This window comes from Acetobacter persici (assembly GCF_018256955.1).
Taxonomy (GTDB): domain Bacteria; phylum Pseudomonadota; class Alphaproteobacteria; order Acetobacterales; family Acetobacteraceae; genus Acetobacter; species Acetobacter persici.
Map to the genome: position 1 here is coordinate 1 of NZ_JAERKU010000012.1, position 57,671 is coordinate 57,671.

General features: G+C 58.8%; 44 protein-coding genes, 1 tRNA gene and 1 pseudogene. 17 read left to right on the top strand and 29 right to left on the bottom strand.

Features of this window, described 5'->3' with window-relative positions; translation table 11 throughout:
* The 6 genes and pseudogenes from JK199_RS16060 to JK199_RS12155 form a co-directional block, all read right to left on the bottom strand.
* Window positions 1-82, bottom strand: a pseudogene (locus tag JK199_RS16060) (ABC transporter ATP-binding protein); the annotation flags it as partial.
* A 425-nt stretch (window positions 83-507) separates the two neighbouring features.
* Entirely contained in the window at window positions 508-2,922 is a 2,415-nt protein-coding gene (locus JK199_RS12135; protein ID WP_212376333.1) for a TonB-dependent receptor, read from the bottom strand.
* A 262-nt stretch (window positions 2,923-3,184) separates the two neighbouring features.
* Window positions 3,185-4,420 carry an MFS transporter gene (locus JK199_RS12140; RefSeq protein WP_212376337.1) on the bottom strand — a complete coding sequence of 412 codons (1,236 nt, stop codon included), beginning with the start codon at window positions 4,418-4,420 and terminating at the stop codon, window positions 3,185-3,187.
* Window positions 4,421-4,444: 24 nt separating this feature from the next.
* Window positions 4,445-4,843, bottom strand: a complete 399-nt coding sequence (locus tag JK199_RS12145) for a GlcG/HbpS family heme-binding protein (protein WP_086654749.1) — start codon at window positions 4,841-4,843, stop codon at window positions 4,445-4,447.
* Window positions 4,844-4,930: 87 nt separating this feature from the next.
* Window positions 4,931-5,659, bottom strand: coding sequence for an IclR family transcriptional regulator (locus tag JK199_RS12150; RefSeq protein ID WP_212376340.1), 729 nt, complete (start codon window positions 5,657-5,659; stop codon window positions 4,931-4,933).
* A 164-nt stretch (window positions 5,660-5,823) separates the two neighbouring features.
* Entirely contained in the window at window positions 5,824-7,296 is a 1,473-nt protein-coding gene (locus tag JK199_RS12155; protein ID WP_212376343.1) for a peptide MFS transporter, read from the bottom strand.
* A gap of 274 nt (window positions 7,297-7,570) precedes the next feature.
* Between JK199_RS12155 and JK199_RS12160 the strand changes: the two genes are divergently transcribed.
* The 3 genes from JK199_RS12160 to JK199_RS12170 all read left to right on the top strand — a co-directional run bounded on the left by JK199_RS12160 (window position 7,571) and on the right by JK199_RS12170 (window position 13,705).
* The gene (locus JK199_RS12160; protein ID WP_212376346.1) at window positions 7,571-10,468 is read left to right on the top strand and encodes a DUF5695 domain-containing protein; all 2,898 of its coding nucleotides are present in this window, start codon (window positions 7,571-7,573) and stop codon (window positions 10,466-10,468) included.
* 71 nt (window positions 10,469-10,539) lie between these two features.
* Entirely contained in the window at window positions 10,540-12,933 is a 2,394-nt protein-coding gene (locus JK199_RS12165) for a glycoside hydrolase family 127 protein (RefSeq protein ID WP_212376349.1), read from the top strand.
* A gap of 139 nt (window positions 12,934-13,072) precedes the next feature.
* Window positions 13,073-13,705: a GntR family transcriptional regulator gene (locus JK199_RS12170; protein ID WP_342356323.1), complete on the top strand. Its 633-nt coding sequence runs from the start codon at window positions 13,073-13,075 to the stop codon at window positions 13,703-13,705.
* 120 nt (window positions 13,706-13,825) lie between these two features.
* Here the strand turns inward: JK199_RS12170 and JK199_RS12175 are convergent, their stop codons facing one another.
* The 5 genes from JK199_RS12175 to JK199_RS12195 are packed head-to-tail and all read right to left on the bottom strand — an operon-like array spanning window position 13,826 to window position 21,193.
* The gene (locus JK199_RS12175; RefSeq protein ID WP_212376355.1) at window positions 13,826-15,388 is read right to left on the bottom strand and encodes an APC family permease; all 1,563 of its coding nucleotides are present in this window, start codon (window positions 15,386-15,388) and stop codon (window positions 13,826-13,828) included.
* Window positions 15,389-15,431: 43 nt separating this feature from the next.
* A complete protein-coding gene (locus JK199_RS12180; protein WP_212376357.1) occupies window positions 15,432-16,991 on the bottom strand; it encodes an aldehyde dehydrogenase (NADP(+)) in 1,560 nt (519 codons plus the stop codon).
* 9 nt (window positions 16,992-17,000) lie between these two features.
* Window positions 17,001-18,254, bottom strand: a complete 1,254-nt coding sequence (locus tag JK199_RS12185; protein ID WP_212376360.1) for an NAD(P)/FAD-dependent oxidoreductase — start codon at window positions 18,252-18,254, stop codon at window positions 17,001-17,003.
* The gene (locus JK199_RS12190) at window positions 18,251-20,011 is read right to left on the bottom strand and encodes an aminopeptidase P family protein (protein ID WP_212376363.1); all 1,761 of its coding nucleotides are present in this window, start codon (window positions 20,009-20,011) and stop codon (window positions 18,251-18,253) included. The genes JK199_RS12185 and JK199_RS12190 overlap by 4 nt, the downstream gene beginning before the upstream one ends.
* Before the next feature lie 24 nt (window positions 20,012-20,035).
* Window positions 20,036-21,193 (bottom strand): M24 family metallopeptidase, encoded by a 1,158-nt coding sequence (locus JK199_RS12195; protein ID WP_342356324.1) that lies wholly within the window; start codon window positions 21,191-21,193, stop codon window positions 20,036-20,038.
* 246 nt (window positions 21,194-21,439) lie between these two features.
* On the opposite strand from JK199_RS12195, the gene JK199_RS12200 reads away from it, so the two are divergent.
* Together JK199_RS12200 and JK199_RS12205 are read left to right on the top strand one after the other, a co-directional pair.
* On the top strand, window positions 21,440-22,345 hold the full coding sequence (locus JK199_RS12200; protein ID WP_077929711.1) for a dihydrodipicolinate synthase family protein: 906 nt from the start codon (window positions 21,440-21,442) through the stop codon (window positions 22,343-22,345).
* A gap of 115 nt (window positions 22,346-22,460) precedes the next feature.
* A complete protein-coding gene (locus JK199_RS12205) occupies window positions 22,461-24,248 on the top strand; it encodes a DUF885 domain-containing protein (protein ID WP_212376369.1) in 1,788 nt (595 codons plus the stop codon).
* A gap of 15 nt (window positions 24,249-24,263) precedes the next feature.
* On the opposite strand, the gene JK199_RS12210 is transcribed toward JK199_RS12205, so the two are convergent.
* Window positions 24,264-26,465, bottom strand: coding sequence for a beta-galactosidase (locus tag JK199_RS12210; RefSeq protein WP_244985116.1), 2,202 nt, complete (start codon window positions 26,463-26,465; stop codon window positions 24,264-24,266).
* A gap of 95 nt (window positions 26,466-26,560) precedes the next feature.
* Here JK199_RS12210 and JK199_RS12215 point away from each other — a divergent pair, with 95 nt between their 5' ends.
* From JK199_RS12215 to JK199_RS12235, 5 genes are all read left to right on the top strand, one after another.
* A complete protein-coding gene (locus JK199_RS12215) occupies window positions 26,561-27,556 on the top strand; it encodes a 4-hydroxyproline epimerase (protein ID WP_025828204.1) in 996 nt (331 codons plus the stop codon).
* A 394-nt stretch (window positions 27,557-27,950) separates the two neighbouring features.
* Window positions 27,951-30,851 carry a TonB-dependent receptor domain-containing protein gene (locus JK199_RS12220; RefSeq protein WP_212355465.1) on the top strand — a complete coding sequence of 967 codons (2,901 nt, stop codon included), beginning with the start codon at window positions 27,951-27,953 and terminating at the stop codon, window positions 30,849-30,851.
* 104 nt (window positions 30,852-30,955) lie between these two features.
* On the top strand, window positions 30,956-32,773 hold the full coding sequence (locus JK199_RS12225) for a DUF885 domain-containing protein (RefSeq protein ID WP_342356325.1): 1,818 nt from the start codon (window positions 30,956-30,958) through the stop codon (window positions 32,771-32,773).
* A gap of 194 nt (window positions 32,774-32,967) precedes the next feature.
* Window positions 32,968-33,849, top strand: a complete 882-nt coding sequence (locus JK199_RS12230; RefSeq protein ID WP_212376375.1) for a 3'-5' exonuclease — start codon at window positions 32,968-32,970, stop codon at window positions 33,847-33,849.
* 7 nt (window positions 33,850-33,856) lie between these two features.
* The gene (locus JK199_RS12235; protein WP_342356326.1) at window positions 33,857-34,738 is read left to right on the top strand and encodes a DNA/RNA non-specific endonuclease; all 882 of its coding nucleotides are present in this window, start codon (window positions 33,857-33,859) and stop codon (window positions 34,736-34,738) included.
* 12 nt (window positions 34,739-34,750) lie between these two features.
* Here the strand turns inward: JK199_RS12235 and JK199_RS12240 are convergent, their stop codons facing one another.
* The 3 genes from JK199_RS12240 to JK199_RS12250 all read right to left on the bottom strand — a co-directional run bounded on the left by JK199_RS12240 (window position 34,751) and on the right by JK199_RS12250 (window position 36,774).
* Window positions 34,751-35,653, bottom strand: coding sequence for a delta(1)-pyrroline-2-carboxylate reductase family protein (locus JK199_RS12240; RefSeq protein WP_212376378.1), 903 nt, complete (start codon window positions 35,651-35,653; stop codon window positions 34,751-34,753).
* A gap of 35 nt (window positions 35,654-35,688) precedes the next feature.
* Entirely contained in the window at window positions 35,689-35,970 is a 282-nt protein-coding gene (locus JK199_RS12245; protein WP_086654688.1) for a SelT/SelW/SelH family protein, read from the bottom strand.
* 162 nt (window positions 35,971-36,132) lie between these two features.
* Complete coding sequence (locus JK199_RS12250; RefSeq protein WP_212376381.1) at window positions 36,133-36,774, bottom strand: PadR family transcriptional regulator; 642 nt, start codon at window positions 36,772-36,774, stop codon at window positions 36,133-36,135.
* A 125-nt stretch (window positions 36,775-36,899) separates the two neighbouring features.
* Here JK199_RS12250 and JK199_RS12255 point away from each other — a divergent pair, with 125 nt between their 5' ends.
* The 5 genes from JK199_RS12255 to JK199_RS12275 all read left to right on the top strand — a co-directional run bounded on the left by JK199_RS12255 (window position 36,900) and on the right by JK199_RS12275 (window position 42,161).
* Window positions 36,900-37,856 (top strand): DUF4232 domain-containing protein, encoded by a 957-nt coding sequence (locus JK199_RS12255; protein WP_212376384.1) that lies wholly within the window; start codon window positions 36,900-36,902, stop codon window positions 37,854-37,856.
* A gap of 33 nt (window positions 37,857-37,889) precedes the next feature.
* The gene (locus JK199_RS12260; RefSeq protein ID WP_086654686.1) at window positions 37,890-38,792 is read left to right on the top strand and encodes a LysR family transcriptional regulator; all 903 of its coding nucleotides are present in this window, start codon (window positions 37,890-37,892) and stop codon (window positions 38,790-38,792) included.
* A gap of 90 nt (window positions 38,793-38,882) precedes the next feature.
* A complete protein-coding gene (locus tag JK199_RS12265) occupies window positions 38,883-40,814 on the top strand; it encodes an FUSC family protein (protein WP_244985117.1) in 1,932 nt (643 codons plus the stop codon).
* Between the two features lie 129 nt (window positions 40,815-40,943).
* Entirely contained in the window at window positions 40,944-41,411 is a 468-nt protein-coding gene (locus tag JK199_RS12270; protein WP_342356327.1) for an MliC family protein, read from the top strand.
* A 3-nt stretch (window positions 41,412-41,414) separates the two neighbouring features.
* Window positions 41,415-42,161 carry a YoaK family protein gene (locus tag JK199_RS12275; protein WP_212376469.1) on the top strand — a complete coding sequence of 249 codons (747 nt, stop codon included), beginning with the start codon at window positions 41,415-41,417 and terminating at the stop codon, window positions 42,159-42,161.
* A 20-nt stretch (window positions 42,162-42,181) separates the two neighbouring features.
* Here the strand turns inward: JK199_RS12275 and trpS are convergent, their stop codons facing one another.
* From trpS to JK199_RS12330, 11 genes are all read right to left on the bottom strand, one after another.
* On the bottom strand, window positions 42,182-43,177 hold the full coding sequence (gene trpS, locus JK199_RS12280; protein ID WP_086654684.1) for a tryptophan--tRNA ligase: 996 nt from the start codon (window positions 43,175-43,177) through the stop codon (window positions 42,182-42,184).
* A 37-nt stretch (window positions 43,178-43,214) separates the two neighbouring features.
* Window positions 43,215-43,685 carry a c-type cytochrome gene (locus JK199_RS12285; RefSeq protein WP_212376390.1) on the bottom strand — a complete coding sequence of 157 codons (471 nt, stop codon included), beginning with the start codon at window positions 43,683-43,685 and terminating at the stop codon, window positions 43,215-43,217.
* Window positions 43,686-43,742: 57 nt separating this feature from the next.
* Window positions 43,743-44,234, bottom strand: a complete 492-nt coding sequence (locus JK199_RS12290) for an FKBP-type peptidyl-prolyl cis-trans isomerase (RefSeq protein ID WP_025828226.1) — start codon at window positions 44,232-44,234, stop codon at window positions 43,743-43,745.
* Between the two features lie 43 nt (window positions 44,235-44,277).
* Window positions 44,278-45,519, bottom strand: coding sequence for an argininosuccinate synthase (locus tag JK199_RS12295; RefSeq protein ID WP_025828228.1), 1,242 nt, complete (start codon window positions 45,517-45,519; stop codon window positions 44,278-44,280).
* Between the two features lie 114 nt (window positions 45,520-45,633).
* On the bottom strand, window positions 45,634-46,848 hold the full coding sequence (rlmN, locus tag JK199_RS12300) for a 23S rRNA (adenine(2503)-C(2))-methyltransferase RlmN (protein WP_077931570.1): 1,215 nt from the start codon (window positions 46,846-46,848) through the stop codon (window positions 45,634-45,636).
* Between the two features lie 101 nt (window positions 46,849-46,949).
* Window positions 46,950-47,570, bottom strand: coding sequence for a hypothetical protein (locus JK199_RS12305; RefSeq protein WP_212376393.1), 621 nt, complete (start codon window positions 47,568-47,570; stop codon window positions 46,950-46,952).
* 155 nt (window positions 47,571-47,725) lie between these two features.
* Complete coding sequence (locus JK199_RS12310) at window positions 47,726-48,475, bottom strand: TlyA family RNA methyltransferase (protein ID WP_212376396.1); 750 nt, start codon at window positions 48,473-48,475, stop codon at window positions 47,726-47,728.
* A gap of 4 nt (window positions 48,476-48,479) precedes the next feature.
* Window positions 48,480-50,459, bottom strand: coding sequence for a 1-deoxy-D-xylulose-5-phosphate synthase (dxs, locus tag JK199_RS12315; protein WP_202205716.1), 1,980 nt, complete (start codon window positions 50,457-50,459; stop codon window positions 48,480-48,482).
* Window positions 50,460-50,464: 5 nt separating this feature from the next.
* Entirely contained in the window at window positions 50,465-51,403 is a 939-nt protein-coding gene (locus tag JK199_RS12320; protein WP_212376399.1) for a polyprenyl synthetase family protein, read from the bottom strand.
* Window positions 51,404-51,410: 7 nt separating this feature from the next.
* Window positions 51,411-51,665: an exodeoxyribonuclease VII small subunit gene (locus tag JK199_RS12325; protein WP_025826593.1), complete on the bottom strand. Its 255-nt coding sequence runs from the start codon at window positions 51,663-51,665 to the stop codon at window positions 51,411-51,413.
* A 77-nt stretch (window positions 51,666-51,742) separates the two neighbouring features.
* A complete protein-coding gene (locus JK199_RS12330) occupies window positions 51,743-51,985 on the bottom strand; it encodes a sulfurtransferase TusA family protein (protein ID WP_025826595.1) in 243 nt (80 codons plus the stop codon).
* A 112-nt stretch (window positions 51,986-52,097) separates the two neighbouring features.
* On the opposite strand from JK199_RS12330, the gene JK199_RS12335 reads away from it, so the two are divergent.
* Window positions 52,098-52,994 carry an ROK family protein gene (locus JK199_RS12335; protein ID WP_212376402.1) on the top strand — a complete coding sequence of 299 codons (897 nt, stop codon included), beginning with the start codon at window positions 52,098-52,100 and terminating at the stop codon, window positions 52,992-52,994.
* Between the two features lie 41 nt (window positions 52,995-53,035).
* Here the strand turns inward: JK199_RS12335 and JK199_RS12340 are convergent, their stop codons facing one another.
* Together JK199_RS12340 and JK199_RS12345 are read right to left on the bottom strand one after the other, a co-directional pair.
* Window positions 53,036-53,836 carry an RlmE family RNA methyltransferase gene (locus tag JK199_RS12340; protein ID WP_077929727.1) on the bottom strand — a complete coding sequence of 267 codons (801 nt, stop codon included), beginning with the start codon at window positions 53,834-53,836 and terminating at the stop codon, window positions 53,036-53,038.
* The gene (locus JK199_RS12345) at window positions 53,833-54,963 is read right to left on the bottom strand and encodes a Ppx/GppA phosphatase family protein (protein WP_212376405.1); all 1,131 of its coding nucleotides are present in this window, start codon (window positions 54,961-54,963) and stop codon (window positions 53,833-53,835) included. The genes JK199_RS12340 and JK199_RS12345 overlap by 4 nt, the downstream gene beginning before the upstream one ends.
* A gap of 189 nt (window positions 54,964-55,152) precedes the next feature.
* Between JK199_RS12345 and JK199_RS12350 the strand changes: the two genes are divergently transcribed.
* Window positions 55,153-55,226 (top strand) — tRNA-Gln (locus JK199_RS12350).
* A 177-nt stretch (window positions 55,227-55,403) separates the two neighbouring features.
* Here the strand turns inward: JK199_RS12350 and JK199_RS12355 are convergent.
* Window positions 55,404-57,599 carry a TonB-dependent receptor plug domain-containing protein gene (locus JK199_RS12355; RefSeq protein ID WP_244985118.1) on the bottom strand — a complete coding sequence of 732 codons (2,196 nt, stop codon included), beginning with the start codon at window positions 57,597-57,599 and terminating at the stop codon, window positions 55,404-55,406.
* Between the last annotated feature and the right edge of the window lie 72 nt (window positions 57,600-57,671).

The following is a 57,671-nucleotide window of genomic DNA, read 5'->3' on the forward strand; positions in this document are numbered from 1 at the left end:
CAACCCCAACGCGCTGACGCTGGCCGCCGGACAGACGCCTCGGCCAGCGGTCCGCCGCATCTTCCAGCCCGACCAGCGCAATGCCCAGCAGCACAAAGGTGCCGACGGCCAGCGGGCCTTCCCCTGCGGAATGCATGTCCTGAAGGATGCTGAAGGCCGCAAAGCCCAGAGCGCCAATCAGCACGGCGAAGAAAATAATGACATGAAGAGGTTTGTTGCCGACGTCCATATTCGGGCGTGTGGCCTGCATACTCTCTTCAGAAGAATTCATGACTGTCTGGGACATTACGCATCCATCATTGAGTGATATTGCGCTTCTTTACGAAAAATGAACGCGAAATACGATGAATGAAAGATGATAGATTTATGACAGTTTTTTCTGGGGAATCTCTTTTTTTAAAAGGAGAAAAGTCTCTTTTTAAAACAGGATATTAGTGAATGCTTCAGCGTTACTTGCGCCGGATACGCTGCAAAGGTGGAGGGGAGGCAGGTCTCCCCTCCCGCCTGTTAGAACGAGGTGCTGACTGTACCAAAAAACTCGCGCACGGCGCCGCGTTCCATGGACTGATAATCCCCAACGGCAGGGTTATCGTTCTGGCCCATCATGGCGATATATTTGTTGTTGAACAGATTATAGACGTTAAAGCTGGCTGTGACGTTCTTCAGAACGCTCAGATCCCCAAAGCGATATTCCAGCCCGGCATTGGCAACCCAGTAGCCGGCAACGGAGGTATCGTTCATAAAGCTGTAATAACGGCGGCCAAAATAGTTGGCGTCAAAATGCGCTGTGGCTCCTTTCCATGTATAGGAGAGGGCTGTTTTGTACATCCATGCCGGATAGTTGACGATATTCTTGCCTGAGAGCGCGTAATAACCGCCGACGGTATCGACGTTCCGGTCATACGTGCCTTTGTTATAGCTCAGCGTATTGGTAAAGTTCAGGCCGGGGATGGGGGTCAGCGTAATGGCCCCGTTGGCACCCGTCATGGAGATATGGCCGAAGTCGATCACCTGAGAGACCGGGTTGGTCAGAGACCCGACGGCTGCCGCCAGAAGCGGATGGATCAGGCTGGCGTGATAAACGGTCGCGTTTGCCTGAAGGTAGCGGGACGTATAGCGATAGCCGCCCAGATAGACCCACGCCTTGGACGGTTCCAGCGCCTTTTTCTGGGCCTGAAAGGTTGCCTGATCCTGCACGGAGTAGATGGAGTTGGCCACACCGTACGCCGAGACTTCATAGGCGCGCATGTTTTCAGCCACGTCTACATAGAATTCGTGGTGGTCGTTGAGGTGCCAGTCCAGATTGATGTGCGGCAGGAAGGCCTGTGAGGCTGTCAGAGAGCCATTGGGCAGGGCATCCGCCCCCGTCCAGTCGGCATTGTTATAGTTTGCGCCACCGGCCGTTGTCGCCACCATGGATTTAAACCCGGCATGCAGCACCAGCCCCGGTGTCAGCTGAACGCTGTCCTGCAGATGGAACTGCATGACGTTGGTGGTCCACTGAAAGTTGTAGCCCTGCAGAAAGGCCTTGCCGTAAACATCATACGGGCCAACGGCCTTCAGCGGTGCGCCTTCCCCCAGAACAGGCTGCTGGTAATTGAAAAGTCCGGCCTGCTGGTTGTTGTTTTCATACCAGACACCGCCTTCAATGGTGTGGCGGCCCCATTTGTACCGCAGGCTGGTATCTATGCCGTAGCGTTCCTGACGGTTCTGCCAGACTTCTTCAGAGAATGGTGCGCCGTTGGGCGAGGGATCTTCTGAATCCGTGTAGCTGTAATAGCCGGTCTGGCTGTGGCCGTAGATGGTGGTGTTCCATGTCAGGCGGTCTGTCAAAGCGAGGTCAAAATGCAGACCGCCCATGAAGTTGATTTCAGACTGCCCGCCATCATACATGGCGATGTCGGCCCCGTTGATACCCGGCACGTTGTTATAGCCCGGGGGCACCGGCAGGGTGCCATTGGCAATGCCGTAGGCCTGCGCGTAATTGGGATAAAGATGCGGAGTGCGCCAGCCGAGATTTTTTAGGATGCCGATGGAGGTATCCGGGTAGTTCCACTGAGCCAGACTTGACCAGTTGAAGAAGGCGGACATGCGGCTGCGGTGGCCGATGGGCTGCACCAGTTTGGCATCAACCTGCTGCATGAACTGGTCGCCGCGGCCCATCCACATCCCTTCATCCGTGCGGGCATAGGAGGTATAAAAGCGTGTGCCGGTATCGTTCAGTTTGCCAGAATCCAGCCGCACATAGGTACGATAGGAATTGTAGCTGCCGAAAGACTGGCTGATCTTGCCGCCACGCTTTTCAGACGGGTCGGATGAACCAATCTGGATGGTGCCGCCCAGCGTGTTGGTGGAGGGCAGTTCGACCGATCCGGCCCCCTGTGACATCCGCATGGACTGGATATCATCCGGGATGATGGAGGAGGCGAGGCTCATGCCGCTGACAGACTGGTAGGTCTGGTCATTCAGAGGAACGCCATCCACCGTAACGCCCATCTGGTTCATGAAGAACCCGCGCACGTACAGATTGGCGCCAAAACTGTCGATGCCGAACGGGTCTGTGGAGGAAAAACTGACCCCCGGCATCCGGTCCAGCATTTTATACGGGCTGGTACCCGGCACATACTGCCGCATAATGGCCTTGGTGACAGCCTGTTCCGCATCACGCCCGGTCAGCTGGCGTGCGGTGACGGACACACTTTCTGTGCCGTGCGATTCCAGATCGGCCGGTTTGCTGTGATGACTGGTGGCGGGTCGGGCTTTGGTCTTCGGAGTGCTCTCCGCCTTTGCCGGGGCATGAGCGGAAACCGGCTGCGCATGGCGTGGCGCATGCTTGTGCTGTGCGGTGGCTTCAGCGGCCAGAGCCGGGCGTTCGACAGCGAACAGCGTGATAGAGGACAAAAGCAGGTGTTTGGTGCGCACTTCGGTCAGCACTCCGGGGGGTGATGCGGGTCAAAGAGAAGCGGTCTCTTAGCCGTTGAACCTCCAGATATGCAAAGCCTTCAAGGAAGGGTGTGATGTTTTTGTGACATTTTAAGACAGTTTTTCCCCCGGTCTGTTGCACAAACATCGCGATTTGTGGCGTGGGGGCTGCACAAGGCTTTGCCCGCATGAGGGAAAAGCGTGAGCCTCCTTCCTGCACAGAGTGCGGGGAAGGAGGCTTTTCTCAGGAAAAAGCTGAGTTTTAGAGAATAGGGCTCCGCTCTTCCTGCTGCCCGCTTTTTTTCAGCAGAGCCAGAGCCAGCAGATAAACCAGCAGGCCGCCAACGGAGAGAATGGCGCCACCCACGCCAAGTGACCCATACCCGAACTGATTTGCCAGCAGCACACTGCCAAGAGACGCCCCGAGTGCGTTGGCAATATTAAAAGCGGAATGGTTGAGCGAGGCCGCGAGTGTCTGGGCATCGCCCGCAAAATCCATCAGCCGGGTCTGAAGTGCCGGGCCAAGGCCGTTGACAAAGGTGGGGACCAGAAAAACAATGACCATGAGGCTGATATTGCTGTGCAGAACTGCGGAAAAAGCCAGCATAATCACAGCGCTCCCGGCAAGAGCCAGAATGGCGGCGAGGTTGATGTTACGGTCCACCAGCCAGGCCCCGCCATTTGCGCCAACCAGCATGCCCGCACCCCAGATGACCATATAGATCATGATCTGCCATTCCGGCACATGCGTGACGTTTTGCAGAACACTGGTCAGATAGGTGTAAATGCCAAACATGCCGCCAAAGCCGATGGCTGCCGTCAGCAGGGTAAGCAGGACCTGTGTGTTGCCCAGTGCGGTGACTTCCCGGAGCGGGGAGTTTTTCCGGTTGGGTTTATCGGCCGGAATATAGCGCAGCACGCCCAGAAAGGTCAGGCCGCCAAAGACGCCGATAATCAGGTAGGCAATCCGCCAGCCAAAATGGTCTGCCGCAAACGTGGAAAATGGTGCGCCAATCAGCGTGGAAATGGCAATACCGGACAGCACCCGGCCAACCGCCCAGCCCCGGCGGGAGCGCTCCACCATAGAGGCCGCCACCAGTGCCGAGATGCCAAACAGGGCGCCATGGGGCAGCCCTGTCAGAAAACGGGCGACTTCAACCAGCCCCGCCGTTGGCATGACAATGCTCAGGAAGTTGCCCAGACAGAACATGATCAGCAGAACCAGCAGGAGTTCCTTGCGGGAGAGGCGTGCCCCCAGAATGGTAATAAGGGGGGCGCCAATCACCACCCCCAGCGCGTAGGCGGTAATGGCATAGCCCGCATCCGCCAGAGAGAGGTTGAGGGACTGCGCAAATTCAGGAAGCATGCCCATAATGGCGAACTCCCCGGTTCCGACAACAAATGTGCCGAATGTCAGGGTAAAAAGGGCTGCGGTTCTGCCGTGCGGCGGCGGAACCACAGTCATGGTGCCCTCAGGCAATACGGTTTCTGTTGTCATAAAGTGTCTCGGCTAAAAAAACGTTCAGGCGTTCAGAGTGCGGGCTGCGACGGTTGCAATGGCAATATCATCAGCGGTGCTGGCACCGGAGACACCAATGGCTCCCACAACGGTTCCATCAGCGTCTTTCAGCACAAGGCCGCCACCAAAGCTGATCAGCCCGCCATTGGTATTTTCCAGCGTGTAGGCATGGGCATTGGGGTGGGCAATTTCAGCAAATTCGGCACTGTCCATCTGGAACAGGACGGCTGTGCGGGCTTTTTTATTGGCAATATCAATGGCCCCCAGAATGGTATTGTCCATGCGCAGGAACGCGACAGGCCATGCTGCGGCATCCACAATGGCAATACAGACGGAGACATTCATGCGGTGTGCTTCAGCCAGGGCGGCGTTCAGCATGGCGTGAGCGGCAGTGCAGTTCATAACGGAAAAATCGCTTTCTGGAAAAAGGCGCAGAGGCGTTGCGCCGGTCAATAAGGGAATGCAGCGCGCAAGGGAAAGCTTATTTGTTCAACAGTTCTGGATATCCATGCGCTCGACCTGCTTCATCATCATCCATGCCAGACGGCTGAGGCGGTGGGGCGGAAGCTTGCTGGCGGGCCCTGTCAGGCAGATGCTGGCCCGTACTTCGCCGTTGTCGCGCCAGGGAATGGCCACCCCGTGTACGCCCGGGTGATAGGTTTGCAGATCCAGCGCAAAGCCCTTGATGCGGACAGTGTTTATCTGGGCCAGAATGTCACTGTTCAGGGCGTTGGCGCGGGTGCTCAGCACCCGTTTACCAAGGCCGGGCACAAAGGCCAGAAAAACCAGACCCACAGCGGAGCCTTCCAGCTTTTCCCGGCGCGGAATGGTCCCCATCAGTGCCGGGTCCGGCAGGTTGATAATATCCAGATAGGCGGCCTCATCCCCGCTGGGAACCGCCAGCCAGACAGTGGCATCACTTTCCTGCGCAATGGCTTCCAGCGTTGGGCGGAGGCGTGCGCGCAGCGCATTATCGTCGCCCGCAATGCGGGAGAGATTGAGAATGCGGCCACCCAGATGGTAGCGCATGTCCCCCGTCCGGCGTTGCACATAGCCCAGATGGTCCAGAGTCTGGAGAATGTTATGGACGGTGGTTTTTCCAATCCCCGAAATGCCGGAAATCTGTTGCAGGCGTGCGCTGCCACCCTCCTGGGCAATAATTTCCAGAATGGCGGCAGAGCGTTCAATGGACTGAATCAGTTTCGGGGTTTTGCCCATGGGACAGGTCTCCTGATGTTCACGCTTTATCGTGAGCAACCTGTCTTTGGGAACGGGGGCGTGTTCAGTATGGATGAACTTTTACGGATTTTCTTTCTGGCTGTCTGCCGTGCTAGCCGGACCAGCTTGAATGGTGCGCGCGTGCTGGCCAGACCGCTCAGGGGCTAAACCCTCGCCTGATGACGATCTTCCAGAGTGTTGAGCATCCGGGCCAGAAGGAGGGCAACGCTGACCAGCCCGAAGCCGCACAGGCACAAAATGCCAAACAGTGTTTCATAATGATGACTGTAGAGCGGGACGGCTGTTGCAGGCGGGCTGGCGAGGCTGGCAATCTCACTCCCTAAATACATGCCGGCTCCGACGGTCAGATAATAGGCCCCGACCATCAGGCCATTCAGGTGGGCGGGCGCGTAGCGGGCAATAACGGCCAGCCCTAAGCCGCCAATCAGTAATTCGGCCGTGGCAAGAGCAAAATAACCGCCCAGCATGGGCCATGCGCTGGTCAGGCCGGGGCCAGCAAGATAGGTGCCGCCCCACCAGATAAAAAAGGCCAGGGCTACAAAACCGAAGCCTGCCGCGAATTTTGTCGGCAGGGAGAAGTCCCGGTTCCGGCTGGCAAGAGCATGATAGAGTTTGGCAAGCAGGGGGCTGAGCAGAATAATGAAGATCGGGTCAAGCGCCTGAAACTGAGCGGCTGAAAGTGTGAACAGGGCATGCCCTGCCAGCCGGAACGTGCCATCAACATGGGTGAGGGCAAACAGGGTGAGGGAAGTTTGCATCTGCTGGTAGAAGCAATAGAACGCAATGCTTTGCAGCAGCATGACCCCCATGGTGACCAGATTCAGCCGCTCCCGTGAGGCCGCACGGCGGTAGAGTGCCACCCAGAGTAAAGCCACCAGCGCGAGGCAGCCCAGAACAGCCAGTCTGGCGAAAGAGGCGCTGGAGAGAACGGCCATAACCGCGAGCGCGCAGAGCGCAATGGCTCCCGCACCGGCCGCCGCGGCGCGGAACTGGAGGGGGGCGTAGTCTGGTGCGGAACCTGTAAGGCGTAAGGCCCGCGTGCGGGAGAGCAAAATCAGTAACGCGCAGGCAGGCCCGGCCACACAAAGCCCGAATGCGGTGAGAGACCCGGCATGGTCCCTCACCCATGGAATACACAGCATGGAGAGAGCGGAGCCAACATTGGCGGCCATATAATAGAGGGTAAAGGCGGAATCCCGCTCCTGCGGCTGGTCTTCATAAAGGCAGCGAATAAGCTGGGCGGCGTTGGGTTTGAAGAGCCCGTTGCCGGTTGCAGCCAGTGCCAGTGCGGGTTCAAACAGTGTGCGATACACAGTGGACAGAGCAAGCAGGCCATAACCTGCACTGAGCAGAATGGACCCCAGCACTACTGTGCGCCGGGCTCCATAAACGCGGTCTCCCAGCCACCCGCCCAGCAGAGGTGTGGCGTAAATCATGGCCGCGAAAGCCCCTACAAGCAGATCCGCCCCCATATCGGCCATGCCAAGCTGCTGCACCATAAACAGCAGCAAGATGGCCTCCATGCCATAAAACCCGGCCCGTTCCGCGGCTTCCGTGACCAGTAGAGTTAAAAAAGCGGAGCGTCGGGCGGTCAGGGGAGGGGCATCTGGCTGCACAGAGAGGGTCCTTACATCGTCACACGCGCAGAGGAAGCTATGCGGCTAAGAAGCTGGCGGGGGAGAGCGGGTCGAAAGTCTGGTTTCTTATTTCGTATACGATCATACAGAGAAGATCGGTTCGGACAAGAAATTAGTCTGAAAAAGTGATTGATATTTCCAGCAACCCGTTTTCTGATTTTCTTGAAAGCGCGCGCGATAAAATCTACCTCTCTTGCCAAAAATGGTATACGATATATTAAAGATGTTCCCGTGATTGAGAGGCTTCAGCACAGTGAGACGAGGTTTTGCAGGGCAGGCGGGCCGCCCCACCGGAAGGAATACGGTTTCCGGGTGCATGGGCTTCCGGACACGGATGCTCTGGCAGCGTGTCCCCTGCGCTCTCATACTGGCGGGGTTAGGCGGGGCAGGCATTGTGGGGCCGTTGTCGGCTTTTGCGCAGGGTGGGTCTGCTGTAGGGCAATCCGATAAGTCTGATCAGCCTGTGTTCCACTGTGATGCGGCAAAAAGCCTGACCCTTTGCAATGCCGGGCCGTTTTTTCTCCGGTTTCAGGCATCAGACGGAACGCTGCGGTCGCTTTCTGCCCTGACAGATAAAGACGCGGATTATCTGCCATGGCGCATAGAGGCGCGTCGGCAGGGGAATGGTTTTGCGCATCTGGGTGACATTGATTTCCGGCTGAAAACCGAGGGGGAGACGGGCTGGCAGGATTACGCCTCATGGCATGTCAGGCAGCCCGTAACACAACTCCGTACCGAGAACTGGGGGCAGGGAAGTGTCCTGCGGCGGGACGATATGACTGCCTCTCTGGGGCATGGGTTTCCGTTACAGGTTGTTCGTGCATGGAGGCTTTCCGGGCAGGATCTGGTTTTGGAGTTTTCTGTCACCAATCCCGGCAAACGGGCCGTGACAGTTGGCGGTTTGGGCATACCGCTAGTGTTCGGGAATGACTTTACCGATGAAACACTGGAGGAGGCACACCGGCACGAAGTGTTTGCAGACCCCGCGATTGCGCGGGACGGCGGGTATATTCAGGTCACACGCATGAGTGGGGTAGGGCCTGTTTTGCTCGGGGTGCCGGAGGGGCATACACCACTGGAAGCATATCGTCCGATTATGGATGCGCCTCACGCTACCTCCGGAGCAAGTGCCGTGCTGACGGATGGCACGTCCCGGAGCCAGACGTTTGAAGGGTTTTATGACTGGATGCCCGCCAGCGCCGGTTTTGCCGGGCAGGAGTGGAAAAACGCGGGCGCACAGTGGAATACTCCGACACAGTTTAGCTTACACCCCGGTGAAACACGCAGTTTTGGCATCCGCTTTACGTTTGCTTCCGGTGTGCGCGGGATTGAAAAAACACTGGCAGAGCATGGGCTGCCGGTTGCCGTCAGCCTGCCGGGCTATGTGGTGCCGCAGGACCTGCCCGCTACCCTCTCCCTTCAGGCGCCGCTGCCTGTCCGGTCTTTTTTCGTGGAGCCGGAGGGGGCGCTGAGCCTTGTTCCGGAAGGTACGCGCGGGGTCTGGCAGCGTTATCGGGTGGAAGGCAGAACATGGGGGCGGGCGCGCCTGTCCGTCACGTACGCTGATGGCAGTGTGCAGACGCTGAACTATTTTGTCACCCATCCGGCCCGGACGGCTGCTGAGGAGATGGGGCGTTTCCTGTTTTCACGCCAGTGGTATGAAAACCCGGCAGACCCGTTCCATCGTAGCCCGTCAATCATGACGTATGATCGGGAGGCCGGGCATATCGTCACGCAGGAGCCGCGTGTCTGGATTGCCGGGCTGAGTGATGAGGGCGGGGCTGGCAGCTATGTTGCCGCAGCCATGAAAGAGCTGGACAACCCGGACCCGCAGGAAGTTGCGAAGTTGGAGCGGTTTGTCAATGAAACTGTGACTGGCCGCTTGCAGGTTGCATCAGGGCCGACAGAAGGCGGTGTCCGGAAAAGCCTGTTTTATTATGATCCGGCTCATTTCCCCGATTTGTATAAGACAGGCGAGAACTGGAAAACATGGGCGTCATGGTCGCGGGAAAAAGCGGCGGATATCCAGCGGGCTTATAATTACCCGCATGTCGCTCTGGTGCACTGGGTTTTGTATCGGCTGGCACGCAACCATACGGGGCTGGTGCAGCAGCATGACGCGCTGTGGTATCTGCATAAGGCGGCTGTCACAATGACAGCCATGATGCAGCAGGCCCCGTACTACACGCAGTATGGCCTGATGGAGGGGGATGTTTTTGTTGAAATCCTCAGGGATTTAAAACGGGAAAACCTGACAGAAGAAGCGGGCGTAATCGAAACGCTTATGAAAAAGCGTGAGACTGTCTGGAAAGGTCAGCGCTACCCGTATGGGAGTGAAATGGCATGGGATTCCACCGGTCAGCCGGAAGTGTATGCCTGGCTGACCTATTTTGGTGATACGGCACAGGCGGCGGAAACGCGGGATGCCATTCTGGCGTATGACCCAGCTTTGCCAAGCTGGGGCTATAACGGCAATGCCCGCCGGTACTGGGATTTTCTCTACGCCGGAAAACGTGCCCGGATTGAGCGGCAGATTCACCATTATGGCTCTGCACTGAATGCCGTTCCGCTGTTCTCGGCTTTTCAGGCTCAGCCCGCAGATTTGTATATGCTCCGTGTGGCCTATGGCGGCCTGATGGGCGCTTTAACCAATATTGACCAGCAGGGGTTTGGATCAGCCGCATTCCATTCTGCTCCGGATGCCATGCAGTTTGATGCCTATTCCGGAGATTACGGCATGGGGTTTTATGGTCATGCTCTTGCAACGCAGGTTGATGTGATCAAAGACCCCACGTTTGGCTGGCAGGCTTTTGGGGCACTCCTGCAGGAAGATCGCGATGGTAGCGTGACGGTTCTGCCAAAAGATAGTGCCAGAACACGTATTTTCATCGCGCAGGCGGGCGTCTTCCTGACGCTGGAAAGCGGAAAGTTTGAAGCTGTGATGTATCATCCTGCCTCTCAGGATATTGAGGTCACACTCGCAGCAGCGGACCGCTGGACCCCGGTTGCACTGTTGCGCGCTGACTACCCTGCGGGAGTGCCTGCGCATCCCTACGTTCTGAGCCCCGCACCACCAGACGTGCGGGGCGCGTGGGAAATACCTTTGCACAGCACGGCGACCGTTCTGCATTTGCATGCAGGGCGGCCTTGAGACGGATTACGGTCTGAGAGCTTTATTTTCGGAAACAGAAGATAGTTTTTGCACGGTGGGAAGGGAAGAGTATGGGGATCAGACTGAACAGGCGTTTCCTGCTGACAAGTGCGGCTCTGGGTGGCGTGGTATCCGGTGTGCCCGGAATACGCCGGGCATTTGCCTCAGGGGACAGGGCAGGCGGCGCCGGAGAGGCTGTAACTCCGGTGCCGCTGCAGGATGTTCGGCTGCTTCCTTCCCCGTGGCTTGATGCGGTTGAGAGAAACCGGGCTTATCTGCTGAGCCTGAGCGCGGACCGGCTGTTGCATAACTTCCGCACTCAGGCGGGACTGCCTGCCAGAGGCGCAGTCTATGGCGGGTGGGAGAATGACACGATTGCCGGGCATACGCTCGGCCATTACCTCTCCGCTCTGGCTCTGATGTATGCGCAGACAGGGGATGCCGAATGTCGCAACAGGGTAGCCTATATTGTGCAGGAACTGGCTCTTGTTCAGACTAAATGGGGCGACGGGTATGTTGCAGGCTTTACCCGCAAGGAAAAAGACGGAAAAATTACTTCTGGGAAAATAATTTTTTCTGAAATTGAAAATGGCGATATCCGCTCAGGTGGGTTTGATCTGAACGGAGCATGGTCTCCGCTTTATAATATCCATAAAACATTTGCCGGTTTGTTTGATGCACAAACCTACTGCCAGAATACGGATGCGCTGGCCGTAGCAGTCAGGCTGGGTGGTTTTTTTGAGGTTTTTTACAGCAAATTGACAGACGCGCAGCTTCAGAAAGTTCTGACCTGCGAATATGGTGGACTGAACGAGAGTTTTGCCGAACTGGCTGCCCGCACAGGGGATGTAAAGTGGCTGAAACTGGCAAAGCGCACCTATGACCACCCGGTGCTTGACCCGCTAATGGCGCAGCAGGATAATCTGGCTAACCGGCACGCCAATACGCAAATCCCGAAGCTGATCGGGCTGGGGCGGATTGCGGAGGTAAGCGGGGATAAAAGCTGGCAGGTGGGGCCACGTTTTTTCTGGCAAGCCGTGACCCGGCACCATAGTTACGTGATTGGCGGGAATGCGGACCGGGAATATTTCTCTGAACCAGACACAATTTCTCAGCATCTGACGGAGCAGACCTGCGAGCATTGTAATACGTATAACATGCTCAAGCTGACGCGGCAGGTTTACACATGGCAGCCGGACAGCACGCTGTTTGACTATTACGAGCGTGCGCATCTGAACCATGTTCTGGCGGCGCATGATCCACACACCGGGCTGTTTACCTACATGACCCCGACCATCACCGCCGGTGTGCGGGAGTGGTCAACTCCTGAAGACAGTTTCTGGTGCTGCGTGGGGACTGGCATGGAAAGCCATGCCAAACATGGAGAGTCTATCTGGTGGCAAGGCGCTGAGACGCTCTTTGTGAACCTCTATATTCCCTCCCGCCTGCACTGGGTGGCTCAGGACGTTGTCTGGCGAATGGACACACGTTACCCGTATGACGGGCAGATCACGCTGAGCGTGGAAGAGGCGAAAGCGGCCGGGCCTTTCCGTCTGGCTCTGCGGGTTCCGGGCTGGGTTGAGGGCTCCATTGGGCTAAAGGTAAACGGTGAGACCGTCCCGGCGCAGCCTGAAGATGGATATCTCACCATCAACAGGGTCTGGCGTAAGGGGGATACTGTCACACTGACATTGCCTCTGGCACTGCGCACGGAAGCCCCGGTGGAAGCGCCGCACCTTGTCTCGCTCCTGCACGGACCAATGGTGTTGGCTGCTGATCTCGCCACAGCCGAAGGCGCTTATGATGCTATGGACCCGGCACTTGTCACATCGGATGTTGTGCGGGATTTTGTGCCGGTGGCAGGGCAGGAGGCGGTGTATCGCACGACACAGGCCGGACGACCGGCGCAGCTTGAATTCAAACCTTTTTATGCGCAGTACAAGCGCCGCAGCGCCCTGTATCTGCGGTGTTTTTCAGAAACGGACTGGACGCAGGAAGAAGGTCTGTATCGTGAGGAACAGCGCCGCCAGAAGGATATCGCGGCCCGCACGATTGATGTTATTCATCTGGGTGAGATGCAGCAGGAGCATGATCACGGCCTGAAGGCGGATGAGTCCTGGCCTCTTGTCTATCGCGGGCGGAACGGGCGGGATCTGCGCGCGGGCGGGTTTATGGAATTTACCCTCAAGGCTGCTCCGGGGCCGCTGGTTTTACAAACGACATTGTGGAGCAAGGATAGTCCGCGCACACGGGGCACGCATATTCTCATTAACGGTAAAGCGCTTTCCGGCCTGAACTGGCCTGCGGAGGCGCCAGCGCGGTTTGTGGAAATGGAGGTTGCGCTTCCGGAAGCATGGACACGCGGAAAACAGAGCCTGACGGTGCGTATCGTCCCCGGTGGGTCCCGTTCCAATGGTCCGTTCTTTGGGGTGCGTTTGCTGGCGGCCCGTAAAAAAGCGGAGTAACGCACTCAGGCCGGTATTTTCAGCCATCTTTATGTGTATTGGTTGTTTCGGCGTGGGGAATGCCCTAGCTATACAGACAAGATCTGAGCGATAGAAGTGAAGTTTGTATAATATGAGCACCCCACAGAAGACGCGACTTGTGTCGCGGTCTATTTCAGACCAGCTTTATGATGTTCTCCGCGAGCAAATCCTGAATGGCGAGGTGGGGGAGGGCGAACCGATCCGGCAGGATGGGATTGCCGCAGCGTTTGAAATCAGCAAAATCCCGGTGCGTGAAGCACTGGTGCGCCTGCAACAGGATGGTCTTGTTTCTCTGCACCCCAAGCGCGGATTTTTTGTCACGCCGCTGACGCGCAAAGAAGCGGAGGATGTTTTTCACCTGCGCCTGCTGATTGAGCCGGAGGCGACGGCTCTTGGCGCGCAGAGTGCAACAGAAGAAGATGCAAAAAAAGCGCAGGCCTGTCTGGAAGAGCTGGAAAGTGCCGTCGCACGGCAGGACCCACGGCGGGGCGTGTATAACCGGCTTTTTCACCTGGCCTTGGTCCAGCCTGCGGCAGGCCCCACGACCATTCATGTGCTGACCCTGCTCAACGTGACGGCGGACCGTTATGTACGCTTCCATATGCACATGCAGGATATTGATACCCGCGCTAATCAGGAACATCGTGAACTGATGGCGTGCTGGCAGGCAGGCAACAAGCGCGAGATTGAAAAGCTGATGCGCAAACATATTCAGACGACGCTGGATGATCTCCGGGGCGCACTGAAATAAAATTCCAGCCTGCGAGAGCCGTCTGCCTGTAATCCGGCTTATCAGGTGCAGGCAATGTGAACTTGCTTTGCCTGCCTGCCTGCCTGCCTGCTTACTTACCGCCTGAACCGTCTCCGTTTTTTACCGGGCTGTTTTTACGCCGCAGAGCGCTGCCCAGTAGTGGATAATCAGTGCAAAGGCAATCACCGCCACATCATCCCACGCATGGTTCAGCAGGCCCGTGCCCTGAAACGGGCCGCACCATGAGAGACCAAGCAGCCCCAGAAAATATACCGGCATCCACAGGCTGCTGCGCAGTTCCTGAGACCACGCTGCACTGGACAGGTTCCGCCGCACAAGCATCATAAAAATCCCCGTCAGCACCAGCAGGGCGGGCATCAGCCAGCACAGGGTGCTCCACCCCGTCCAGATAACAATCAGGGAGGCGATAGCAAACGCCAGAGGGGAGAGCACGGAAAAGCAGGGCAGGCGGAAAGGGCGGGGCAGATCAGGCTGGCAGCGGCGCAGGGCGGCTGCCGATGTAGGGGCCATGGCATAGCTGAGCATGAGTGCGGAAGACACGACCCCAATCAGCGCCTGCCAGGAGGGGAACGGAAGGGTCCAGAACAGCGCCAGCCCGAATGTCAGCAGCAGGGCTTTGTCCGGCACACCGCGCTGTGTGTCCATGCGCTGAAAAACCGGAAAGAACGTGCCGCTTCTGGACCACGCATAAACCACACGGGCCGTGGCCGACATGTAGATATTGCCTGTGCCGGTGGGGGAGAGGATGGCATCTGTCACAACCATCAGCGCCAGAAAACCCAGACCAAGCTGCACAGCAATATCATGGAAGGGCAGGCTGAGCCGGGTCGCGATCCCGTTCCAGCCATCCGTCAGCAGGGCCGGAGGCAATGCACCGATAAATGCCGTTTGCAGCAGCAGATACACCAGCATCGCCAGCGTGATGGAGGCCACCAGTGCAATGGGAATGGTGCGCTGCGGGTTGCGCACTTCACTGGCAACCGAGAGGATGGGGGTCAGCCCCAGATAGGCAAAAATAACGCCCCCGGCGGAAATGGCGGTTTCCACACCCTGAAAGCCATGCGGCGCAAAGCCATGCAGGCTGAAGTTGCCGGGGTGCATGGCGGCCAGAAGCAGGACGACAACGAGTGTCGGCACCAGAAATTTGAAAACCGTCACGATATTGTTGATGAGTGCAAAACTGCCAATACCGCGCCGGTTGATAGCATACAGCACGCCCATTACCGCAAGCTGGACCAGCCATCCTGCCAGAGTAGGGTCTCCGCTGGCATTGCGGGTCAGGCCCCCTGTCCAGGCATCCGCATACTGGCGGGCGGCCACGATCTCGATGGAGATCAGGCTGGAGAAGGCGATGGTTGTCATGGCACCGGTCAGAAAAGCCGCGGTCGAGCCATGTGCCTGTTCCGGGTAGCGCACGACGCTGCCTGCCAGCGGCAGGGCCGCCCCCAGTTCACAATAGACCAGCCCGATCAGCAGAACCGCAATCCCGCCGATCAGCCAGGAGACGATGCTGGCCGGACCTGCCATATCCGCCACATGCGCGGCGGCAAACAGCCAGCCGGAGCCGAAGATGGAGCCGAAGCCGATCATTGTCAGATCAAACAGGCCAAGGCGTTGCCTGAAGTGGCCTGAGTCATCATGCTGTGTGGCGTCATGCGGCATGAAGGGCTCCTGTCGTCCGTCTCGGGGCTGGCTGGCGGTGGCTTTAGTGGCTGGTCTGGCGCGGCAGCTTCAGCGGGTTTGTGCTGCGGAGCCCGGCTGGCAGAAGCGCGTCCGGCAGATCCTGATAGCACACGGGGCGCAGAAAGCGCTCAATAGCCGCCGTGCCGACGGAAGTGCTGCGCGGGTCTGTTGTGGCGGGGAAGGGGCCGCCATGCACCATAGCCGCGCAGACTTCCACGCCCGTAGGCCACGCGTTGGCCAGAATACGGCCAACCTTGCGTTCCAGAACCGGCATAAGCTGGCTGGCGGTGGCAATGTCGGCGTCTTCCATGTGCAGGGTCGCGGTAAGCTGGCCCTCAAGGCTGCGGCTCAGACGCAGCAGCGTCTCCAGATCCGGGCAGGCGACAATCAGGGAGCAGGAACCAAAAATCTCATGCTGCATCACCGGGTCTTGCAGGAAATGCGCGGCATCGGTCGTGAAAACGGCAGCCTGACAGCCGGATGTCTCACCGTGTGGCCCACGCCCCAGCAGGGTGACGCCCGGACGGCTGCCGAGTGTTTCCACCCCAGCATCGTAAGACGCATGGATGGACTGTGTGAGCATGGTGGGCGCAGGGGCGGTTTTAAGCGCCTCCTGCGCGCTCTGGCAGAAGCGATCCAGGTCCGGGCCGCTGAGGGCAAGAATAAGGCCGGGATTGGTGCAGAACTGGCCTGCGCCCATGGTGAGCGACCCAATAAAGGCCGCGCCCAGAGCGTCTGCACGGGTCTTCAGGGCTTCTGGCAGCAGATAGACGGGATTGATGCTGCTCATTTCCGCATACACCGGAACAGGCACCGGGCGGGCCGCCGCAATCTTGCTCAGCGCGATGCCGCCTGAGCGTGAGCCGGTATAGCCAACAGCCATAATGGCCGGGTGCCGCACCAGTTCTGCGCCAAGCGTATAATCCGGTCCGCCCAGCAGGGAGAACGTCCCCTCCGGCAGGCCGCATTTTTTCACGGCGGACTGAATGGCGCGGCCGACCAGTTCACTCGTGCCGGGATGAGCCGGGTGCGCTCTGACCACCACCGGGCAGCCAGCGGCAAAAGCGGACGCGGTATCACCTCCGGCAACGGAGAACGCCAACGGGAAGTTGCTGGCCCCAAAAACAGCAACCGGGCCAACGCCAATGCGGATCTGGCGGAGGTCCGCGCGGGGCATGGGCTTGCGGTCGGGCAGGGCTTCATCAATCCGGGCGTCAAGGCAGCGCCCGGCCCGCAGTTCCTGCGCAAACAGGCGGAGCTGGCCGGTTGTGCGGCCCCGCTCCCCCGTCAGGCGGGCCAGAGGCAGGCCGGTTTCCGCATGGGCGCGGTCCAGAAGGGGCTGCCCGAGGGCTTCAATTTCCTCCGCAATACAGTCCAGAAACTGCGCGCGGGCTTCCGGCGTGGTGGCGCGGAAGGTGTCAAAGGCTTCATCTGCCAGTGTGCAGGCAGTCCCGGCATCTTCGGCGGTTGCGCAGGAGAACGCTGTGTCCAGCGCCTCACCCGTTGCGGCATTCAGGGCCTGAAAGGTTTCCGGGCGGTTAACCGTATTCTGGCCGATCAGAAGAGCGCCTGTCAGAGTCATGGGGTGTCCTTATATGCGGGAGCCGGAGCGCAGGCTGAACCTGTCCGGGCTGAAAGCTGTGGGGAGGGGCGCGCCACGCAGGATGTGGGCGCTCAGTGCTTCTGCGGTTACAGGGGCAAGAGTCAGCCCCAGATGGTTGTGCCCATAGGCAGCCACAAGGCGTGGCGTGTGGCGGAAGCTGCCGAGGGCAGGCAGGTAATCCGGCAGGGTGGGGCGGGAGCCATGCCAGCGTGCAAAATCAGACGCCACTGGCAGGCCGAGCGCGCGGACATGCGCTTCAAGCCGTTCCCATTTGCGTGGATCGGGCGGAGAGGAATCTTTTGTAAACTCAACAAAGGAGGTAGCGCGAAGCCGGGAGCCAAAGCGGGTGACGACAACGGCCCGGTCTTCAAAAACCGCATTGGGCAGGGTCCATCGTCCGCCATGACTCCATTCCACATGGTAGCCGCGTTCCGCCACCAGTGGCACCGGGACATCGGGCAGCAGAGACCCCGAACGCACACCGCAGGCCACGACGACGCGGTCCGCAGTCAGGTCACCCTGCGTGGTGCTGACACGTACCGTCTCCGCCGCGTGGTCGATTTTGAGTGCACGGGCGGAAAGCGCTATGCCACCGGCCGCCGTAAAGCGGGCCAGAAGTGTGTCCAGCACGTCCCGCGGGCTGGTGATGTGAGCGGTCTCTGCAAAATGCACTCCGGCTCTCACCGGGGAGGAGAGAAACTGGTTAAAAGCCGCAATCTGCGGTGCTTCCATGCGGATGGCGCGTGCAGGGCCGTGGTCTGCCTGAAGAGCACTGGCGGCTTTCTGCTCGGCATCATCCCCCTCCCACAGTTTTACAATGCCGCGCAGGTCCAGAAGGTCTGGCCTGTCCAGCGTTGTGATCAGTCTTTTCCATGCGGGCAGGGCGTTGAGCATCAGGCCGCGCAGGGCGTCATCCCCCCGGCGGACTGTGCCCGGCAGGCAGGCACGGAGGAAGCGGACTGACCAGGGCAGCCATGCAGGCAGACTGCGCCAGTCCAGTGCGACGGGCCCACGGGGGAAATGGTCAGACAGCACACGGGTTGCCGTGGCAAGGCGGGCCAGAACTTCCACCTGTTCCGTCGCGATATGTCCGGCGTTCCCCCATGATGGCGGCGTGCTGTCCGGCTCTGCCACCAGTGTTACGGCGCAGCCCTGTTCCTGAAGGCGCAGGGCGCAGGTGCGCGCGATGATGCCGCCGCCCAGAACGAGGACGGAGCGGGGGGGAGGGAGGGCCTCCGTCATAGCGGTGCGCAGGCGCGTTGCAGCCAGCCCTGCTCTTCAGCCGCAAGATGCGGGCCAATCTGTTCCAGAACATGCGCGTGGTAGCTGTTCAGCCAGTTCCGCTCTTCGTCCGTCAGGCGTTCCGGCATGATGCCACGTGTATCGATTGGGGCCAGTGTGAGGGTTTTGAAGCGGAGATAGTCTCCGGTTTCAGTTTTGTAGGCCACACAGGTCTCCATCTGGTTTTCCAGACGCATGCCGTGGGAGCCGGGGGCGTAGAAGCCGGGTTCATTCGTCATGACCATCCGGTCATAGAGCGGGTCGAGCACCGGGCGGCGGGTGAAGCCGAGAGGCCATTCATGCACGGAAAGGCAACTGCCGACGCCATGGCCTGCCCCGTGGTCAAAATCCAGCCCTTCTTTCCACAGCGCCAACCGCGCCAGCGGGTCCAGCCTGTACCCATGCGTGCCTGCCGGGAATATGGCCTGATCCAGCGCAATCAGGCCCTGAAGCACGCAGGTATATTGCTTTTTCCATTCCTCCGGCGGGGCGCCGGTGCCCATCCAGATCGTCCGGGTGACGTCTGTGGTGGCGCAGGTATACTGCCCGCCACTGTCAACCAGCAGAAAAGCATCCTCCTGCACCCTGCTGCATGCCTCCGCAGTCGGTGCGTAATGCATGATGGCCGCATTCGGGCCTGAGCCTGCAATGGTGTGAAAACTTGGGCCGATACAAAGGGTGGACTCACGGCGCAGAGCCAGCAGATGGTCTGCTATGGCAGCTTCTGTCTGGCCGATACCCTTGCGTTCCACCCAGCACAGGAAGCGGCAGAGGGCGATGCCATCCAGCAGATGCGCACGCCGCATCCCCTCCAGTTCCGCTGGCGTTTTGCAGGCTCTGGGCATCAGGCAGGGGTCTGTGCCGTCTACGAGTGTTGCATCGACGTCTCTGAGGATACTGGCGAACCAGACAGGGCAGCGGCCTGTATCCAGCCGGACGGTCTTGCCGTGCATGGTCTGCAAAACCTGCTGCATATCCGCAGGCATATGCACACGGACGGCGGTGCCAAGGTGCGCGCGCACCGCGTCATCAATCCGGGTGATGTCAATAAACAGATCAACCGTGGCATCGGCATGCAGAATGGCAAAGCAGAGCACAACCGGCAAAAAAGGCAGATCACGCCCGCGGATATTCAGAAGCCAGGCAATGCTTGTCGGGTCAGGCAGAATAACGGCGTCCTGCCCGGCTTTGCGCAGTGTTTCCGCAATGGTCTGGATTTTGGCGTGGGTTTCAAGCCCGGTGAGGGCAAGAGGCTGAAGACAGGCCGGGGTGGCCGGAGCCGGGGGCCGGTCAGCCCAGAGGGCATCAATCGGATTACAGGAGAGTGCGACCATATGGCATCCGGCCTGCTCCAGTGCCTCAATCTCCCGAACGCTGACGCTGCGCGGGTCAAACCCGATGGACAGGCCCCGCCCATGCTGCGCCAGCCACAGCGGCGGCGGTGTCTCATACATATGCTCAACAGACCAGAGCGAGGTCTCCACCTGCTGGCGCATCTGCACCTGATAACGGCCGTCAGAAAAGACAGCCGCCTTTTTTGGCAGGACGACAGCCAGCCCGGCGCTCCCTGTAAAGCCGGTCAGCCAGGCCAGACGTTCCGCGCAGGCGGGAACGTATTCGCCAAGATGTTCATCACCGCGCGGCAGGAAGAAGCCGTCCACGCCAAGGCCGGACAGGGCAGCGCGAAGGGCCGTCAGGCGTTCTGTGGGAGTGGGCATGCTGGTGTCCGTCCTTCCAGACGATCAGTTAAACGGAGCCGTAAAGCTGTGCGCGGGTTCGGTAAACCAGCGGGGGCCGTCTTCCGTCATGTAAAAATGGTCTTCAAGCCGGATACCAAATGTTTCCGGGATAACGATCATCGGCTCGTTAGACATACAGTGCCCGGCCTTGAGCGGGGTGGTGTTGCCTCGCACCAGATAAGGAGCCTCATGGATGGAAAGTCCGATCCCGTGGCCTGTGCGGTGTGGCAGACCGGGGAGGCTGTACCCCGGGCCAAGGCCATGCTGTTCCAGCACTGCGCGGGCGGCGTCATCCACCACATGGCAGGATGCGCCAACGCGGGCAGCGTTGAAAGCGGCATACTGGGCCGCTTTTTCAATTTCCCAGATCCGCTGTTGTTCCGCGTCCGGCTGCCCGAAAGCGTAGGTGCGGGTGATGTCGGAATGATATCCGTCCAGACGGCAGCCGGTATCAATCAGAACAAGATCATTCTCCGCCAGAACCTGATCCCCGGGGATGCCATGCGGGTAGGCCGTGGCATGCCCGAACTGAACGGCGCAGAAATAGGACCCGTTATCGGCGCCGAGTTCCCGGTGGCGTGCGTCAATAAAACGCCGGATCTCGCTGGCCGGAAGGCCGGGCTTTAAAAACGCACAGGCGTCCTGATGCACCCGGAGCGTGATGGCCATGGCGTGTGTGATGAGGGCAATTTCTTCCGCCGTTTTGCAGGCGCGCAGGCTGGAAATCAGCCCGGCATCATCTTCCAGCGCAAGGTCAGGCCGCGCTTTGCGCATGGCGGTGACAAACCCGAAGCTGAAGTCCGGGTCCAGTGCGATGCGAGCCCCCGCGGCATAGGGTGCCAGAGCGCAGAGGGCCGGATTTTCGTCCTCCTGCCATGTGGCAATCTCGACATCCGTGCGCAGGCAGGCCTTGAGAGACCCCGTTTCAAAATGCGGGCAGACTACAACAGGCGTGCCCTGCCGGGGGATAACCAGCGTTACCAGCCGTTCCGTTGCATCCCACGGCACGCCGGTAAAATAGCGCAGGCTGTTTCCGGCATTCACAGCAAGGGCGTCCAGCCCGGCTGTTTCCAGATGCTCCTGCACTGTGCGGATGCGCTGCGCAAAGGTTGCGCGGCCAATGGGGGCGGGCGGGGCAGGGAGAAGGGCTGCGGTGCTCACGAAAGGCGGCTCCAGACACAAAGGATGGTCATTGCGTATACGATAAACGAATTACAAGGCATGAGCAAGCAGCTCATTTTGTGTTCGTCACAAAGTGTTTGTTGCAGGGTATATCAGGAAAAGCAGGGAGAGGGAGAGAGGGCGAACGCTTTTTTTTACGGAGCGAGCGGAGGATGCTTTACGGGTCACTACGATGGTGTTACGTATACGATAAACGAAACGAGAGCAAAGCAAGGAGGCTCACGCATGGCACTGGAAATGACCTGGAAAGGCGTTTTTCCCGCAGTTACCACTCAGTTTAATGAAGATCTGTCCGTTGATCTGAAAGGCACGCAGAAGGTTATTGACGCGCTGATCAATGACGGCGTGCATGGTCTGGTGATGATGGGCACCTGCGGTGAAAACAATTCGCTCGAGCCTGAAGAAAAAGTCCAGATTCTGGAAGCCGCGCGTGAAGTGGCCGGAACGCGTGCGCCGCTGTTTGTCGGCGTGTCTGAAATGACGACGCCGCGTGCCGTCGCCTTTGCAAAGCAGGCTGCAAAAAGTGGTGCGGATGCGCTTATGGTGCTGCCCGCTATGGTCTATGTGCCAAAACCGCATGAGCTGGTTGCGCATTTCCGCGAAATTTCCAAGGCGACGGATCTGCCGATTATCATCTACAACAACCCGACATCTTACCGCGTGAATGTGGAACTGGATGTTCTGGCTGAACTGGAAGACTGCAAAACCATTGTGGGGCTGAAGGAAAGCTCTTCTGACACACGCCGCTATACGGATGTGCCGAACCGCTTTGGTGATCGCTTTCTGATGATGGCCGGTCTGGATGACGTAGCGTTTGAAGGTCTGACACTGGGCGCAAAAGGCTGGATTTCCGGTCTGACAAGCGCCTTCCCGCAGGAATCCGTGGCTCTGGTTGAGTCCCTCCAGCGTGGAGATATTGAAACAGCTCTGCGTATTTACCGCTGGTTTATGCCGCTGCTGCATCTGGATGCAGCGCATGACCTCGTTCAGTCCATCAAGCTGGCGGAACAGGTGATGGGCCGTGGCAGCGAGCGTGTCCGCTCCCCGCGTCTGCCGCTGGAAGGTGAGCGGCGCAAGCAGGTTATCAGCATGGTGGAGGCCGCTGCGGCCAGCCGCCCCAAACTGGGCTGATCGGACTTGTCCCCCAAACGGCTCCCTGCAAAGGGGGCCGTTTTTTTTACCATTCTCCTGTTCCCGGTGCGGATTGCGCGTAAAGTATCACGATTGAAAAGAAGGGTTTAGCATCATGCCGGCTTATCGCACGCGCTCTATTTCTGTTGTCAGACGTCTGGCTCTCATGACCACGGCAGCCTTGCTGAGTTATGGGCCGCTCGCCCATGCGCAGGCGGAAGCCGATCCGTCCGCGACAAAAGCCTTTCAGGATCTCTACCAGAAAGAGTGGGCATGGCGCATGGACCTGCAGGGCAGTACGCCGGATGGGAACCACACGGCGCATCTCCCTAAAGCGGACCCGGCAACACAGCAGGCCCGGCTGGAGCGGTGGACAAAAACGCTGGCGGACCTGAATGCCATTCCGGCCAGAAGCCTTTCCGCGCAGGATCAGGTGAATTACGCGGTCTACAGGCAGCAGGTAACTGTTTTGCTTGATGACCAGAAGATGCAGGTCTGGCAAATCCCGTTTGACGCGGATTCAGGCTTCTGGAGCGATCTGCCTCCGTCCGACACGCCGTTCCTCAAAGAACAGGATTATCGTGACTATATCAGCCGCCTGCGCGACACAGGCCGCTATTTTGCGGATGAAATTGCGGCCATGAAAGCCGGGGTTGCGCGCGGTTTTGTGCAGCCGAAGCTGATTGTGGAAGAGCGCCTGCATGATCTGGAAAAAATGGCGTCCGTTACTCCGGAAGAGAGCGCTTTCGCTCCGCCATTCAAACAGTTTCCGGACGCAATTCCTGCCAGAACGCAGGCTGAGCTGCGGCAGGAGGGACTGAACGCTATTCGCGAGACGGTGATCCCGGCCTATAAAACGCTCTATGCCTTCATGCAGGATGAGTATTTTCCACATGCGCGGGAGTCACTGGCTGCGGAAGACCAGCCTGACGGAAAAGCCTATTATCGCTCCCAGATCCGGGAATATACCACGCTGGATATGAGCCCGGATGAAATCCATAAAATTGGCATCCGGGAGGTTGCAGGCCTGCATAAGCAGATGCTGGGCGTAATGGCGGAGACGCATTTTAAGGGTGATTTTGCGGCTTTCCTGAAATTCCTGCGTACCGACCCGCAGTTTTATCCCAAGACGGGCGATGAACTGCTGAAAGATGCCGCATGGCTGGCCAAACGCGTGGACGGCAAAGTGGGCGACATTATTGGCCGCCTGCCGCGCGGGCGCTTTACCATTGAACCTGTGCCTGCGGATGTGGCCCCGGTTTATACGGCAGGGCGCGGTGGGCCGCACATCTATCTGGTCAACACTTATGATCTGCCATCCCGCCCGCTTTATGCATTGCCTGCGCTGACACTGCATGAGTCCTCACCGGGCCATTCTCTCCAGTTGTCTCTGGCGGAAGAGCAGCCGGAAGTGCCGCAGTATCGTCGCTTCAATTATATTTCCGCCTACGGAGAAGGCTGGGCGCTCTATTGCGAATATCTGGGGAATGAGATGGGCATTTACGAAACGGCTTATGACCGCTTCGGTTATCTGTCCTATCAGGCATGGCGTGCCGCGCGTCTGGTTGTTGATACGGGTCTGCATCATCTCCACTGGAGCCGTGAGCAGGCGCGGGAGTATCTGCGGCAGAATACAGCCCTATCCGAGCATGAAATTGATACCGAGGTTGACCGGTATATTGCCTGGCCGGGGCAGGCACTGTCCTATTATCTGGGGGAATCTGATATTCGCCGCAACCGCGCACGGGCGGAAAAGGCTCTGGGTAAGGCGTTTGATCTGCGGGCGTTCCATGATGCCGTTCTGGCGACAGGCTCCGTCCCGCTGCCGGTGCTGGATGCCGCGGTGGATCACTTTATCCAGACAGGTGGCCGCTCCCCCTACGCAGGAGACAGCGCGCACTGAGGCCCGGCATGCTCCTCAGGCGGGGCTTCTGGCCAGCCTGAGGACGCGCACCCCGTATCCTGGCAGTGTTACTGGCCCGGATATGGGGGCACCGGGGGTCAGCAGGTCGGCTGCTGCTGTGCTCTCCGGCAGGGTAAATGTGACCGGCGTTCTGGCATGGTTGATCAGCACCAGAACGTCATGCCCCTGACCGCGCCGCACGCAGGCTTCCACGTCCGCAGGCAGACTGGCGAAGGGAGAAAGCGCGTGAGCACTTTGCACCTGCGTTTTAAGATAGGTCTCCAGCGTTGCAGGGTCAGGGATGGTGCTCAGATACGTAATCTCCCCCTTGCCAACCTGATGACTGACAGCCACAGGCGCACCATCCAGCCAGCCATTGGACGGGCCATACGTGCCCTCTGTCCGGGTCGCCGGGTCCGTCGGCACCAGAGTTTCCGCCCAGCGGGTGCCAGTGCCATGGACTGTGCCATCTGCTGAGCCCTGTGCCTGCCCCAGAGAGAGCGGCACAGGCTGCACCAGCCCATAAAATTGCGAGACATGCGCGCCCAGAGCTGCGGCGAGCGGGCCGGGCTGAAGATGCGGGTCCAGAGCGTTTTCCGCATCTTTCATGCCGGAGCGTGGGCCAAGCACAAGATGCCCGCCCTGACGGACCCATGCGAGAAGATGCTCTGCAACCTTCTGCGGGAGAACATTCAGGCCGGGGGCGACAATCAGCGTGTAGGGCGCAAGATTTTGATGTGGAGAGATAACATCCACCGTGCCCGCCATGTGGCGGAGGGGGCCGTAAAAAGCGGTTAACGCCTTGACCGGGTCAAACCCTTCAACCTGTTTCTGAAAGTTGATGGCCCAGCGTGAGGGCATGTCATGCAGGAGGGCGACCTGTGCGTGCGGCGTTGTCTCGCGCAGAGCCGGAGCAGCTTTTTCAAATTCTGCACCAATCTGCTGGATTTCCGCGTAAATAGGGGCGGGGTTCCCATCCGCCCCGGCAATAACGCCGTGATATTGCTCCTGTCCGTTCAGGGCGGCGCGCCACTGCCAGTATTCCACAGCGTCTGCCCCGTGGCCGACCGCCTGCCATGCCAACGCGCGGATCTCCCCTTTATCATGGGCCAGATTGTTTGGCCGCCAGTTGACAAAACCGGGGTCCGTTTCCGTGACCCAGAAGTTTTTCATCTTGTAGCCACGGGCCAGATCATGCCGGGCGGCGTTGTCTGTCCACTCCGTCTCGTAATCGTCCCACCCCACCAGATCGAGCGACTGGTGGAGGGTGTAGCCATCAAACCCGTCAAACCAGCCCATGGTGTTGGTGGTGATAAACTGGGAGGGCAGGGCATGCTGGCGGATCGGGTCTGCCTGATTACGGACGTAGCTGACCCATGTCTCTGTCACAAACTGCTTCCAGTTCAGGAGCAGGGCCGGATTTTCATCTGCGTCATGCACCGGGATCTGGCCAAAATCCGAATAGGTCTGAGACCAGTAACTGGTCCACCATTTCTGGTTCAGGTTTTGAATGGTGCCATATTTTTTCTCAAGCCATGCATGGAAGGCTTTATGGGCTTCCGGGTCAAAAGAGGGTTCCGCCAGTTCATTATCAATCTGCCACCCGACCACCGTCGGGTTATGCCCGTAGCGGACAGCCATCCGTTCCGCCAGATCATGCGTTAAGGCCCGATACCGCGGGCTGATAAAGGAAAATTGCTGCCGGTTTCCGTGCTCATCCCGCACACCGGCGTTTGAAACACGCAAAGTGTCAGGATAGGCCTGCGTCAGCCATGCAGGAGGGGCAGCACTTGGGGTGCCCAGCAGCACTTTCATATGGTGGCGGGCGGCCAGCGCAATGGCATGGTCCAGCCAGCCCCACTGCCAGTCTCCTTCACGCGGTTCCATCCGGCTCCACGCAAATTCACCAATGCGCACCAGATGGATGTGGGCCGCTTCCATCAGAGCCAGATCATGCTCCCAGACCTCTTCCGGCCATTGTTCCGGATACCACGCAGCCCCCAGCAGAAGGTTCTGCGCGGCAGGCTGAGAGGGCGGCTGTGCTGCCAGAGCGAGGGAGGACGCACCAGCAAACAGGCTGAGGGCTAGCCCGGCCCTGTATGCAGACTGGTGCATAAACTGGCGTACAAAGTGGCGGGCATACCGCTTGACGTGGCGTAAAAACCGCCGGGAAGTGGCAGTAGACGCAGCGGACAGGACTGTGGCTTTACGGGTCATATCGGTCATGATACGTATACGATAGACGAAAAGCGTCACGAAAAGCAAAGCCGGATTGTGCTTTTATAGCGCGCCGCAGCACGGACTTTATAGCAATGCGTCACACATTTTTCTGTATTGATGGACATACTGCCGGAAATCCTGTTCGCCTGATCAGCGGCGGTGCCCCCCTGCTGCGCGGGAATTCCATGGGAGAGCGCAGGCAGGACTTTCTGGAACGGTTTGACTGGATCCGTACAGGCCTGTGTTTTGAACCGCGCGGGCATGACATGATGTCTGGCGGGTTTCTGTATCCTCCCACCCGGCCAGATACAGATGCAGGTATCCTGTTTATTGAAACCAGCGGATGCCTGCCGATGTGTGGACACGGCACAATCGGGCTGGTGACCTTCGGGCTGGAACATGGACTTCTGACACCGCGTGAACCCGGACGGCTGAAACTTGAAGTGCCCGCCGGGATTATTGACATTACGTATACGGAAGACAATGGCCGTGTGCGGAGCGTGGCGATCCGCAACGTGCCTGCCTATGTTGCGGCGACAGGTGTGCAGATTGACGTGCCGGGTCTTGGGCCTCTGACGGTGGATGTGGCCTATGGCGGAAATTTTTACGCCATTGTGGAACCGCAGGGCGCATTTGAAGGGCTAGATCAGCTCGGTGCCCGCCGTATTCTGGAACTAAGCCCGTTGGTGCGGGAGAAAATGCGTGAAGCCATCTGCCCGGTTCATCCGCTGGATGAGCGTATTCAGGGGGTCAGTCACGTTCTGTGGGTCGATCAGGGCACGACGGCTACTCAGGGCCGGAACGCGGTTTTCTATGGGGATCATGCCATTGACCGCAGCCCCTGTGGCACAGGGACGTCTGCCCGGCTGGCCCATCTGCACCATAAAGGGGCTCTGAAGGTGGGGGATGTTTTCACCCACGAAAGCTATATTCACAGCGCCTTTAAAGGAACAGTGGCGGAAGAAACGACTTTGGGCGCACATACCGCTATTATTCCCATTATTGAGGGGAGTGCTGTCTCTACAGGCTTCAATACCATCTGGATTGATGAAGAGGACAGATTCTGCCGGGGGTTTCAGGTTTCCTGATCAGGAAACCTGATTTTTCTACAGCAGGGGAAAAGCCTCTTATAACGAATTCAAAATAAAAACTGGATTGTGGATTTTAGGTGACAGATCGGGCGTGTTGCAACACACAGCCCCGGAAGCGTGCAGAGCCAGAAACTCTGCACGCTTTTTTGTTGAGAAAAGAAAAAAGATAGAAAATTCAGAAACATATTTTGTTTCCGATCAAAGGGGAGGACTTTCCGGTTCAGTCGCCAGAGGTGATTTTAGGCATGGCCATTAAGGCACGCTCTCCAACAGAATACCGCGGAAAACTAATTCCGCTTTGACAATGGTATACGATATCTGATAGCGATTTTGATGTTCTCACCACACCAGAGTGAGCGGAACCCCGCTCAGAATTAAGGAACGCTGAAGGATGTCGTCTTTACCCCATCGCCTCACGCTCCTCGCTTTTTCGTCATCATTGTCTCTGGCAATCGGGTCCAGTGCGTATGCTCAGTCTGCGGTTGCCGCAGTGAAGGCTTCCTCGCATCAGGATCAAACCACGGCTGCGGCTGTGAAGAAGAAAAACGAGTCAGCCCGCGTTGTGCGTCGCACAGCGAAGAGTGCCGCAGCGCAGCCGGAAGTGCTTACCGTAACCGGTTCCGCTCTGTCTTCCGGCAAAAATCAGGACCCCAACCCGGTCCAGATCATCAGTTCCAGAGATATTCAGCAGACGTCTGCGGTGACGTTGGGGGACTATCTCCAGCGTCTGCCCTCTATGGGGTCTCAGGGGGCCAATAATACCACCACCAATGGTGGCCTTGGCATGTCCTGCCCGGACCTGCGGAACCTCGGCCCGAGCCGTGTGCTGGTTCTGGTGGATGGCAAGCGTCAGGTTGAAACCATGGGGCAGGGCAGTTCCTGCGTCGATCTGAACTCCATCCCAGTGGACCAGATTGCCTCTGTGGAAATTCTGAAAGACGGTGGCTCCGAACTCTATGGTGCGGACGCGGTTTCCGGCGTTATCAACATCAAGCTGAAGCATAATCTGACAACCGGCAGCATTCAGGTGCGCGGCGGGATCAGCAGCTACGGTGATGGTCAGTCTGGCAAGATTTCAGGCTTCAAAGGCTTTAATTTTGACCATGACCGCGGGAATATCAGCATCTTTGGTCAGTATATGACCACCAGCCCGATCTACCAGCGTGACCGCCAGTGGTCCCGTCTGCCGTGGAACGCCAACGTGGCTCCGGGTGAGACTGTGCCGTACGGCAGCTCCGTCTCCACCGCGACGCGTGTGATGGTGCCGAACGCCGATGGCAGCACGACCAACCTTGTGAGCAACAACACGGGCGGCGGTGTAAACGGCTTCCACACTTTCGGGAATTCCGACCGCTATAACTTTGCGCGTGATGCGTCCATGACAAACTACCTGCAGAGCGGGAATTTGTCCGGGGATATGCATTACGATATCAACAAGCACTTCCAGCTTTATTCCAGCGTCCGCTATACGCATAAGGATGCCATGAATGAGATGGCGCCCAACCCGCTGACGGGGGCGTCTTATCCGTCCACCCTCAGCACGTCCTGGATCCTGCCGGCAGGCAACCCGTACAACGTCTGGGGTGAAGATGTTTCCATGTATAAGCGGATGGCCGATCTCGGTAACCGTGAATACAAGGAAGGGGTTGATACCTATCAGGTGATGGGCGGCATGAAGGGCCAGATTGTCGGGAACTGGCAGTATGACCTTTCCATGACGTACGGCTCTTCCGTCGCGACCATGACCACTGACAACATGACGAACTATCGCAATGCGATGAACGTGCTGGGCACACAGCAGGTTGATCCGTCTGATGCGAACAGTGCTGTTATCTATAACCCCTCGGTCTGTACGTCGTCTCCGGGGTGTACGCTGATCAATCCGTTTGCGCCGCTCTCTCAGCAGGCAAAAGACTATATCGGGTATGCCCAGAACGATCACAGCTACTACCAGATGCGTGACTTCAACGCCCGCGTCTTTAACAACAAGCTTGTGAAACTGCCTTATGAGCACGGCGGAAACATCGGGATTGCCGGTGGCGTCGAGCACCGGAGCGAGCAGGCGAGTTATACGCCGGATGCGCTGGCAGCCAATGGGGATCTGGGCGGTGGCGCCACCTATACCGGTGGTGGCTACAACGTGACGGAAGTGTATCTGGAAGGAAAAATTCCGCTGCTCCAGAACGCATTTCTTGCAAAAGATCTGACCATTGATGCGCAGGGCCGTTATTCACACTACAACACCTTCGGCAGTGCAGAAAACTGGAAGGTCGGTATTAACTGGGCTCCGGTTCAGGATATCCGCTTCCGTGCAACGCTGGGCACCTCTTTCCGTGCTCCGAACATGTCTGAACTGTTTGGTGGTCAGTCTATTTCCTATAACCCGGGCACGGATCCCTGTGCACAGGCCACCAGCTATGGTGCGGCCAGCGCTGCCGTCACGTCCAAATGTCTCTCTCAGGGTGTCAATCCTGCAAACTTTGTGAACGTCAACAGCGGGCAGATCCCGACGCTGACGGGCGGCAACCCGAACCTCCAGCCTGAAATTGGCCGGACATACACGGTCGGCACGGTGATCACGCCGCGCTGGGTGCCGGGCCTGATGGCCTCTGTTGAATACTGGCACTATACCGTGCAGCACATGATTAACACGCTGCCTGTGCAGTATGTGGCAGACCAATGCTATACCGGGGCGGACCCGTCCTACTGCTCTCAGGTGCAGCAGCGTTCCACCGCCGGGCAGCTCACGCAGGTGAGTGATCTGTATGCCAACGTTGGCGGCCTGCGCACGAACGGTATCGACTTTGACCTGAGCTACCATATTCAGGTGACGCCGCAGGACTCCTTCACGCTGGAAAACAACTTCCAGCAGCTGGTGGGTTACCTCCAGCAGAACGAGCCCAACGGCCAGTGGAACAACTATGCAGGGCGTCTGTTCTATCAAAGCGGTTACGGGATGCCCCGCGTGCGTGACTACGCAACGATCACCTGGCACCATAACGACTTCAGCCTGCGTTACATGATGCACTATACCGGCGGGATGAAGTTTACCGATGGTTCAAGCGATCTGTCCTGCAAAGCATATGTCTACTGCAAAGTGCCGGGTATTTTCTCGCATGACGTGACGGTCAGCTATCGTCTCAACCGCTGGAACTTTGAAGGGGGTGTCAACAACATTCTCGACAAGAAACCGCCGTTTGTGCCGGATGGTGCAACCAACACGGCTCTGGCGATGTATTCCGATGAAATTATCGGCCGCTATGTGTTCCTTCAGGCCGGTGTTCAGTTCTGATTTGTAATGAAGTCCGGAACGACCTAAAGACATAAGAGGATGTGATTATGCCTGGCCCTGTGCCAGGCATAATTGTTTGTATGATTTGCAGGGAGACTAAGGGCGTGTTTTCACGATATTATCTGTCTGGTCTGGGGCTAGCCTGTGTGCTGGCGGCCAGCACGGCAAGCAGTGCGGCTCTTGCGGCATCGGCACAGGGAACGGCAAACCCTGCGCAGGCTGTCCCCTCCGCAGCCTCTGCCAGCACGGCTTTTGCTGCTTTGCTGGATGAAGAATGGCAGTATCAGCTCCGCTCTTCCCCTGAGCTTGCCACCACCATCGGGGATTATCGCTATAACAGCCAGTGGACGGACTATTCTCTCGAGCAGATTGCGAGAGATAAAGTCACGACAACATGGTTTTTGAAGCGGTTTGAAGCAGTAAATCCGGCTGCACTGACTGAGCAGGAGCAGATCAGTCGCGCGATGATGATCCGCCAGCTTCAGGACAAGCTGGATGGGTTTGCGCTCAAAACTTACGAACTGCCGATTGATCAGGTGCAGGGCGTGCAGTTGATGCTGCCGGGCTTTGTATCCTCTATCCCGTTTGAAACAGCCGCACAGTATCAGGATTATCTGGACCGTCTGCATGCGCTGCCCACAGTGCTGGCGCAGTTGAAAGTCCTTGCGCAGCAGGGGGTGAAGGACGGTCTGGTTCCGCCGCGCTATCTGCTGGAAAAAGTGGTGACGCAGCTCGAACAGGTTGCTGAACCGGCGGGTGTGAAAAATGTGTTTGGCCAGCCGGTGGAAACATTCCCCAAAGGAATTTCTCATGCTCAGCAGGTCCGCCTGAAGCAGGCTATTCTGAAAGCGGTTGATACCGAGGTGCGTCCCGCCTTTGCCAGCTTCGCGCAGTTTGTCAAAACGGATTACGTTCCGCACGGCCGGGAGCATGAAGGCATCTGGTCCCTGCCGAACGGCGATGCGCTGTATCGCTATGCCATCCGGGTGCAGACCACAAGTCCGATGGCACCGGAGGACATCCATCAGCTTGGCCTCCAGCAGGTGAGCAAGATTGAAGGGCAGATGACGGATATTGCCCACAAGCTTGGCTTTGCCGATCTGGCGGCTCTCCGGGCGTCTGTGGCGCATGACCCGAAGCTGTATGCAAAATCCCGCGAGGAAATTCTGGAGAAATATCGCGGCTATATCGCGCAGATGTGGCCCGCACTGCCGCGTATTTTTAACAAAATTCCCACGACAAAACTGGAAGTCCGCTCTGTGGAAGCCTATCGCGAGGCAGATGCAGCGGGGGCTGAGTATCATCAGGGCACGCCGGATGGCTCGCGTCCGGGGATCGTATTCGTCAATACAGGGGATTACGACAAGCGCGATCTCTACACGATTGAAGATACGGCGTATCATGAGGGTGTGCCGGGGCATCATTTCCAGATTTCTCTGGCGCAGGCCATGCCGCTGCCTGCGTTCCGTCAGCAGGGGGCCTATAACTCCTACGTGGAAGGCTGGGCACTGTACGCGGAAGGTCTGGGGAAAGAACTTGGTTTTTATCAGGATCTCTACAGTGACTATGGCCGTCTGAACGGGGCGCTGCTGCGGGCGGACCGTCTGGTGCTGGATACCGGGGTACATTACAAACACTGGACGCGCCAGCAGATGAGCGACTTCTTCCACGCGCATCCGCCAACCAGTGAGCCGGATATGCAGGCGGAAACAGACCGCTATGTTGCATGGCCGGGGCAGGCGCTGGGCTATATGCTGGGCCAGCAGACCATTCTGAAACTGCGTGAAAAAGCCAGAACCGAGCTGGGGGACAAGTTTGATATCAAGGCGTTCCACGACGTTATTCTGGGGAACGGGGCAATGCCGCTCGACCTGATGTCTGATCTGGTTGAAAAATGGATTGCAAAAACCAAAGCATCCTGAGCGACGCACGGTTTTTTACGCCTTTCTGGTAGCGGCAGACGGGAGGCCGGGCCGCTGCCGGAAAATTCTGCTGGCCTCCGGGCGTTGTGCTGCATAAGTTGCGCGCATGTTCAGGTGCCGTGTTCTTCCGTCTCTCACTCTGAAATCCGGCCTTTCTGGCGGGTGCGTTCTGCGTGCCCCGAGGGAAGGCTGAGATGTCTCTGGAAAATCTTGCCAGAACACTGGAAGGCTCAGGCGCGTATCGTGTGCTGCGTCGTCTGCGCCCGCACTGGCTGGAGACAATGCCCGAAGGCCGCCGCGTGCGCAAAGGTCTGTTTCTGGACCTTGAGACCACAGGACTGGACGCGGCGCTGGACGAAATTATTGAAATCGGGATGGTGCCGTTTGCCTACACGCTGGATGGCGGGCTGATTGGCGTTCTGCCAGCGTTCAGCCGCCTGCGTGAACCCTCAGTCCCGGTGCCGCAGCGGGTGACGGAACTGACCGGCCTGACGCAGGAGCAACTGGCCGGGCATAGCATCACCCCGGAAGAGGTCGCGGCTTTTGCGGCAGATGCTTCTCTGATCATCGCGCATAATGCCGCATTTGACCGGCCGTTTATTGAGGCCTTTTGTCCGGCTTTTGCCGAAAAGCCGTGGGCCTGTTCCATGGCGAATGTACCGTGGGATGCGGCCGGGTTTGAAGGCCGGAAGCTCGGCTATCTTGCCATGCAGGCCGGGTTCTTTTTTGACGGGCACCGCGCCGCGGATGATTGTCTGGCGAGCCTTGCTCTTCTGGGCTACAGCGGCTTTCCCGAAGGGCGCACGGCTCTGTCTTTCCTGCTGGACCGGGCACGCGCGGTCTGGGTGCGGATCTGGGCGACACAGGCCCCGTTTGAAAGCAAGGAGACGCTGAAAGCCCGTGGCTACCGCTGGAATGACGGGATGGATGGGCGGCCCAAAGCATGGTTTATCGACCTGCCCCCTGAAAAAAGGGAAGAGGAAGAGGCCTTTTTGCGTGATGAAATTTACCGGCGGGATATTGAGCTTACTGTGAGCACAATAAAAGCCACTGACCGCTTTACAAGCCGGGTTTAGGAACGCCGTGCCGAAGATTTTCTGGAGTGTGACGGGGCTGCTCTGTCTGCCCTTTGGGGCACTGTTAACTGTGGCAGAGGCCGCAACCTGCCCGGACCTGTTTGCAAAAGGTGTGCCTCCAGCGGTTCTTTCTGAAACCGCGCGGGGCGGGACGGTCATGCTGTGTAATGATCAGTATGCCGTGCTGGCATCAGAACAGACACGCGGGCCACTCTGGTCCGCGGAAGATCTGACAGAAGAAAATCTGGAAATTGCAGACCGGATGCAGCGGCATGACAGTTTTCAGCCGGATACCCGTCTGCCGCTGCCCATGCAGGCCTTTACGTCTGATTACACCCGCTCACATTATGATCGCGGGCACATGACGCCCAGCGGGGATGCCGCTGGCGCCGCAGCCCAGAAGCAAAGCTTTCTGCTTTCCAACATTGTGCCACAAACCCCGGAGTTGAACCGCGGCCCGTGGGAAGGGGTGGAAAGTGCCGTGCGTGGCTGGGCGCGGGAAGAGGGCGAAATTTTTGTAGTCACCGGGCCGGGCTATGATCCGGACCAGAGCCAGACGATTGGCTCCCGCCGCATCCCCGTTCCAGCCGTAACATGGAAAGCGGTCTACGACCCGGCGGGGAATGGTACGGGGGCTTATGTCTGCCTGAATACTGCTCATCCGTCCTGCCGGATTACCAGCGTGGCAATGCTGACCCGGCTAGTGAATATCGACCCGTTTCCTGCCCTGCCTGCAAGCATGAAGGACCATGTGGCAGGGATGCCGCCCATCCGGGAAAGTCCGTATGCTCTGGCAAAGCAGGACCGTACCCGCAAGCTGTTGAAGGAATGGGGGAAGAAAGCGGCGCAGAAGGCTCTGCGGGCACTCGTAAAGTCTCTGGTGCCGTAGGAGTGTCGGGTTTCAGGGGGCCGGGCGCGGAGCCAGAACGCGGCAGGCCGCCAGATCCCACGCGGCACACCCGACAGATTTGAAAAAGACAGGTCGCCCTGCGGGGGGAGGATTACGCAGGGCAGAGGCCAGTGGCCGCACGGTTTTCCAGTCAATCCCGGCCTGAATCAGATCCCCTGCTTCCCCCGGTGCGCCAATCGGATCATCCACATAGACAACGCTGTTCCGGACGATAGTCGGCCCGACTTCAATCATATCAGGCTGGAAGGCCCCCACGCCGATAACCAGACACGCCGGGTCTGGGGGGCCGTCATATAAAATCTCCCGGCTGCTGGTTACGGTCAGGACGACGTCAAAAGGCGGCTCGTCCGGCTGTTCGGGCCGGATGGCTAACGGCAGATCTGTCTGTTTCTGGCAGAAGGCGGCCGCAGCTTCCGGGCTGCGGGCGCGTACAACAAGCGTGATGTGTGGATAGAGGGCAGCAAAGGCCTCACAATGGGCGCGCGCCTGTGTGCCGGTGCCGATCATCAGCACACGACGGATGGGGCCGCTGGCCAGAAGCCGGATACCCAGCAGGCTGACTGCTGATGTGCGGCGCATGGTAACGGTTGGCCCGTCCAGAGAAAAAAGCAGTTCTCCGGTGCGGGTGTTCGCGCAGGTAACCTGTCCCTGAATGGTCGGCCGGGAGGTGCCTGCGTTGTCCGGGCAGAGCGTCAGCAGCTTGGTGACCAGAAGATCCTGACTGACGGAGGGCATGTTCAGCAAAAGCGTGGAACTGTGCGGGGCGGGCGTAATACTGCGCTCGGGGCATATCACAACGCCGTCCGCATAGGCCTGAACGGTTTGTGCCAGTGCCTCGACCAGATCAGGAAAGGGGAGGGCTTCGCACGTCTGGGAGGCGGAATAATGCTTCATCAGTCAAACAGGCCGGCAGGAGGAGGCAGGAGCGCTTAGCGGTCAATATGCCCCAGATCCTGCTGGGGTGAAATAACATCCCGCACTTTCTGTTTCAGTTCTTTGGGGCCGGGAAAGCCGCCGTCACGCTTGCGTTCCCAGATCAGATGATCATCCACATGGATTTCAAACCGACCCCCGCTTTCGGGCACCAGCGTGACGCCGCCCAGTGCGTCTCCAAAAGTGGACAGCAGTTCCTGAGCCATCCACGCCGCCCGCAAAAGCCAGTTGCATTGTGTACAGTAATAAAGGGTGATGCGCGGCTTGCTGTGCGTCATGCCGGGTTCTCTTTTTGAAATAGGGGGGCGCGTGTCCCGTCTTTCATGCCATGTCTCACATGTCTTTGCCAGACGGGAGACATGGCGGATTACAGGCGGTCTGCTGGTGCGGCCATATCAGATTATGAGAGCCGTGCCGGGTTTACGCCTGCGGGCAAGAGGTTATTCCGGTATTTTTGTGATCTCTTCAGCCGCAGTGGTGAGGATCTGGGTGATACGTTTAAGGGCTTCGGGGGAGCAGCCCCGTTTGCGCATCATTGCCTGTTTAAGGGCATGGCGGGCCTGATGCAGGGCATCGGCGGCTTCCGGGTCGACCGCGTTCACACCGGCAAAGGCTTCCCGCACTTCACTCATACGGCTGCCGATGCGGGCAAGTGTTTCCAGAATCCCATCGGCCTGTTCCCGGTTTTTTTCCAGAAAGGCGCGCCCTTCATCCGTCAGGCTATACAGCTTGCGGTTGCCCTGCTGCGTGACGGAGGTGTGGTCAATTTCTTCCAGATAGGTGAGGGCCGGGTACACCATACCGGGGCTTGGGGCATAAAAGCCGCCGGATTTTTCTTCCAGCAGGCGAATGAGTTCATACCCATGCGCGGGCTGGTCCGCCAGCAGGGCGAGCAGGATAAGCTGGAGTTCCTCCGAGCTGAGTTTGCGGCCTCTGGGGAAGTCTCCCCCGCCGGGGCCGCGCCCAAACCCGCGCCCGAAACCACGGCCAAAGCCGCGACCACCGGCAGGGTGTCCGCCGCGCGGTCCTGCGGCATAGTGAGAGTGATGGAAGGGGTGAGTGTGTTTTTCTGTGTTCATCATATCTTACGATATAAATATCTTAAGATAGATTTCAAGACTTATTTTTAGATTTAATTCTCAGACCGTATCCGGCTTGTGCAGAATGATGGCTTGATCTGGCTTTCACTCTCTCGCATCATTAAAAAATGTGTAGCAGATCAAGCTTTTATCAGGCTGGCGCGGCAGGACTGGCGCTTGTGGGGTTTCTCTCAGTCCCGTCAGCTTTCGCGCAGGGCGCAGCAGGCGTTCAGCCGTCCCCAGCCGAGCAGGCCCTTATCAACCGTCAGATTGCGGCGATCCGGAGTCCGCAGGATCGCGCTGCGGTGCAGAGCCAGAGTCTGGTCTGGAAAATGACGACCTTCCTCTGCCAGAAAGCCGCCCGTGCGCCGCTGAAGCGGCTGGGAGCGGGAGACCGGTTCTTTTTGCAGGATGATCAGCCGGATAGTCAGGTGCTGGTCAGCCCGTCTCTGCTTGAAGGGCGTGGTCAGTTCCGGCAGGCGGACGGCATAAGCTGGACGTCTTTCAGATGGTCCTGCCATCTCAAGCCCACGACCGGGGCAGTGCAGCGTTTTGAGGCAACGCCTTTTACGCGCACGGAGGATGCGGCTGCGCCGTCACCCTCTGCCGGGCAGGTTCCAGCCTGCCAGCCCGCGCAGATGGATGTCACGCTGGACAGCCGGAATGGCGCGTTTGATGGCATGTCCCAGTCTGGCACAGTGCTTGTTGTCAAAAATACAGGTCCTGCCGCCTGCATCATGCCGCCGGTGCCACTGGTGCAGTTTGAGGACGCAGCGGGGAAAAAACTTCCGGCGTTCAGGCGGGAGAATGTGCCATCCCGCAGGCCCGGCCCGCACGGGGCGAGTGCCCGGCAGCATGTTGTCCCCGTCCGCATGGAAGCAGGAGCTATCAGAGAGGCGACGCTGCACTGGGTCTCGGGTGAGGTGTTTGATGACAGCCATAACTGTGTGCGGCCGGCGCAGCTTGTGCTGAAGGTCGGGCAGGGGGAGAAAAAGGTGCCCTTTAAAGGCCAGATCTGTGCCGCTGCCGGAACCCCTCAGAGTTTTGACCAGAGCCCCTTACAGGCGCATACGGATGCGCAGTAACTCTCTGAAAAAGCTGACTGTGCGAGGTATGCGGTGTTTCTGCGGCAACTGACTTATCTGATTGCGCTGGACCGGTGCCGTCACTTCTCGCGTGCGGCGGAAAGCTGCGGGGTGTCTCAGCCAGCTTTATCCGCCGGGATCAGGCAGCTTGAAAACGAGCTGGGCATCACCATCATTCAGCGCAACCGGCGCTTTTATGGCCTGACGGAAGAAGGCAAGCGAGTCCTGCTCTGGGCGCGGCAGACACTGGCCGCGCTGGATGGCCTGAAGCAGGAAGCCGCTTTTGCGCAGGATATTGCGGGTGGCTCTCTCTCCATTGGCGTCATGCCGCCTGCCATACAGGTTGTGCCCCTTCTGTTGGAAAGCTTCCGCACGGCCGTGCCTGCACTGCATGTGGACGTGAAGGTCTATTCCAGCACGGATATTACACGCATGCTGCGGGAGCATCATCTGCAACTGGGGATTATGTATCTGGACCAGTTGCCGGGGGATGGGGTGTTTGAATCCCGCGCGCTGTATGCGGAGCAGCACGTGCTGGCGGCGGCTGGCTCCGTTCAGCTCCCGGCAGGCAAGGATTGCAGCTGGGAGGAACTTGCAGCCCTGCCGCTTTGTCTGCTCAGCCGCAATATGCGCAGCCGGCAACTGGTGGATGCCGGGTTCAGGGATGCTGGCGTGACCCCGACCGTTATGCTGGAAACCGATGCGCTGGAACTGCTGCATGCAGAACTGCTGGGCGGGCGTCTGGCAAGTATCCTGCCAGTGGCGGCGTTGCCTGAGCGTGTCGGGCTTTCCGGCCTCCAGCTCCGGCGCATCAGCGGCTGTGCCTCGCCCGATGTCGGGCTGGTGCGGCTGAGCCAGCCCAATACCAGCAAGCTGCTGACGCGCCTGTGGGATGTTGCGCAGACACTCAGCATGGCAGACATTTATCTGGTCTGATAAGCAGGCTTTATAAGTTTATCATTACAAACATTTGGACGAAGGCCCCCGGTTTTTCGCATTGTCCCGCTTCGTGCAGAAGGGGGTGCCATGCGCCGGGATAATGTGATGATGGCTCAGAGCATGGCCGGGCCGGAGGGAGGTCTGCTAGGCAGACTGCTCCGGGGCAGCCAGCGTGCCCCCCTGCGCAGCAGGCTGAGCTGGCTGCTTGAACCCTCAGCCATGGATCTGGTCTTTGCTGTCCGGTCCTCTCTGGCGGCGGTTCTCTCTCTGCTGATCGCTATGGGGATGGAGCTGGACAGCCCGCAGTGGGCGCCGCTGACGGTCTGGGTTGTCGCGCAGTCCTCGCGTGGGGAAAGCCTGGCCAAGGCCCGGTGGCGTATTGCGGGGACAGTGCTGGGCTGTTGCATTGGTGTGGCCCTGATTGCGGCCTTCCCGCAGGCATCGGCCCTGTTTTTCTGTAGCCTCGCGCTGTGGATCGGTCTCTGCTGCGGCGGGGCCACCTTTCTGGAAAGTTACCGGGCCTACGGCTTAGTGCTGACAGGCTTTACCTCCGCCATTGTGGCCACCGGGGCCATTGCACAGCCAGACGAGGTTTTTGATATCGCCATGGCGCGCGGCACCTACATTATTCTGGGTGTGGTGTGTGAGGCTCTTCTGGCCGTGCTGTTTATGCCAACCCTGCAAACACAGGCTCGCAAACGGCTGTTGGAGCGGCTGAATGGGGCGTTTCAGACTGTGCGGCAGGTCGTGTCCGATCTGGTCAGCGGGCGTGCAGATGCCCAGACACAGGGGCAGGTGCTGACAGACTTAATGGCGGCCAATGCCCGTATTGAATTTGATGCGCTGGAAATGGGGCCACGCACTCATGCGGCGGACCACGCACACGCAGCCGTTGCTGCCATGATGATGGTGCTGGCCCGTGCACGCGGCGTTGCGCTGCTGGAACGCAACGCGCAGGCCGGGCAGGAGGAGGTGCCGCTCCCGGCCTCCCTTTATGGGGATTACGATGTGGCGCGCCAGCATATTGACGCCTGCGCACATCCGGAACGTGGAGACCGCTTTCGTTTTAAAATGACGTCCCGCCGCCATGCGCTGGAAGCCGTTGAAAATGGCGTGCGCGCCTGTTTTGGTATTTTGGCGGGGTGGCTGGTGTGGGAGGTTACGGGCTGGCCTGCGGGGGCGGGATTTATCTCCTTTGTGGCGCTTGTTTATGGCCTGCTGGCTACGCGGGAAAATCCTGTTCTGGCCTCCACCCCCTTTCTGAAAGGCGCCTTATGGTGTGCCTTTGCGGCGGCTATTTATGCGTTCTGGATCATGCCTGCGGTGACGGCACCCGAAGTCCTGATTGTGATGCTGATGCTTGTCATGACCATTGGCGGGCTTGCGGCCCGCAAACCGGCAACGGCGGGTTATGCGTTTTCCTTCAACATGTTTCTGCCGGTCCTGATCGGCCCCGGGAACCAGAGCCGCTTTTCTGAGGTGGCTTTTCTGAACAATGCTCTGGCTTTTCTGGTTGCGGTGACGTTTGTGGGCTGGACGTATCGCCTTGTGCTGCCCTTCCGTGTGGACTCTCACATGCGGCGCACGGAACGGTGGGTGGCGCAGAGGCTGAAAGCTCTGGCGGCTCCCGGCAGCAGAGTGACGGTGCATCAGTGGCTTTCAGAAAATGCATCCAGCCTTGTGCGCATTTTACGGAACGCGCAGGGCGTGCCGCAGCCAGTCCGGCTGTCTTATATGCAGATGCAGTTTCGCGCCATGACGATGGGTATGCATATTGTCTTTTTGCGGGATGTCGCGAAGGACCCCGTTCTGCCGCAAGGCGCGCGGCGGGGGCTTTTGGTATTTTTGCGGAAGTGGGGGCAGACTGGTGCGGATGCCACGGCATGGGCTGCGGTGACGGAAGGATGGTTGCTGCGCCAGAGGCCGGGTGCTCCGTTTGAAGTGCAGGAAATACTCCAGAAGGCCGCAACCAGCCTGCGTATTCTTGCCGCTGAGCGCCGGGATGATGGATTGTCCTGAAAACGGGGGTGTTTCTTGAGAAGGTTGGCTGCTGCACAGGCGGCCCTGCGGCAGGAAGATTTTGTAAAAAAACGGGGAAGGTGCCATTTTCTGCTGGTGCACACGGTGCAGGCAGAAAGGATGAGCCTCGTGAACGTCAGAAAAACTGGTAAAAAAGGTCTTGTTTTTAAAGCTCTGGCCGGGCTGGAACTGGCGTTTGTTGCGCTGGAAATTGTGGGCGCGGGGGGAGTATGGACGGCACAGTCCGCAACCGCTGGCACCTTGACTATTCCGTTGCACCCGGCAGCCCAGGTGCAGAAAACCAGCACCGTTTATCGCTGCTCCGGCGCGCAGGAACTGCTTGATAAACTTCCCAAACCGTTCGTGTCCGTCACGTATCTGAACGCAGGTGCCGTCAGTCTCGCCGTGTTGCAGGTGGAAGGAGAAACGCAGGTTTTCTCGAACGTGATTGCCGCATCCGGAGCGCGCTACACCGCAAACCGTTTTGAATGGTGGAGCAAGGGGGACACGGCGTTTTTCTCGGAAGTAGGGCTGGAGGCCGCCAAGCCACTGACCTGTGAGGCCACCCATCCGGCATCTGCGCGTCATTCGCGCTGAGTGATGCTCTTTCTTGAAAAAGGCAGCCGGAGTTTCCTGCATGACCGGCAACTTGGCTGCTCTCTGGCGCTTGTTGCCGGGGCGGTCAATGTTGCTGGCTTTTTAAGCGTCGGGTCCTACTGTGCCAACATGACGGGGAACGTCACGGCCTTTGCTATCGGGCTGCAAAAAGGGCAGGCCGAGGTTGTGCTGACCTGTCTGGCCTTGATTGTCAGCTTTTTTGCAGGCGCAATGCTGTGTACATTTCTGGTCAATGCCGGGCGCAGGCATGGGCAGAAAGCCATTTATGCCTACAGCATCCTGCTGGAAGGGGTGTTGCTGGCTTCTCTTGATCTGGTGCAGCTTTTCTGGCTGCCACCGTCCGGCCATAACGTCCTGCCGCCACTGGGGCTGAGTTTCCTGATGGGGCTGCAAAATGCCACCGTGACCCGTATCTCGGGGTCTGTCGTCCGTACGACACATGTTACGGGGATGATTACCGATCTGGGCATAGAGCTGGCAGACTGGTTTGATGCGTTACGGCACCCGGTCGATCCGGACCAGCATGCGCGCACAGTGCAACGGCTGCGTCTGCACAGCAAAATTATTGCCTGCTTTATCGGGGGCGGCATGTCCGGAGCTTTTGGCTATACGCTCTGGCCCGCGTTCTTTCTGCTGGGTGTCGGGCTTGTGTTGATAGCCCTTGCCTTACCCGGTATTCTGGCCAATGCGCGCCCGGAAACGGCTTCCGGGCGCTCTGCCTCTGAATAACTGGCCCCGGAGAGGCCGGATTATTTCAGAAAACCGACGATTTTTTCGGCCTCAGAAACAATAGGCTCCGCAATAGCCTGTGCACGCTGAGCACCGGAGCGCAGCACGCTGGCCAGATGTGCTTCATCCTGCATCAGGCGGGTCGTTTCCTGTGCGATGGGGGCAATGGCACTGACCACCACGTCCGTCAGAGCCTGTTTGAAGGGGCCGAACCCTTCGCCCTCGTGCCGGGCCAGAACCGCATCCACGCTCAGATCGGCAAGGGCTGCGTAAATGGTGACGAGATTTCTGGCTTCCGGGCGGTCAGCCAGTCCGGCTGCGTCTGCGGGCAGAACGCCGGTGTCTGTTTTGGCCCGGCGGATTTTCAGGGCAATCGTATCCGCATCATCCGTCAGTTCAATCCGGCTCTGGGCGGATGGATCAGATTTTGACATTTTCTTGGTGCCGTCGCGCAGGCTCATTACACGCGCCGCGGCAGGCGGGATCAGGGCTTCCACAGCCGGGAAAAACTCAACCCCGTAATCATGATTAAACTTCTGGGCGATATCATTCGCCAGTTCCAGATGCTGTTTCTGGTCTTCCCCAACCGGCACGCGGGTTGCTTTATAGGCCAGAATATCCGCCGCCATCAGGCTGGGATAAACATACAGGCCCGCGGAATGATTTTCCCGGTCCTTCCCGGCTTTATCCTTGAACTGCGTCATACGGTTGAGCCAGCCCAGCCGGGTTACGCAGTTGAAAATCCATGCCAGACGCGCATGGGCGGACACGGCGGACTGGTTGAACAGAATGTGCTTCTCGGCATCAATGCCCGCAGCCAGAAGGATGGCGGCCTGTGTCAGCGTCTGGGTGCGCAGTTTTTCCGGGTCCTGCCACACTGTAATGGCGTGCATGTCCACAAGGCAGAAAACGCACTCATGGTCAGCCTGAAGGTTCACCCAGTTGCGGATGGCACCCAGATAATTGCCAAGCTGCGGAATACCAGAGGGCTGAATACCGGAAAAAATACGTTGCATAAGATTACTCAGTGCCTGCGTCAGGAAGAGGAAAAATTCAGGGGAGGGGCGCTTTACGGTCCAGTTCTTCCCGCTCCTGTGCGACCATGCCTGCCGACTTCCGGGTGGTCCGTGCGGCGGCTACGTCTGCTGCAGTAATGTGCGGGGGGGGGCTGGTCTGCCCGCGGGAGGAGAGCCATGTCAGAATCTGCGCCACCTGTTCATCCTTCAGGTAGCGGAAGGGGGGCATTTCTGCCTCGTAAGGCTGGCCGTTGGCTTTAATTGGGCCGCTGACGCCGTTCATCAGCACATCCGCCAGATATTTCCGGCCTTCCGGCGTGCTGGCAATCCGGTCAACCCGCCCGACAAGCGGGGGAACAGCCCCGGGCATACCATCGCCGCCGTGATGGCAGATGCCGCAATTTGTCCCATACAGACCGGCACCGCTTTTAGGCGTACAGGCTGTCAGGCAAAGCGTAGCTCCGGCTGCGGCAAGGAGCCGGGGGTAAAGCCGTCTGAAAAGCGTCATGATGTTCAAAATACCTTGCCGGCTCCACAAGGGAGCCGGTTGTGGTCGTCTTCCGGATTAGCGTGCGGAGGTAACACCCAGCAGCTGGATGCGGAAGATCAGCGGACTATCGGCCGGAATAACACCCATGGCCTTATGGCCATATCCCAGTTCGGGCGGGACATAGAGCATCCAGGTGTCGCCCACATGCATCATCGGCAGGGCTTCCATCCAGCCTTTCACAAGGCCTTCAAGCGGCATCTGCATATAAGCGCCGTCCCCGTGCTGTTCGGAGCTGTCAAAAATGGACCCATCCGGCAGACGGCCTTCATAGATCAGCATCATGACGTCACCCGGGCGCGGCTGGTCAGCGTCTTTCTTGCCGGATTGCAGAACCTTGTAGGCCAGCCCGTCCTTCAGCACCGTGACACCGGGCTGGCTGCGCAGCTTGTCAAGCTGCTGCATCGGGGTCAGCTCAGGTTCATCCTGCTTGTGGGAACCGCAGGCCGTAAGGGAAACGGCCATGCTGGCCGCAAGCAGATAGGGGGTGATGGAGAAACGACGGGTCATGGTCCTCTCGGTGATTCAGAAAGAATGACAGATGTCCAAAAGCTCAGAGTGTGCCGCCATTACGGCCAATCTGCGCTCCCAGTCTCAGACGCAGCGCGTTGAGTTTGATAAAGCCCTGTGCGTCTGCCTGATTATACGCACCTTCATCATCTTCAAACGTCACGACACGGGTATCATACAGGCTATTGGGGCTTTCGCGACCAACGCAAATCACATTACCCTTATAAAGTTTGAGGCGCACCCGGCCGGAAACGGACTGCTGGGAGGCATCAATCAGAGCCTGCAACATGCGGCGTTCCGGGGAGAACCACAGGCCGTTATACAGGATGCTGGCATAGCGCGGCATCAGGCTGTCTTTCAGGTGCATCGCCTCGCGGTCCAGCGTGATGGACTCAATGCTGCGGTGCGCCGTCAGCAGGATGGTGCCGCCGGGTGTTTCATAAATGCCGCGGGACTTCATGCCCACAAAGCGGTTTTCCACCAGATCCAGACGACCGATGCCGTTGGCTTTGCCCAGTTCGTTCAGGCGTGTGAGCAGCGTTGCCGGAGACATGGCAACACCATTGATGGCCACCGGGTCCCCGCTGACAAAATCAATGGTAATTTCTGTCGCAACGTCCGGCGCGGCTTCCGGGGAGATGGTACGCTGGAAAACAATTTCTTCCGGTGCAATGGCCGGGTCTTCCAGCAGCTTGCCCTCGGATGAAGAGTGCAGCAGGTTCGCATCGACAGAGAACGGGGCTTCCCCACGCTTGTCCTTGGCGATGGGGATCTGGTTTTCTTCCGCAAAGGACAGCAGACGGGTCCGGGATGTCAGGTCCCACTCACGCCAGGGGGCGATGACCGTGATATCCGGCTGCAGGGCATAATAGGCCAGCTCGAAGCGAACCTGATCATTGCCTTTGCCGGTTGCGCCATGGGCAACGGCATCAGCGCCGACTTCACGCGCAATTTCGATCTGGCGCTGTGCAATCAGCGGACGGGCAATGGAGGTGCCCAGCAGATACTGGCCTTCATACAGCGTATTGGCCCGGAACATGGGGAACACGAAGTCTTTGACGAAGGTTTCACGCAGATCTTCGACAAAGATATCCTTCACGCCGAACATTTCGGCTTTCTTGCGGGCCGGTTCAAGCTCTTCGCCCTGACCGAGGTCAGCGGTAAAGGTGACGACCTCACACCCGTAAGTCTTCTGCAGCCAGCGCAGGATGACGGACGTATCAAGGCCACCGGAATAAGCCAGCACAACCTTTTTGACATCTTTTCTGGCGGCAGTAGAGGCCATGAGGCGGGTCTCCTGAATCTGGTAAAATGAATAAAGTTCGAACAGTGTCCTAGCACCAGCGCGGGAAGGGAGCCAGAGCCCATCCCCCGCTGAGTGCGGTCTGATAAAGAAAAATCAGCTTTGCGAGGCGCGGACGCGCTCACTTTCGGTTTTAAGCTGCCCGCAGGCGGCCAGAATGTCCCGCCCGCGCGGGGTGCGGATGGGGGATGCAAAGCCTGCGGCCATGATGATCTCCGCAAACTTGTTCTGCTGTTCCCGCGTGGAAGGGCGGTAGGCGCTGCCCGGCCAGGGGTTGAAGGGAATGAGATTGACCTTGGCGGGGATGCCGGAAATCAGGCGCACAAGCTCACGTGCATCGGCCTCACTGTCATTCACGCCACGCAGCATGATGTATTCAAACGTGATGCGGCGGGCATTGCTGGCAGCCGGGTAGCGGCGGCAGGCGGCAAGAACCTCTTCAATGGGGTATTTGCGGTTAAGCGGCACAATTTCATCCCGCAGGTCATTGCGCACGGCATGCAGGGAGACGGCGAGGTTGATCCCAAGTTCATCCCCGCACCGGTCCATCAGCGGCACAACGCCGGAGGTGGAAAGAGTAATGCGGCGGCGGGAAAGGCCAATGCCTTCTCCATCCATAATAATCCGCATGGCTTTGGCAATGTTTTCGTAATTATAGAGCGGCTCACCCATGCCCATCAGCACAATGGTGGAAAGCAGGCGTGGCGTATCCCCCTTGGGGCTCGGCCATTCGTGGTAGGAATCCCGTGCGGCCATAAACTGGCCCACAATTTCCGCAGCGCCAAGGTTACGCACCAGTTTCTGGGTGCCGGTATGGCAGAACGTGCAGGAAAGCGTGCAGCCAACCTGTGAGGAGATGCACACAGCGCCCCGGTCTTCCCGCCGGTCGGGGATATAGACCGTCTCGGCTTCCTGCCCATCACGGAACCGGAAAAGAAACTTCCGTGTTTCATCCGTAGACGTCTGAACCGTAGTGGCTTCCGGGCGGCCCACAACAAACCGTTCCGCCAGCTTTTGCTGGAGCGGTTTGGCAATGCTGCTCATCTGCGTAAAATCCGTCACGCCCTGATGATAGATCCAGTGCCAGAGTTGCTTGGTCCGGAAAGGCTTTTCCCCGATTTCAACCAGAATATCGGTAATTTCCTCACGCGTCAGCCCGACCAGATCACGCCGCCCGTCCGGCAGCATGGCGGGAGGCGGGCTGAACAGCGCGGCTTTTGCCAGAATACGGGTCCGTTCCTCCGCATTGAGGGCCGCTGCCGCCTCTGCATCGTGCGACGGTGTGAAAGGAACAGAATTACCTGAAGACATGAACAGAGCCACTACTGGAAGGGAGGAAAAAGCCCTTATAACAGAGAAGGGCCCGGCAGGCACCGGACCCCTGAGAAATAATCCTGGTCTTTCTGGCCCCGTTACGGGGTATGGGCCGAACCGGCCTGTGATGGCGTGTTTTGCAGCCCGGCGCGCAGCCATGCCGCGATATTGGTTTTGGCGGGATCAATACCGCCCAGAATAGCGCTGATGGTCTGTGCCGAATACGCATCCGGCGTAGTATCGGCTGAAACGGGGAAAGACGGGCGGGGGATATCAAACGTCATGGCAGGCTGTTCTGCCTCGGTCGCGCCCCCTGCGGCACTGGCCTGCTGGAGCCCGTCAGACTGAATATTGGCCACAACAGAAAGATGGTCTGCATCCGGATGCAGGCCGAAATACAGATACGCGTAGGAGGCTGCGGCCGAAAGCACATCGCGCATGGCGATGCGATAACGGTTGTTCCCGTCAGACGGCATGGCGCTGGCATGGAGTGTTGCCGGGTCTGCGGAAATAACCAGCGTCTGGTTTTTCAGGTCATCCTGAAGTGTCAGCCCGTCCTGTTCATAACCGCGCAGCAGAGAACTGCCTGCTTCCGTCACGCTTTCCTGCACGGCAGGAGTGCTGGCAGCAGCGTTATAGGGACGAGGCGCAGCCTCGGCACCACCAGTGATGCCAAGCAGACCGGTTGCAACACCAAGCATCATGATGAGTTTACGCATAAGCGGCAGGCTTCCTTAATTTTTCTATGAAGACATGTTATTACTGAAGAATATGGCAGAAAAAGTGACAATTCGTCACGTTTTTACCGAAGTGACAGCAATAAAAAATCTTTTAAGGATCTGCTTTTGCTGGGGCGGTAAGTCTAAAAGACTTTTTAAGCAGTAACCGGCACCCGTTGTGCGGCAATCAGGAACTCGCGGTTCCCTTCCGGCCCGGTAATGGGACTGGCTTCAATGCCCAGCACAGACCAGCCGGGTAGGGTGCTCCACCAGTCATGGATCATCTGGCAGACACTCTCATGCACAAGCGGGTCACGCACCACACCTTTAGCGCCAATCTGCTCACGGCCTGCTTCAAACTGAGGTTTGATCAGAGCGACAGCCCACGCATCATCGGCTGCTAAGGACAGGGCCGCGGGGAGAACAGTCCGCAAGCCGATAAAGCTGGCATCACAGACAATGGCGGACGGGGCCTGCGGGATCAGCGTGCTGTCCAGATGCCGGGCGTTACATTTTTCCATGACGGTGACGCGCGGGTCAGACCGCAATTTCCAGGCCAGTTGCCCGTGGCCCACATCTACAGCGTAGACACTGCGCGCTCCGTTGGTCAGCAGGACATCGGTAAAGCCGCCTGTTGAGGCGCCGACATCCAGACAGACCCGGTCCTGTGCAGAAAGATTAAAATGCGTCAGCGCGTGGGCCAGTTTGCACCCGCCACGGGAAACCCACGGATGCTCCTGCCCACGCACGTCCAGAGGTGCGTCCTCTGCAAGCTGGTCGCCTGCTTTTGCAACGCGTTTTTCCCCTGTGAACACAAGCCCGGCCATAATCAGGGCCTGAGCTTTTGTTCTGCTTTCAACCAGCCCCCGGTCAACAAGCATCTGGTCAACACGACGGCGTGCCATCAGATCAGGCCGTCTGCTCCGTCAGAGCCACCCCCAGCGCGCTGAGAGCGGTTTTGACGATGAAGGGCGCTGTGAGTCCGGCCTGCTCGTACTGAGCCTCCTGCGTGTTATGGTCGATAAAGATATCGGGCAGGGTCATGGGGCGGAAGCGGACATGGTCCAGCAGGCCGGTATTGGCCAGATGTTGGCCCACCTGCGCGCCAAAGCCGCCAATGGAGCCTTCTTCCAGCGTGATCAGCACCGCATGGTTGCGGGCCAGATTTTCCACCAGAGCCGTATCAATCGGCTTGGCAAAGCGGGCATCCGCCACAGTCGGGGCCAGCCCCTGTGCGGCCAGCATGTCTGCTGCTTTCAGCGCTTCCGCCAGGCGCGGGCCAAGCGAGAGGATGGCAATGCCGCCTTTCTCCGCCCCGGCCTGACGACCCATCTCGCGGATAATCCGGCCCTTGCCGATTTCCAGAACCTGACCTTCCGCCGGAAGCTCCAGCCCCAGACCACTGCCACGCGGGTAGCGCAGGGCAATCGGGCCTTCATCAAACTCGGCGGCGGTAGCCGTCATGTGCAGCAGTTCGACCTCGTCAGACGGCGCCATGATGCTGATGCCGGGCAGGCAGCCCAGATAGGCGATATCAAAGGAGCCCGCATGCGTCGCGCCATCGGCGCCCACCAGACCGGCGCGGTCAATGGCGAAGCGGACCGGCAGCTTCTGCAGCACCACGTCATGCATCACCTGATCATAGGCGCGCTGGAGGAAGGAGGAGTAAATGGCGCAGAACGGCCGCAGCCCTTCCGTGGCCATGCCAGCGGCAAACGTCACGGCATGCTGTTCGGCAATGCCCACGTCAAAAAAGCGGTCGGGGTAGTTTTTGGCAAAAGCATCCAGCCCCGTGCCGGAGGGCATGGCGGCAGTAATGGCCGTAATTTTGTCGTCCGTCGCAGCCCGGCGCACCAGTTCCCTGGCGAACACGGACGTATAGGACGGCGGCCCGGCGGGGCCTTTTTTCTGCTCCCCGGTGACGACGTTGAACTTGGCGACGGCGTGATACTTGTCCCCGGCCTTTTCCGCCGGGTTATAGCCGTGGCCCTTCTTGGTCATCACATGCAGCAGGATGGGGCCGTTATCCGTATCGCGCAGGTTGCGCAGGATCGCGACAAGCTGCGGCAGATCATGCCCGTCCACGGGGCCGACATAGTAAAAGCCCAGCTCTTCAAACAGCGTGCCGCCGGTAATCATGCCGCGGGCATATTCATCCGCCTTGCGGGCGGTGCGCTCCACCGGAGCCGGGAGCTTCTTGACGACTTTCCCGGCCAGTTCGCGCAGGCCCATGAACTTGCGGGAGGACATCAGGCGGGAGAGATAGTTGGACATCGCACCCACAGGCGGGGCGATGGACATCTCGTTATCGTTGAGAATGACGATCAGACGTTCCGCGCCGGGACCAGCCACGGCGGCGTTGTTCATGGCCTCATACGCCATCCCGGCGGAAATGGAGCCATCGCCGATCACGGCGATCACGCTGCGTTCGTGGTAGGACGGGTCTTCTTCCGCGCGGAGGCGATGCGCCACGGCCATGCCCAGACCGGCGGAGATGGAGGTGGAGGAGTGCGCCGCGCCGAACGGGTCATACTCACTCTCGGACCGGCGGGTGAAGCCGGAAAGCCCACCCGGCTGGCGCAGGGTGCGGATCCGGTCACGGCGGCCGGTGAGGATCTTGTGCGGATAGGCCTGATGGCCCACATCCCAGATCACCTTGTCAGCCGGGGTGTCGAACACGGCATGGAGGGCCACGGTCAGTTCCACAACGCCCAGAGAGGCGCCCAGATGGCCGCCGGTGGTGGATACGGCGTCAATGGTTTCGGCCCGCAGTTCATCCGCAACCTGTTTGAGCTGCTCAACCGAAAGGTTCCGCATGTCAGACGGGTAGCTCACCCGGTCCAGCGCAGGAAAACGGCCAAGGGTGGGAATCTGGGTCTTGTCCGGCATCGTTCTCAGTTCCTGCGTTCAATCACGTAATAAGCGAGATCTCTCAGGCGGTCCGCCTGTGCTCCAAACGGAGTCAGATCTTCAATGGCACTTTTGGCCATGCGCTCGGCTTCGGCGCGTGCGCCATCAATGCCCAGAAGGGCAACATAGGTGGATTTGCCGGAGGCTTCATCCTTGCCAGCCGTCTTACCCAGCTCTTCCGCTGTGGCAGTGGCGTCCAGCACATCATCCGCAATCTGGAAGGCTGCGCCGATATTGGCGCCGTAAGAGCGCAGACGCTGCTGAAGTTCCGGTTTGGCCTGCCCGAGAATGGCGCCAGCTTCTGCTGAATAGCGGATCAGGCAGCCTGTTTTGAGGGCATGCAGGTGGCGCACTTCTTCCAGCGGCAGGGCGCGGCCTTCACCTTCCATGTCGATCATCTGACCGCCCACCATGCCAGCCGCGCCGGAGGCCTGCGCAAAAGCCGTAATCAGGGCGATGCGCACGACGGCATTTTCATGCGTTTCGGCTTCGGCCAGAATCTCGAACGCTTTGGTCTGAAGTGCATCACCGGCCAGAATGGCCGTGGCTTCATCAAACTTGCGATGGGTTGAGGGCTGACCGCGGCGCAGATCATCATCATCCATCGCGGGCAGATCGTCATGCACCAGAGAATAGGCGTGGAGCATTTCAACAGATGCCGCAACGCGGGCGGACTGGCAGTCCGGCACATCAAACAGGCTGGCGGTTGCCATGGCCAGATAGCCGCGCAGGCGCTTGCCACCCCCCAGTGTTGCGTAGCGCATGGCGTCAACCAGACGTGCGTCACCACCGGTGGTGGGCGGCAGAAGCTGGTCGATCGTGCCTTCAATCACTTTGGCGCGGGCCGCCATGGCCTGCTTGAGCAGCGGACCATTAGCTGAGGACTGCGTCTGGGAAGGGGCGATGGTTGTCGGGTCAGTCATCGACGTCTCAATCCATAGGTTTCATGGTCAACGATCCGTCAGACCGTTGCACGATCGCCTGAACGCGGGCCTCGGCCTCGCTCAGCTTGGTTTCACAATGCTGGCGTAAGGCTGCCCCGCGCTCGTAGGATGCAATGGCCTCTTCCAGCTTGAGCTGGCCGCCTTCAAGGCCGCGTACAATCTTCTCCAGCTCGGAGAGTGCGTCCTCAAACGACAGTGAGTTGATGTTATCCGCCATGGCGCAGGTCTTCCTATCCGTCATGAGGGGCAGGCATTACTCCGATAAGCGTGCATCTGCCAAGCCTTGCGGGGCAGAATGGCTAATAAAACATACCGCCCTCACGGTGAGGGTATATCCGCACGCCGCCGGATGGTGAAGGACAGGGAGCCGTTTTCATCCGCAAATGCCACCAGAGCGTGCCCTGTTTCCCGGCAGAAGACCTGAAAATCGACAATGGAGGCGCGGTCCGTTGCCAGAACGCGGAGCTTTTCACCGGCCTGCATGCCGCGCAGAAGGCGGTTCGCCTTTAAAACCGGAAGAGGGCAACCCAGCCCCCGTGCATCAAGAACAGCCTCATTCATGACACAGAGCCTTGTATAGAGAGAGGAATATGTGTGATTGCATAGTTTACCATTTTATCCCATGCCGCATGGCACATGAAACGCTTGCCGGAAGAAGACGTAAGGTCGCTGTATGTCAGATTATCGCCTAGGAATCGATGTTGGTGGAACCAAACTCGAAATAGCAGCCCTTGATTCTAAAGGAGAAATTCTCCTGCGGCATCGCGTTGCAAACCCCGGTACCTACGATGCTCTGCTGCTGACGCTGCGGGATCTGGTGGAGGAAGGCCGTGCCCGCACGTCCCGCGATGCCACTGTCGGTGTTGGTATTCCCGGCGCGATTGATTCACGCACCATGCGGGTCAAGAATGCAAATGCCACATGGCTGAATGGTCAGACCTTCGGCAAGGATCTTGAGCAGGTGCTCGGCTGCCCCGTAAAGGTGGAAAATGACGCTAACTGTTTTGCGCTGTCCGAAGCGGTCGATGGGGCTGCTGCGGGGCGCAAGATTGTGTTTGGGGTCATCCTTGGTTCGGGCGTTGGTGGCGGCTTCATTATTAATGGTGAGCCGGTCACGGGCCTGCATCACATTGCCGGGGAGTGGGGGCATATTCCGCTTCCCTGGGTGCGTGCCGAAGAATTCCCCATGCCAAAATGTTTCTGCGGAAATGAGGGCTGCCTGGAACGTTTCCTGTGTGGCCCTGCGCTGGCGGTCTCATGGAAAGGGGATGGGCAGCGCTGTGCGGACGGCATTGAAGAAGCCGCGGCCGCAGGGGATGCCGCAGCCATTCATGCGCTGGATACGTATGTGGACCGTCTGGGCCGGGCCTGCGCTCTGGTAATCAATATGGTGGACCCGGACGCGATTGTACTTGGCGGGGGTGTTTCCAACCTGAAGACGCTTTATTCCCGCGTGCCGGCTGTTATGAAAAAATATGCCATCACGCCGGAATGCCGCACCGAACTGCTGAAAAATCAGCATGGTGACAGTTCCGGTGTGCGTGGAGCCGCGTGGTTGTGGGGAAAATAACAGACGGCATTGAGCCGCCTGTGACTTTCGACCAGCAAGGCTCAGGCGGTGGCCTGAGCCTGTCTGAGGCGTTCAGGACGGAAGCCTGTGGCCACCACATAGAGTTCACTTGAATCTTTGCGGCTTGCAGGGGGCTTGGCATGCCGGACTTCTGAAAAGGCCTGCTTCATGGTTTCCAGCATGGCTTTTTCTGACCCGCCCTGAAACACCTTAGCGACGAAGCCGCCGCCTTCCGCCAGAATTTCAAAAGCAAAATGCAGGGCTTCTTCGGCAAGCCCGATAATGCGCATATGGTCCGTCGGGGCGTGGCCTGTTGTGTTGGGGGCCATGTCAGACAGTACCAGATCCGCCTTGCCGTCCAGTAGGCTGATCAGCCGGTCCGGCATGTCCGGGTCTGTAAAATCCCCCTCAATAATTTCCGCGCCAGCCACAGGGTCCACGGGCAGAAGGTCCACACCCACTACGCGATTCGCGCCGCGTTTGACGATAACCTGCGTCCAGCCACCCGGTGCCGCACCCAGATCCACCACGCGCATGCCCGGCTGGATCAGGTGAAAGCGATCATCCAGTTCAATCAGTTTAAAGGCGGCACGGGACCGCCAGCCCTGTTTATGGGCGGCCTGCACATACGGGTCATTCAACTGGCGGGCCAGCCAGCGTTGCTGGGCGGTTGTCCGCCCCCGCGCTGTGCGGAGGCTGACGGATTTGGTGCGCATGGTACGCGCGGCAGACGAGTCATCCAGAGAATGGCTTGCGCCGGGGGTGGCGCTGCTGGTGCGGGCCCGCCCCGGAACGCGAAGAGAAGTTGCTTTCCGGGGAGGTCCGGATTTTTTGTCGCTCATGAACCTGTTGCTTGAATAGGGTGCAGAAAAGGGATGGGGCCGTTGATCATGGGCGTTTTATGGAAGCGTCTGGTGGCTGATCCCGTCTTGCGGATCATCCGCAGAACCATCCCGTCACGCAGGCCTCGGTCGGCTACAATGATATCTTCCACCGGCCATGTCTCGTGAATAGCCTCAAAAATGGCGCATCCCGGTAAAACAAAGGGGGCACGATCCGGCCCGATGCACGGATGCTGTTCTATGCCTGTATGGCCCATTTCCTGCAATGTCCGTACGGCCTTACGCGCACTGCTGGCAGGGAGCTGAGAGCCATCTACAGCGGCCCGCACGTAACGGGGCAGGTTAAGGACCATACTGGCTAGAGTGGTGACGGTGCCACTGGTGCCAATAAAGCGGGTCTGCTGGCGGCGGATTTCCGGGCCAATGCGATGCACGCTCTCAAAGTCCTGCAAGGCCGCTTTTGTGTAGGCCACCATCTGCTGATAGCGGGACGGATCATCCCGGCCGATGTTGCCAAACTGCTCGGACAGCGTGATAACCCCGACGGGCAGACTGAGATAGCCAATCAGCTCATGCGTCTGGCGGGGTGCATCGACCCGAACCCATGCAATTTCCGTCGAGCCGCCGCCGATATCAAACAGCAGCGCGCGGTTACGCACCGGCCCAAAGCGCGGATTATGCACCAGATTGGCGCAGCTTTCCACGGCCAGAGAGGCTTCCTCCCGCGCGGAGATAATGCTGATATTAAAGCCGGTTTCCGTGCGAACGCGGTTGATGAAGTCCGAGCCATTGACTGCCCGGCGGCAGGCTTCCGTTGCAACAGCCCGGATATCCTTGATGGGCCTGCGCCCGACACGGTCCGCGCAGGCGCGCAAGGCGTCCAGTGTGCGTTCCATAGCAGGTTCACCCAGCCGGCCCGTGTGGTGCAGGCCTTCACCCAGACGCACCATACGGCTGTAGCTGTCAATTACGCGGAAGCCACCGGCAGTCTGCGCGGCAACCATCAGGCGGCAGTTGTTTGTTCCCAGGTCGAGCGCCGCAAACAGCTCATCTTCAGAGTTACGGGGGTAGAGAGAAGGATAAGCTGGTCTGTCCGGGCGGCCGGCCCAGGGGGGAATACGATCCATCTGTCCGGTCCTTAGTTAGAGGTTGACTCATGTTGACGCTATTTTTGGGGAGGGCGGCCAAAGGAGCAAGACAATTATGTGACAAACCGACATTTCTTTTCGTTTAGGCACTTGCACGGCCTAATTCACGGTGCTAGGAAGGCGTCACCGCAGCGGAGGCGGCCTTTTAAGCCTCCCGGTTCTCCTTGCTGGGAGATAGTTTAGCGGTAGAACTACCGGCTCTGACCCGGTCAGCCCTGGTTCGAATCCAGGTCTCCCAGCCAATTTTCCCCAAAAAGTTAAAATTTACATATTGGGTGCAGGATCTCCTGTGTCAATAACGCGCATGATGCCTTTTGCGTGGTGCGTGGTGGTGGGTGCTGTCCAGATTGGCGGGGCCTCGTTTGCCCTGCCTTGCGATATCCCGTCGGACTTACCGCAAGGCAGGGCATGATCCGCGTTCAGAATGTCGCGGTCAGGCTCAGGTTGAAGGAACGCCCGACGCCAGCAAGGGGGCTGAGAACCCCGGTCGCGCGATAATCTCCCAGAGACAGCCCGCCAAGAGGCAGATCGTATCTCTGGTTCATCACGTTCTCAATGCTGGCATCAAGTGTCAGCATCCGCCAGCGATAACTCCCCCCAAGCCCCAGAAGGGCATAACCGGGAGTGCGGGGTTCATTACGCAGCCAGTCCACTGTGGTCTTGGCTTTAACGAGGGTGACCTCTACGCGCCCTGTCCAGTTTCCATAGGTTTCATGCAGGCTGATAAGGCCATTGGCCGGCATCTGATGGTACAGGCCGGAATGGGTAACCAGATCCTGCCCCCGTACCCAGTTCAGGCTGGCTTTCAGCTCACCCATCCCGAACGCCGGGCTGTCCCAGAGTTTGAGGAAGCCTGAGCTGTTAATGCCGTAACTCCGGGCGTTGTGATTGACGAACTGGAGTTTGGAAAGCCCGTTTGAAAGCGCCCCAATCCGGATCACATTTATATAGTCATGTGTGTAGGTGTAGTAGGGCTGTATCTTGAGTTCCCAGTTATGATGAACCGGATCATGCCATGTCAGGGTGGTGCTGAGGGTGTTGGCAATTTCCGGTTTCAGGTTGAGGTTGCCCACATAGCCATTTCCATCGCCAAACCAGCCAATCATGGTGGAACTCATAGCGCCTTCGCCCCAGGCGTAGCGTTCATACAGGCTTGGGGCGCGGCTTTTACGCGCGTAGCCTCCTTCAATCGTCAGGCTGTCCAGCGGGGTCCACCGGCCAACCGCCGTGACGTCAAAATTAGTATCCGTCCGGCCGCGGGAGGCTGCGTTAAAGCGCCGCGCGGCCATGGCGTCCGCCATATTCATCATGCCGGTCCATGAATACGGGGCGACCGGGCCTGTATTCATCATCACCAGATCATTCCGCAGCCCCAGCTCTGTGGCAAAGCGCGGCAGCCACTGGGCTTTCCATTCAATATAATGGCCGAGCCGGTCTCTGTGTCCCTGATTGATATTATGGAAGGTATCCGGCCCCATCATCATGCTGCCCTGGAGCGGCGGCCACCAGTCATTCAGGCCGTTATGGTCAAAGGAGCTGCCAAGCCCGAGCACATGTTTATGGCCAAGCGGAATGGTCGCTTTGATGGAGTATCCGGCGGTGCGGGTATCTGTATTCATCGGCATGCCGGTTGTGGCCGTATGGCCCCCTTTGTCCGACAACATGTTCATGACATGGCTGACCCGCTGCCAGAAGCCGCGCGCCTCCAGCGTGCCCCAGTTGAAATCGCCTTTATATTTGCCGTTTACAAACGTGGAGCGGTTGTTGGTCATGTCCATATACTGGTTGGGGAAGCCCTCATACGGAATGTCCTGCTGCCCGGCGGTGATGGCGAGCAGATGATTGTCTTTTTTTACCCCCAGCGTGACCGCGTGGTTAAAGCTGAGGTAGCTGGTGGACAGAACGCGCTGCCCTTTGCCGCCTGTATGGTAATCACTGGCATGGCTGTAGGAGCCGGTATAGCGCAGGCTCAGCCAGTCATTGGCGGCTGTGACGGATCCGGACGCGCCTGATCCGCCGCCATTGCTGCGATAATCTCCACGGACATGCCCGGTGACGAGCAGTCTGGCCGTGCTGGAAAAAATTGGGTCTTTCCGGTTGACCTCCAGCGTGCCCCCCGTGCTGTCCCCCCCCTGACTGACAGAGGTAATGCCAGCAATGGCAACGGCGGAGGAAACGGCGTCCGGGTCAATATAGGACATGGCCGGGTTCATGTGGTTAGGGCAGGCGGAGGGGATGCGCATGCCGTCCACAAACGTTGCGACACGTTCATCCGCCATGCCGTTGAGCACGGGCAGGGAGGAAACACCCCCGCCGGAATAGGCGCTGTAGCCCAGACTTTGCCGGAACAGGCTGGCTGTATCGGGGCTGGTTGAAACCGGATGCCTCGTTCCGTTGACGGTAATCTGTTCGGTAGAGCCGGGAGTGTTTTGTTCTGTTGTGTCCGCAGAAGCGGTTGGGGGCAGAGGCAGGGCCAGAGACTGTGCGGAAACCGGTGTTGCCGGCAGGTTGCTCTGTGCATCTGCCAGAGAAGAAAGAGAGACGGTGCAGGCCAGCGCACAGCAGCCTGCAAGCAGGCGGGCGCGCAGGACGTGCCTTGTAAAAAGACGGGACATTGTGCTGAAACTTTCCTTGAAACGGAAACAGCCGACACCCTTTGCCCCCCGGTATGTCTGGAGGCTTATGTG

What these genes read in the sequence shown, in the direction of transcription:
- JK199_RS12145 (WP_086654749.1), bottom strand. Translation starts at nt 4,843, where the DNA reads ATGAACTGCACTGCCGCTCACGCCATGCTGAACGCCGCCCTGGCTGAA.
- JK199_RS12200 (WP_077929711.1), top strand. Translation starts at nt 21,440, where the DNA reads ATGGCACTGGAAATGACCTGGAAAGGCGTTTTTCCCGCAGTTACCACT.
- JK199_RS12210 (WP_244985116.1), bottom strand. Translation starts at nt 26,465, where the DNA reads ATGACCCGTAAAGCCACAGTCCTGTCCGCTGCGTCTACTGCCACTTCC.
- JK199_RS12255 (WP_212376384.1), top strand. Translation starts at nt 36,900, where the DNA reads ATGTGTAGCAGATCAAGCTTTTATCAGGCTGGCGCGGCAGGACTGGCG.
- JK199_RS12325 (WP_025826593.1), bottom strand. Translation starts at nt 51,665, where the DNA reads ATGACGGATAGGAAGACCTGCGCCATGGCGGATAACATCAACTCACTG.
- JK199_RS12305 (WP_212376393.1), bottom strand. Translation starts at nt 47,570, where the DNA reads ATGCGTAAACTCATCATGATGCTTGGTGTTGCAACCGGTCTGCTTGGC.
- JK199_RS12320 (WP_212376399.1), bottom strand. Translation starts at nt 51,403, where the DNA reads ATGACTGACCCGACAACCATCGCCCCTTCCCAGACGCAGTCCTCAGCT.
- JK199_RS12205 (WP_212376369.1), top strand. Translation starts at nt 22,461, where the DNA reads ATGCCGGCTTATCGCACGCGCTCTATTTCTGTTGTCAGACGTCTGGCT.
- JK199_RS12175 (WP_212376355.1), bottom strand. Translation starts at nt 15,388, where the DNA reads ATGCCGCATGACGCCACACAGCATGATGACTCAGGCCACTTCAGGCAA.
- JK199_RS12265 (WP_244985117.1), top strand. Translation starts at nt 38,883, where the DNA reads ATGCGCCGGGATAATGTGATGATGGCTCAGAGCATGGCCGGGCCGGAG.
- dxs (WP_202205716.1), bottom strand. Translation starts at nt 50,459, where the DNA reads ATGCCGGACAAGACCCAGATTCCCACCCTTGGCCGTTTTCCTGCGCTG.
- JK199_RS12165 (WP_212376349.1), top strand. Translation starts at nt 10,540, where the DNA reads ATGGGGATCAGACTGAACAGGCGTTTCCTGCTGACAAGTGCGGCTCTG.
- JK199_RS12250 (WP_212376381.1), bottom strand. Translation starts at nt 36,774, where the DNA reads ATGATGAACACAGAAAAACACACTCACCCCTTCCATCACTCTCACTAT.
- JK199_RS12150 (WP_212376340.1), bottom strand. Translation starts at nt 5,659, where the DNA reads ATGGGCAAAACCCCGAAACTGATTCAGTCCATTGAACGCTCTGCCGCC.
- trpS (WP_086654684.1), bottom strand. Translation starts at nt 43,177, where the DNA reads ATGCAACGTATTTTTTCCGGTATTCAGCCCTCTGGTATTCCGCAGCTT.
- rlmN (WP_077931570.1), bottom strand. Translation starts at nt 46,848, where the DNA reads ATGTCTTCAGGTAATTCTGTTCCTTTCACACCGTCGCACGATGCAGAG.
- JK199_RS12285 (WP_212376390.1), bottom strand. Translation starts at nt 43,685, where the DNA reads ATGACGCTTTTCAGACGGCTTTACCCCCGGCTCCTTGCCGCAGCCGGA.
- JK199_RS12140 (WP_212376337.1), bottom strand. Translation starts at nt 4,420, where the DNA reads ATGACAACAGAAACCGTATTGCCTGAGGGCACCATGACTGTGGTTCCG.
- JK199_RS12220 (WP_212355465.1), top strand. Translation starts at nt 27,951, where the DNA reads ATGTCGTCTTTACCCCATCGCCTCACGCTCCTCGCTTTTTCGTCATCA.
- JK199_RS12240 (WP_212376378.1), bottom strand. Translation starts at nt 35,653, where the DNA reads ATGAAGCATTATTCCGCCTCCCAGACGTGCGAAGCCCTCCCCTTTCCT.
- JK199_RS12230 (WP_212376375.1), top strand. Translation starts at nt 32,968, where the DNA reads ATGTCTCTGGAAAATCTTGCCAGAACACTGGAAGGCTCAGGCGCGTAT.
- JK199_RS12335 (WP_212376402.1), top strand. Translation starts at nt 52,098, where the DNA reads ATGTCAGATTATCGCCTAGGAATCGATGTTGGTGGAACCAAACTCGAA.
- JK199_RS12330 (WP_025826595.1), bottom strand. Translation starts at nt 51,985, where the DNA reads ATGAATGAGGCTGTTCTTGATGCACGGGGGCTGGGTTGCCCTCTTCCG.
- JK199_RS12180 (WP_212376357.1), bottom strand. Translation starts at nt 16,991, where the DNA reads ATGACTCTGACAGGCGCTCTTCTGATCGGCCAGAATACGGTTAACCGC.
- JK199_RS12275 (WP_212376469.1), top strand. Translation starts at nt 41,415, where the DNA reads ATGCTCTTTCTTGAAAAAGGCAGCCGGAGTTTCCTGCATGACCGGCAA.
- JK199_RS12355 (WP_244985118.1), bottom strand. Translation starts at nt 57,599, where the DNA reads ATGTCCCGTCTTTTTACAAGGCACGTCCTGCGCGCCCGCCTGCTTGCA.
- JK199_RS12290 (WP_025828226.1), bottom strand. Translation starts at nt 44,234, where the DNA reads ATGACCCGTCGTTTCTCCATCACCCCCTATCTGCTTGCGGCCAGCATG.
- JK199_RS12190 (WP_212376363.1), bottom strand. Translation starts at nt 20,011, where the DNA reads ATGCCCACTCCCACAGAACGCCTGACGGCCCTTCGCGCTGCCCTGTCC.
- JK199_RS12245 (WP_086654688.1), bottom strand. Translation starts at nt 35,970, where the DNA reads ATGACGCACAGCAAGCCGCGCATCACCCTTTATTACTGTACACAATGC.
- JK199_RS12295 (WP_025828228.1), bottom strand. Translation starts at nt 45,519, where the DNA reads ATGGCCTCTACTGCCGCCAGAAAAGATGTCAAAAAGGTTGTGCTGGCT.
- JK199_RS12310 (WP_212376396.1), bottom strand. Translation starts at nt 48,475, where the DNA reads ATGGCACGCCGTCGTGTTGACCAGATGCTTGTTGACCGGGGGCTGGTT.
- JK199_RS12345 (WP_212376405.1), bottom strand. Translation starts at nt 54,963, where the DNA reads ATGGATCGTATTCCCCCCTGGGCCGGCCGCCCGGACAGACCAGCTTAT.
- JK199_RS12185 (WP_212376360.1), bottom strand. Translation starts at nt 18,254, where the DNA reads ATGACGGAGGCCCTCCCTCCCCCCCGCTCCGTCCTCGTTCTGGGCGGC.
- JK199_RS12340 (WP_077929727.1), bottom strand. Translation starts at nt 53,836, where the DNA reads ATGAGCGACAAAAAATCCGGACCTCCCCGGAAAGCAACTTCTCTTCGC.
- JK199_RS12215 (WP_025828204.1), top strand. Translation starts at nt 26,561, where the DNA reads ATGCGTCACACATTTTTCTGTATTGATGGACATACTGCCGGAAATCCT.